General features: G+C 67.5%; 51 protein-coding genes and 2 tRNA genes (1 of these 53 only partly in view). 30 read left to right on the top strand and 23 right to left on the bottom strand.

What is annotated here, in order from left to right; translation table 11 throughout:
- On the top strand, positions 1-189 hold the end of the coding sequence (locus tag ROZ37_RS04510; protein WP_312657842.1) for a phosphatase PAP2 family protein. The gene continues 519 nt to the left of window position 1, outside the view; the window shows 189 of its 708 coding nt (coding positions 520-708); the start codon falls outside the window, past its left edge; it ends in the stop codon at positions 187-189.
- A gap of 266 nt (positions 190-455) precedes the next feature.
- Here the strand turns inward: ROZ37_RS04510 and ROZ37_RS04505 are convergent, their stop codons facing one another.
- The gene (locus ROZ37_RS04505) at positions 456-1,250 is read right to left on the bottom strand and encodes an SDR family oxidoreductase (protein WP_312657840.1); all 795 of its coding nucleotides are present in this window, start codon (positions 1,248-1,250) and stop codon (positions 456-458) included.
- Between the two features lie 111 nt (positions 1,251-1,361).
- Between ROZ37_RS04505 and ROZ37_RS04500 the strand changes: the two genes are divergently transcribed.
- On the top strand, positions 1,362-2,072 hold the full coding sequence (locus ROZ37_RS04500) for a PRC-barrel domain-containing protein (protein ID WP_312657839.1): 711 nt from the start codon (positions 1,362-1,364) through the stop codon (positions 2,070-2,072).
- 73 nt (positions 2,073-2,145) lie between these two features.
- On the opposite strand, the gene ROZ37_RS04495 is transcribed toward ROZ37_RS04500, so the two are convergent.
- From ROZ37_RS04495 to ROZ37_RS04455, 9 genes are all read right to left on the bottom strand, one after another.
- The gene (locus ROZ37_RS04495) at positions 2,146-3,456 is read right to left on the bottom strand and encodes a sorbosone dehydrogenase family protein (protein WP_312657838.1); all 1,311 of its coding nucleotides are present in this window, start codon (positions 3,454-3,456) and stop codon (positions 2,146-2,148) included.
- A gap of 54 nt (positions 3,457-3,510) precedes the next feature.
- On the bottom strand, positions 3,511-3,909 hold the full coding sequence (locus tag ROZ37_RS04490) for a nuclear transport factor 2 family protein (protein WP_312657836.1): 399 nt from the start codon (positions 3,907-3,909) through the stop codon (positions 3,511-3,513).
- A 153-nt stretch (positions 3,910-4,062) separates the two neighbouring features.
- Positions 4,063-4,884: a c-type cytochrome gene (locus ROZ37_RS04485; RefSeq protein WP_312657835.1), complete on the bottom strand. Its 822-nt coding sequence runs from the start codon at positions 4,882-4,884 to the stop codon at positions 4,063-4,065.
- A complete protein-coding gene (locus ROZ37_RS04480) occupies positions 4,881-5,258 on the bottom strand; it encodes a c-type cytochrome (protein WP_312657833.1) in 378 nt (125 codons plus the stop codon). The genes ROZ37_RS04485 and ROZ37_RS04480 overlap by 4 nt, the downstream gene beginning before the upstream one ends.
- A gap of 41 nt (positions 5,259-5,299) precedes the next feature.
- Positions 5,300-5,599, bottom strand: coding sequence for an MHYT domain-containing protein (locus tag ROZ37_RS04475; protein ID WP_312657831.1), 300 nt, complete (start codon positions 5,597-5,599; stop codon positions 5,300-5,302).
- Positions 5,596-8,103 carry a cbb3-type cytochrome c oxidase subunit I gene (locus ROZ37_RS04470; RefSeq protein ID WP_312657829.1) on the bottom strand — a complete coding sequence of 836 codons (2,508 nt, stop codon included), beginning with the start codon at positions 8,101-8,103 and terminating at the stop codon, positions 5,596-5,598. The genes ROZ37_RS04475 and ROZ37_RS04470 overlap by 4 nt, the downstream gene beginning before the upstream one ends.
- Positions 8,104-8,150: 47 nt before the next feature.
- A complete protein-coding gene (locus ROZ37_RS04465) occupies positions 8,151-9,074 on the bottom strand; it encodes a c-type cytochrome (RefSeq protein ID WP_312657827.1) in 924 nt (307 codons plus the stop codon).
- Positions 9,071-12,004: an FAD-binding and (Fe-S)-binding domain-containing protein gene (locus tag ROZ37_RS04460; RefSeq protein ID WP_312657825.1), complete on the bottom strand. Its 2,934-nt coding sequence runs from the start codon at positions 12,002-12,004 to the stop codon at positions 9,071-9,073. Before ROZ37_RS04460 ends, ROZ37_RS04465 begins: the two co-directional genes overlap by 4 nt.
- Complete coding sequence (locus tag ROZ37_RS04455; protein ID WP_312657824.1) at positions 11,986-13,092, bottom strand: enolase C-terminal domain-like protein; 1,107 nt, start codon at positions 13,090-13,092, stop codon at positions 11,986-11,988. The genes ROZ37_RS04460 and ROZ37_RS04455 overlap by 19 nt, the downstream gene beginning before the upstream one ends.
- 504 nt (positions 13,093-13,596) lie before the next feature.
- Between ROZ37_RS04455 and surE the strand changes: the two genes are divergently transcribed.
- The 4 genes from surE to rpoS are packed head-to-tail and all read left to right on the top strand — an operon-like array spanning position 13,597 to position 16,826.
- Complete coding sequence (gene surE, locus ROZ37_RS04450; RefSeq protein ID WP_312657823.1) at positions 13,597-14,340, top strand: 5'/3'-nucleotidase SurE; 744 nt, start codon at positions 13,597-13,599, stop codon at positions 14,338-14,340.
- Positions 14,337-14,993, top strand: coding sequence for a protein-L-isoaspartate(D-aspartate) O-methyltransferase (locus ROZ37_RS04445; protein WP_312657822.1), 657 nt, complete (start codon positions 14,337-14,339; stop codon positions 14,991-14,993). Before surE ends, ROZ37_RS04445 begins: the two co-directional genes overlap by 4 nt.
- Positions 14,990-15,880, top strand: a complete 891-nt coding sequence (locus ROZ37_RS04440) for a peptidoglycan DD-metalloendopeptidase family protein (protein ID WP_312657821.1) — start codon at positions 14,990-14,992, stop codon at positions 15,878-15,880. The genes ROZ37_RS04445 and ROZ37_RS04440 overlap by 4 nt, the downstream gene beginning before the upstream one ends.
- Positions 15,881-15,890: 10 nt before the next feature.
- Positions 15,891-16,826: an RNA polymerase sigma factor RpoS gene (rpoS, locus tag ROZ37_RS04435; protein ID WP_312657820.1), complete on the top strand. Its 936-nt coding sequence runs from the start codon at positions 15,891-15,893 to the stop codon at positions 16,824-16,826.
- A 165-nt stretch (positions 16,827-16,991) separates the two neighbouring features.
- Here the strand turns inward: rpoS and mltB are convergent, their stop codons facing one another.
- The 4 genes from mltB to ROZ37_RS04415 are packed head-to-tail and all read right to left on the bottom strand — an operon-like array spanning position 16,992 to position 21,829.
- Positions 16,992-18,002 carry a lytic murein transglycosylase B gene (gene mltB / locus ROZ37_RS04430; RefSeq protein WP_312657818.1) on the bottom strand — a complete coding sequence of 337 codons (1,011 nt, stop codon included), beginning with the start codon at positions 18,000-18,002 and terminating at the stop codon, positions 16,992-16,994.
- A complete protein-coding gene (locus ROZ37_RS04425; RefSeq protein WP_312657816.1) occupies positions 17,999-19,945 on the bottom strand; it encodes a DUF3488 and transglutaminase-like domain-containing protein in 1,947 nt (648 codons plus the stop codon). The genes mltB and ROZ37_RS04425 overlap by 4 nt, the downstream gene beginning before the upstream one ends.
- Positions 19,938-20,912, bottom strand: coding sequence for a DUF58 domain-containing protein (locus ROZ37_RS04420; RefSeq protein WP_312657815.1), 975 nt, complete (start codon positions 20,910-20,912; stop codon positions 19,938-19,940). Before ROZ37_RS04420 ends, ROZ37_RS04425 begins: the two co-directional genes overlap by 8 nt.
- Positions 20,912-21,829 (bottom strand): AAA family ATPase, encoded by a 918-nt coding sequence (locus tag ROZ37_RS04415; protein ID WP_312657813.1) that lies wholly within the window; start codon positions 21,827-21,829, stop codon positions 20,912-20,914. Before ROZ37_RS04415 ends, ROZ37_RS04420 begins: the two co-directional genes overlap by 1 nt.
- Positions 21,830-21,962: 133 nt before the next feature.
- Here ROZ37_RS04415 and ROZ37_RS04410 point away from each other — a divergent pair, with 133 nt between their 5' ends.
- From ROZ37_RS04410 to bamC, 3 genes are all read left to right on the top strand, one after another.
- A complete protein-coding gene (locus tag ROZ37_RS04410; protein WP_312657812.1) occupies positions 21,963-22,889 on the top strand; it encodes a histone deacetylase family protein in 927 nt (308 codons plus the stop codon).
- Between the two features lie 105 nt (positions 22,890-22,994).
- Positions 22,995-23,873 (top strand): 4-hydroxy-tetrahydrodipicolinate synthase, encoded by an 879-nt coding sequence (gene dapA, locus ROZ37_RS04405; RefSeq protein ID WP_312657811.1) that lies wholly within the window; start codon positions 22,995-22,997, stop codon positions 23,871-23,873.
- A 24-nt stretch (positions 23,874-23,897) separates the two neighbouring features.
- Positions 23,898-25,037: an outer membrane protein assembly factor BamC gene (gene bamC, locus ROZ37_RS04400; RefSeq protein ID WP_312657810.1), complete on the top strand. Its 1,140-nt coding sequence runs from the start codon at positions 23,898-23,900 to the stop codon at positions 25,035-25,037.
- A 108-nt stretch (positions 25,038-25,145) separates the two neighbouring features.
- On the opposite strand, the gene ROZ37_RS04395 is transcribed toward bamC, so the two are convergent.
- Positions 25,146-25,418 (bottom strand): hypothetical protein, encoded by a 273-nt coding sequence (locus ROZ37_RS04395; protein ID WP_312657809.1) that lies wholly within the window; start codon positions 25,416-25,418, stop codon positions 25,146-25,148.
- Between the two features lie 173 nt (positions 25,419-25,591).
- Positions 25,592-26,080: a hypothetical protein gene (locus ROZ37_RS04390; protein ID WP_312657807.1), complete on the bottom strand. Its 489-nt coding sequence runs from the start codon at positions 26,078-26,080 to the stop codon at positions 25,592-25,594.
- 135 nt (positions 26,081-26,215) lie between these two features.
- Between ROZ37_RS04390 and rlmD the strand changes: the two genes are divergently transcribed.
- The 12 genes from rlmD (at position 26,216) to motD (ending at position 38,287) form a co-directional block, all read left to right on the top strand.
- Positions 26,216-27,517 carry a 23S rRNA (uracil(1939)-C(5))-methyltransferase RlmD gene (rlmD, locus tag ROZ37_RS04385; RefSeq protein WP_312657805.1) on the top strand — a complete coding sequence of 434 codons (1,302 nt, stop codon included), beginning with the start codon at positions 26,216-26,218 and terminating at the stop codon, positions 27,515-27,517.
- Positions 27,518-27,680: 163 nt separating this feature from the next.
- A tRNA-Ser gene (locus ROZ37_RS04380) sits at positions 27,681-27,769 on the top strand.
- Between the two features lie 507 nt (positions 27,770-28,276).
- Complete coding sequence (locus ROZ37_RS04375; RefSeq protein WP_312657803.1) at positions 28,277-28,495, top strand: hypothetical protein; 219 nt, start codon at positions 28,277-28,279, stop codon at positions 28,493-28,495.
- A 265-nt stretch (positions 28,496-28,760) separates the two neighbouring features.
- The gene (locus ROZ37_RS04370; RefSeq protein WP_312657801.1) at positions 28,761-29,369 is read left to right on the top strand and encodes a pseudouridine synthase; all 609 of its coding nucleotides are present in this window, start codon (positions 28,761-28,763) and stop codon (positions 29,367-29,369) included.
- 37 nt (positions 29,370-29,406) lie between these two features.
- Positions 29,407-29,862: a DUF192 domain-containing protein gene (locus ROZ37_RS04365; RefSeq protein ID WP_409449925.1), complete on the top strand. Its 456-nt coding sequence runs from the start codon at positions 29,407-29,409 to the stop codon at positions 29,860-29,862.
- A gap of 208 nt (positions 29,863-30,070) precedes the next feature.
- On the top strand, positions 30,071-31,210 hold the full coding sequence (gene flhB, locus ROZ37_RS04360) for a flagellar biosynthesis protein FlhB (RefSeq protein WP_312657799.1): 1,140 nt from the start codon (positions 30,071-30,073) through the stop codon (positions 31,208-31,210).
- A 32-nt stretch (positions 31,211-31,242) separates the two neighbouring features.
- Entirely contained in the window at positions 31,243-33,339 is a 2,097-nt protein-coding gene (gene flhA / locus ROZ37_RS04355) for a flagellar biosynthesis protein FlhA (protein ID WP_312657798.1), read from the top strand.
- Between the two features lie 123 nt (positions 33,340-33,462).
- Positions 33,463-34,953 carry a flagellar biosynthesis protein FlhF gene (flhF, locus tag ROZ37_RS04350; RefSeq protein WP_312657797.1) on the top strand — a complete coding sequence of 497 codons (1,491 nt, stop codon included), beginning with the start codon at positions 33,463-33,465 and terminating at the stop codon, positions 34,951-34,953.
- Between the two features lies 1 nt (position 34,954).
- The gene (locus ROZ37_RS04345) at positions 34,955-35,764 is read left to right on the top strand and encodes a flagellar FleN (protein ID WP_312657795.1); all 810 of its coding nucleotides are present in this window, start codon (positions 34,955-34,957) and stop codon (positions 35,762-35,764) included.
- Between the two features lie 113 nt (positions 35,765-35,877).
- Complete coding sequence (locus ROZ37_RS04340; protein ID WP_312657925.1) at positions 35,878-36,654, top strand: RNA polymerase sigma factor FliA; 777 nt, start codon at positions 35,878-35,880, stop codon at positions 36,652-36,654.
- A gap of 19 nt (positions 36,655-36,673) precedes the next feature.
- Positions 36,674-37,414, top strand: coding sequence for a flagellar motor protein (locus ROZ37_RS04335; RefSeq protein WP_312657793.1), 741 nt, complete (start codon positions 36,674-36,676; stop codon positions 37,412-37,414).
- A 24-nt stretch (positions 37,415-37,438) separates the two neighbouring features.
- Positions 37,439-38,287: a flagellar motor protein MotD gene (motD, locus tag ROZ37_RS04330; RefSeq protein ID WP_312657791.1), complete on the top strand. Its 849-nt coding sequence runs from the start codon at positions 37,439-37,441 to the stop codon at positions 38,285-38,287.
- A 2-nt stretch (positions 38,288-38,289) separates the two neighbouring features.
- On the opposite strand, the gene parC is transcribed toward motD, so the two are convergent.
- The 5 genes from parC to ROZ37_RS04305 form a co-directional block, all read right to left on the bottom strand.
- Entirely contained in the window at positions 38,290-40,659 is a 2,370-nt protein-coding gene (gene parC, locus ROZ37_RS04325) for a DNA topoisomerase IV subunit A (protein ID WP_312657790.1), read from the bottom strand.
- A 243-nt stretch (positions 40,660-40,902) separates the two neighbouring features.
- Positions 40,903-41,694 (bottom strand): TIGR01458 family HAD-type hydrolase, encoded by a 792-nt coding sequence (locus tag ROZ37_RS04320; protein WP_312657789.1) that lies wholly within the window; start codon positions 41,692-41,694, stop codon positions 40,903-40,905.
- A gap of 79 nt (positions 41,695-41,773) precedes the next feature.
- A complete protein-coding gene (locus ROZ37_RS04315; RefSeq protein ID WP_312657788.1) occupies positions 41,774-43,747 on the bottom strand; it encodes a DNA topoisomerase IV subunit B in 1,974 nt (657 codons plus the stop codon).
- Positions 43,748-43,844: 97 nt separating this feature from the next.
- On the bottom strand, positions 43,845-45,776 hold the full coding sequence (gene mutL / locus ROZ37_RS04310) for a DNA mismatch repair endonuclease MutL (protein WP_312657787.1): 1,932 nt from the start codon (positions 45,774-45,776) through the stop codon (positions 43,845-43,847).
- 35 nt (positions 45,777-45,811) lie between these two features.
- Positions 45,812-46,057, bottom strand: coding sequence for a hypothetical protein (locus ROZ37_RS04305; protein ID WP_312657786.1), 246 nt, complete (start codon positions 46,055-46,057; stop codon positions 45,812-45,814).
- On the opposite strand from ROZ37_RS04305, the gene purN reads away from it, so the two are divergent.
- The 6 genes from purN to ROZ37_RS04275 are packed head-to-tail and all read left to right on the top strand — an operon-like array spanning position 46,041 to position 52,508.
- Positions 46,041-46,724, top strand: a complete 684-nt coding sequence (gene purN, locus ROZ37_RS04300; protein WP_312657785.1) for a phosphoribosylglycinamide formyltransferase — start codon at positions 46,041-46,043, stop codon at positions 46,722-46,724. The two genes, ROZ37_RS04305 and purN, sit on opposite strands and share 17 nt — an antisense overlap.
- Positions 46,706-48,064, top strand: a complete 1,359-nt coding sequence (locus ROZ37_RS04295; RefSeq protein WP_312657784.1) for a DUF3108 domain-containing protein — start codon at positions 46,706-46,708, stop codon at positions 48,062-48,064. Before purN ends, ROZ37_RS04295 begins: the two co-directional genes overlap by 19 nt.
- A gap of 13 nt (positions 48,065-48,077) precedes the next feature.
- Positions 48,078-49,361 carry an RsmB/NOP family class I SAM-dependent RNA methyltransferase gene (locus ROZ37_RS04290; RefSeq protein ID WP_312657783.1) on the top strand — a complete coding sequence of 428 codons (1,284 nt, stop codon included), beginning with the start codon at positions 48,078-48,080 and terminating at the stop codon, positions 49,359-49,361.
- Positions 49,354-49,932 (top strand): phospholipase D family protein, encoded by a 579-nt coding sequence (locus ROZ37_RS04285; RefSeq protein ID WP_312657782.1) that lies wholly within the window; start codon positions 49,354-49,356, stop codon positions 49,930-49,932. Before ROZ37_RS04290 ends, ROZ37_RS04285 begins: the two co-directional genes overlap by 8 nt.
- 1 nt (position 49,933) lies before the next feature.
- On the top strand, positions 49,934-51,328 hold the full coding sequence (locus ROZ37_RS04280) for a mechanosensitive ion channel domain-containing protein (RefSeq protein ID WP_312657780.1): 1,395 nt from the start codon (positions 49,934-49,936) through the stop codon (positions 51,326-51,328).
- Between the two features lie 10 nt (positions 51,329-51,338).
- The gene (locus ROZ37_RS04275) at positions 51,339-52,508 is read left to right on the top strand and encodes a fatty acid desaturase (RefSeq protein ID WP_312657778.1); all 1,170 of its coding nucleotides are present in this window, start codon (positions 51,339-51,341) and stop codon (positions 52,506-52,508) included.
- A 54-nt stretch (positions 52,509-52,562) separates the two neighbouring features.
- Here ROZ37_RS04275 and queD read toward each other — a convergent pair whose 3' ends face one another.
- The gene (gene queD, locus ROZ37_RS04270; protein ID WP_312657777.1) at positions 52,563-53,012 is read right to left on the bottom strand and encodes a 6-carboxytetrahydropterin synthase QueD; all 450 of its coding nucleotides are present in this window, start codon (positions 53,010-53,012) and stop codon (positions 52,563-52,565) included.
- Between the two features lie 119 nt (positions 53,013-53,131).
- On the opposite strand from queD, the gene ROZ37_RS04265 reads away from it, so the two are divergent.
- On the top strand, positions 53,132-53,986 hold the full coding sequence (locus ROZ37_RS04265) for a radical SAM protein (protein WP_312657776.1): 855 nt from the start codon (positions 53,132-53,134) through the stop codon (positions 53,984-53,986).
- A 22-nt stretch (positions 53,987-54,008) separates the two neighbouring features.
- Here ROZ37_RS04265 and ROZ37_RS04260 read toward each other — a convergent pair whose 3' ends face one another.
- Positions 54,009-54,314: a helix-turn-helix domain-containing protein gene (locus ROZ37_RS04260; RefSeq protein WP_312657774.1), complete on the bottom strand. Its 306-nt coding sequence runs from the start codon at positions 54,312-54,314 to the stop codon at positions 54,009-54,011.
- Between the two features lie 254 nt (positions 54,315-54,568).
- Between ROZ37_RS04260 and ROZ37_RS04255 the strand changes: the two genes are divergently transcribed.
- Both ROZ37_RS04255 and ROZ37_RS04250 read left to right on the top strand, forming a co-directional pair.
- Positions 54,569-55,792: an aspartate kinase gene (locus tag ROZ37_RS04255; RefSeq protein ID WP_312657772.1), complete on the top strand. Its 1,224-nt coding sequence runs from the start codon at positions 54,569-54,571 to the stop codon at positions 55,790-55,792.
- Between the two features lie 47 nt (positions 55,793-55,839).
- A tRNA-Ser gene (locus ROZ37_RS04250) sits at positions 55,840-55,933 on the top strand.
- Positions 55,934-56,175 lie beyond the last annotated feature (242 nt).

Here is a 56,175-nt window from a genome sequence, read left to right as displayed (position 1 = left end):
ATGATTGCGCTGACCCTGACGCTGCTCATCGGCATCAGCCGAGTCTATCTCGGTGTGCATTGGCCGACCGACGTGCTGGCGGGCTGGGCGGCGGGCGCGGGCTGGGCGTTGCTGTGGTGGGGGCTTGCTGAGCGCGTCGGTTCGCGCGATAGGCAGTCCGAACGGTCGGTGAATCAGCACGGCCGATGAGGGTTGGTGCGGCGGCCGAGGGTTACTCAAGGGAAGCGCTCGGCGGGAGCTTCAACGAAGAGGACAACGTCTGCCGATCTCCCAGCACCGCTGCGGAGGTCCCGACGATGCGCCCCCGACTCCACGGACGAAGCGGCGCCTCGTTGGCGTCACCTAGAAGATCGGCGAAAACCCGATTCTCTTCGCACGCGAAGCGACGCCGTGGCCGAGCGCGAGGCGCGATCTAGCGGCCTGATTCCGGCCCATGCGAAGCGGCGTCTTCAGTTCTACGCGCCCTGACCGACGTTGATCGAAAGGCCGCCGTCGATCGTGAAGGTCTGGCCGGTCACGTAGTCGGCATCCTCGGACGCGAGGTACAGCGCGAGGCGCGCGATTTCCCATGGTTCGGCCGCGCGTTTCCACGGGATGTGCTGCACTTGTCTTGCGCGCGCCGCCGGGTCGTCGATCGCTTGCTGGTTCATCGGCGTCAGGACCATTCCCGGCGCGATGTTGTTCACGTTGATCCGGTCTGGCGCGAGTTCGAGGCACAGCGTGCGGGTGAGGTTGCGCAAGCCGCCTTTCGCGGCGTTGTATGCGGCGGCGTTGGCGAGCGGGATTTCCTCGTGCACCGACGTGATGTTGATGATCTTGCCCTTGCCGCCTGCGGTGCGCCGCTCGCCGACGAAATGACGGCAGCAATAGAACGGGCCGTAGAGATCCGTCTTCAGAACTGCGTCCCAGTCTTCCGGGGAGGTCTCCGCCACCTGCCCGCTGCCCCCGCCGATCGCGGCGTTGTTCACGAGGATGTAGGGGGTGCCGAGGGCATTCCGTGTTTCGCGAAAGAGACGGTCGACTTCGAGCGGCTCGCGCTGGTCCACCCGGACGACCTCGGCACGGCGGCCGGCGGCTTCCACGCGCCGGCGCGTCTCGTCGGCACCGTCGCGATCGTTGAGATAGGTGACGACGACGTCCGCACCCTCGGCGGCGAAAACCTCGGCGGCGAAAACCTCGGCGATCGCCTGGCCGATGCCGGAATCGGATCCGGTAACGATCGCAATGCGGTCCTTCAGTCGGTCGCTCATCGTTACCTCCCGCCGCGTTGATGATCGCCGGGACCGCAAGCCGCGTTCCCGCGACGTGGCGGAACGGTGTTTGCTGGATCAGTCGACTGCGAGGCAACGAAGGAGAACGACATGCTTCTCGAGGCAAAAGGCGAACTGTTCGGCAAGCATCTCATCGCGACCGACGGCCGGATCGGGTCGGTGCGGGACGTGTATTTCGACGACCAACGCTGGGTGGTGCGCTACCTCGTAGTCGATGCCGGCATCGGCGTGCCAGGACGGAAGGTCCTGATTTCGCCCGCGTCGATCCGCCGGGACGGTACCGGCGAAAAGGACATCGCGGTCACGCTGACCTGCGAGCAGGTCCGCAACAGTCCGGGGCCGGACGAGCATCAGCCGGTGTCCCGTCAGTTCGAGGAAGCGCACGCCAACTACTACGGCTATCCGTTCTACTGGGATGGACCTTACCTTTGGGGCTCGTCGCAACATCCGATCACCGGCGAGCCGTCCGTGACGACGCCGCCCCACGGAGCGTCCCCGCGCGAGCGCACACAGGAATTGAAGGAAGCGGAACAGCAGGCGCGCGAGTCGCACCTGCGCAGCAGCGACGAAGTGATCGGCTATCGGGTCGTCGCGACCGATGGTCCGATCGGTCACGTCGAGGATTTCGTCGTCGATGAAACGAACTGGTCGATCCAGCGGATGATCGTCGATACGCGCAACTGGCTGCCGGGCAAGCACGTGCTGGTGCCGGTCGGTGCCGTCGACAAGGTGGACTGGACGACGCGCGAAATGCGGCTGAAGGTCACGCGCGAAGAAGTCGAGGACGCGCCGCGCGCATAGCGCCGGGCGTGCGGCGGCGGGGAGCGGCCCGCTGCGCTGCAAAAACTGCTGACGGTTTGAAAGCCTTGCCGATTCAACGCGGCGAAACCCGCCAGATCACGTTGCCGACGTCGTCGGCAACCAGCAGCGCACCGCGGCGGTCGATCGCGACGCCGACCGGCCGGCCATACGCATCCCCATCGGGGGACAGGAAGCCCGTCAGCACCTCGATCGGCTCGCCGCTCGGCATGCCGTTCGAAAACGGCACGAAGACGACCTTGTAGCCGCTCGGCGGTCGACGGTTCCACGAGCCGTGCAGCCCGATGAAGGCGCCGTCGCGGAACGGCGGTGGCAGGGCGCTGCCTTGGGCGAACGCGAGGCCGAGCGGGGCGCTGTGCGGGACGAGGGCATAGTCGGGTTTGACCGCGCTTGCGACGAGGTCGGGGCGCGGCGGCTCGACGCGGTCATCGACGTGGTCGCCGAAGTAACTGTAGGGCCAGCCGTAGAACGCCCCATCGGCGACCGACGTGAGGTAGTCGGGCACGAGGTCGCTGCCGAGTTCGTCGCGTTCGTTGACGACGGTCCAAAGCTTGCCGGTGCCCGGTTCGAAATCGAGGCCGTTCGGATTGCGCAACCCGCTCGCCAACACTCGGTGCTCTCCGGTTTTCGTGTCCACTTCCCAGATCGCGGCGCGCCCTGCTTCGGCTTCGATACCGTTCTCCGCGACGTTGCTGTTCGATCCCGTCGTCACGTAGAGCTTCGAGCCGTCGGGGCTCGCGATGATGTTTTTCGTCCAGTGATGGTTGATCGGGCCGGCCGGCAGATCGACGAGCTTCGTCCCGGGCGCGGTAATCGACGTCTGCCCTTCCTCGTAGGGAAAGCGCACGACGGCGTCGGTGTTTGCGACGTACAAGTCGCCGCCAACGAGCGTCATGCCGAACGGCGAGTTGAGTCCCGAGAGAAACGCGAAGCGGCCTTCCGCCGTGCCGTTGCCGTCCGCATCACGCAGCAGCGTGATCCGGTTCGCGCTCGGCACGCCCGCGCCGGCGCGTTTCATGACCATCTCCATCACGCGGCCCTTGATCCCTTTGCCGTCTCCCGGCCGTTCCGGCGCGTTCGTCTCCGCGACGAGCACGTCCCCGTGGGGCAGTACGTAGAGCCAGCGCGGATGATCGAGCCCGGTCGCAAACGCGTCGACGCGCGTGCCCTCGGGGCTTGCCGGCTTCACGCCGGCCGGCCAACCTGCCGCGGGAGCGATGTCGACGGTTGGAATCAGCGACTTCGTCGGCGGCGGTAGCGTCGGATTCGCTCCGATGCTCGCCGATGGCGGAAGCTGCGCTTGGTCCGCGCACGCGGCCAGTCCGAACGAAAACACGACGGATAGGAGGAGCGGGCAGCGATCCATGATCCTTCTCCTGGCAAGATTCCGATTGGCGGGCGGCCCCGCGCTGGCGACTGTTCAGACGCTGGCCGCCGAGGCCGCGGGCGGCGTGTCCGCGTCGTTGTCGGACTCGACCGTGTAGTGGATCGTCATGATCTCGATGCGGTCGTTGCGGATCAGAAAGCTGTCGGCTCCGTCGCGCACCCGGCTGCCGCGACCCGTCGCCGTCCATTCGAGAAACGCGATTTCGCCGTGGGTCACACGCCGGATGTAGCGATATTCGGCTTCCGGGACTTGGCGGGCGAGCAGTGCGGCGGCTTCGCGCACGCCGTCGTGCCCGTCGAACCGGCCGAACGACGTCAGCAGCACGCAGTCCGGCGCGAAGTTCGCCTTCAGATCGGCTTCGACGTCATTGCGGGTCGCGCAATCGAGGTGATCGTCGAAGACTTCGGCGGTGCTGCGGTCCATGCGGTCCATCGGTTCTCCGTCCTGTCTGTCCGGTCACTGCTTGACGGCGCGGGCGGAGCTTCTCCCGCTGTGTCGTCGTTCGTCGCCCTCGCGGCCGGAAAAATGCAATCGGTGTTCCTCGGGCTCTCGTACTCCATGACCGCGCCGGGGCCCGGAACGCGCCTAGTCCAGTGTGGCGAGATAGGCGGCGAAGTCGCGCGCGTCCTGCTCGCCGACGCCGAGATCGGGCATCGCGCTCGCGGGATTGATGTCCTGCGGCGCGCGCAGCCAGTGGATCATGTTGTCGGGCTCGTTGCGCAGCACGCCGGCGATGTAGGTCCGGCTCCCGATGCCGTCGAGCGGCGGTCCGACCGGGGCGTTGGGGCCGACGAGCCCGGGAATCCGGTGGCAGGTCACGCAGGCATATTGCTGCATCGCCGTTTTGCCGCGTTCCGGATCGGGCCGGTTGCGCACTGGCATTTCCTGGGCGCGCCCGGGCGGGAGCGCAGCGGTGAGTTCGTCGTAATCGCGCGGCGACAACTCGGGCAGCTTCTCGACGAATGCGACGACCGCCCAGAGGTCGGCCTCGGCGAGCCGGAACTGCCACGCGGGCATGCCCGTCATCTTGATGCCGTTGCGCACCACCCAATAGAGGTCGGCCGGCGGCCACTCGCGGGCGGTGTGAGCGAGGTTCGCAGGTGCCGGCGTCAGGCCGAGCGCGAACGGCTCGGGCGCGACGCCGGGCGCGCCGTGGCACTGCACGCAGTGAGCGTCGTAGAGCGAAAGCCCGCGCTCGAGCATCGGCGGTGCGTCGAGCGGCGGCACGACGATCTCCGCCGCTCGCCGCGCGATCGAGCGGCGCATCGCCACGTCGAGGATCCGATAGGTCGGCGCGAGGTGCTGATCGGTCGCGGAGATATCGTAGAGGCCGCCGTAGATGACGGCTGTGGCTGCGACGGCGAGCGTCGCTGCAGTCGCGGACAGCGCGAGAAGGCCGCGTTTCATTTCAAACCCTGAAGGTAGGCGACGATGTCGCGCGCCTGCCCTTCGGCGACCGGCAGGTCCGGCATCGCGGTTTCGGAGTCGAACTGCTTCGGGTCGAGGATCCACCGAACCATGTTTTCGGGCGTATTCGGCAACACCCCGCCGAGATACACGCGCTTCCCGACGCCCTCCAGCGACGGGCCGACGTTGCCCCGCGCCGAGGCGACGCCGGGGATGCGGTGGCAACTGCCGCAACCGAACTGGCGCAGCAACAGGCGTCCGTTGTCGGGGTCGCCGCCGAGCGCCGACGGGGGCTTATCGCCGCAACCGGCGAGAGCGAGGCAGACGACGGTGACGATCCGACCGAGCGCATGTTGGGCGCACCTCGCTCGCACACGCGGCGGGCAAAGCGAGCCGCAGGAAAGGTTCTGGTCCCTCATTGGCAAGGCGTGACGACGACAACCGGTACGGCTTCCCAGACGATCGCGAGCAGCGCGAGCGCGGCGAGCCCGCCGGTCATCCACGACTCGAACCCTTGCGGCTTGCGCAGTTCGGCGATGACGATCAGCGCGCATGCCGCCGCGGCGACGAGTGTCGCGAGCGCGACCGCCAGCGGCACCGGGCCAGGGAGCCGGCGCGCGCAGGCGACGGCTGTGAAGCCATAGATCGCGGCGAAGTGCAGCGCCCAGATGGCGACGCCGGCGAGCATGCGCAGGCGGGCAAGATCGGCGTTCATCCGAGCATCCGTGGAAAACCATGCGCGACGGCGACGCCGACGAGGCTCTGGCCGACGGTGTAGTGCCAAAACAGCCGGGCGTTGTCGAAGGTCACGCGGCGCACACGGTCGAGCTTGCCGCGTGCCGCCCGCGCGAGCGTGAACAGCGCCAGCGTGACGACGACGAGCGCCTGGAAGCCGGCGAGCGACGCCAGGAGCCAGACGACCGCGCCGTAGGCCGACGCCGTCGGTGCAAAATCGCGCTGCGCCCAGATCTCGACGGCGAGGGCGGCGATGAGGAAAAGCAGGCCGGTGAAGAGCGGCGCGCCGATGCGCCGCGGGCCGGCGGAGAGTCGGCGGTTCGCGAGTCCCACCGCGAGACTGCTCGCGCCGAGCAGCAGCGCCTCGGCGAACGGATAGGCGAGGCCCGGCAGCTGCGCGGGCCTCGGCCACGTCCACGGCGCGACGGTCCACAAGTAGAGGTAGGAGAACAGCGCGCAGCCGTAGAGCGCGGCCGAGACCAGGAGCAGCACGACGACGCCCCACCACGACTGCGAGCGCGGGCCGCTGATGTACGCCGGGAGGCGGATGCCGCCGCCGATGTCGACCGGTGCGGCGAGCGGCGCCGGGTCGAGTTCCCAGGCCCAGTGCAGCATGCCGGCGATCGCGATGACGCCGCAGACCGCCGCGGGCACGACGAGCTTCACCGTCAGCAACAGGAAGAACGCGGCGGTGAACCACGCAGCGACCAGCGGCGCCCAGCCGGGGATCGGCATGCGCAGCAGGAACTCCGGCTTCGCGTCGAGCGCGCTCGTGACGATGGTCTCGCGCCCGCCGGTCGGCGCGCCGGGCAGATAGTAGTGGCCCGCCTCCACGTCCGCGGCGAGGTTCGGCTGGTCCCACAGCGGTTCGCGGCTGGTGACGACCGGGATGCTGCGGTTCGAATAGTTGCCGTTCGGCAGCCATTCGAGCGTGCCGGCGTTCCACACGTTGCCGGCGTTGTCTTCGGATGCCATGCGGAACTTCCGCGCGACATCGACGATGAAGACGAGCACGCCGGCGGCGATCAGGAACGCGCCGACCGTAGATACGAAATTGGGCGTCTCCCAGCCGTAGCCCTCGGCGTAGGTGTAGACCCGCCGCGGCATCCCGGCGAGACCGGTGAGGTGCATCGGGAAGAACGCGACGTTGAATCCGACGAACATCAGCCCGAACACCCAGCGCCCGAGCCGCTCCGACAGGCGATGACGGCTCGTGTAGGGCATCCAGTAATAAAAGCCCGCGAACAGCGGAAACACCATGCCGCCGATCAGCACGTAATGCAGGTGGGCGACGATGAAGTAGCTGTCGTGCGCCTGCCAGTCGAACGGGATCACCGCGACCATCACGCCGGTGAGTCCGCCGAGCACGAAGGTGAACAGGAAGCCGAGGACGAAGAGCGCCGGCGTCGTCATCTTCATGCGCCCCCGGCCCTGCGCGAGCGTCGCGATCCACGCGAACACCTGGACGCCGGCCGGAATCGCGACCGCCATGCTCGCCGCCTGGAAGAACGACAGCGACAGCCGCGGGATGCCGGTCGCGAACATGTGGTGCACCCACAGGCCGAAGCTCAGGAACGCGGTCGCGGCGAGCGCCAGCGCGACGTAGCGGTAAGCGACGAGCGGCGCCTGCACCAGCGTCGGGACGATCATCGACACCATGCCGGCGGCCGGCAGGAAGATGATGTAGACCTCGGGATGGCCGAAGAACCAGAACAGGTGCTGCCACAGCAGCGGGTCGCCGCCGAGCTCGGCGAGGAAGAACGGCCAGCCGAATGCGCGTTCGAGTTCGAGCAGCGCGGTCGCGAGGATTACCGCGGGGAACGCGAAGATGATCATCACCGCGAACACCAGCATCGCCCATGCGAAGATCGGCATCCTGCCGAGCGTCATCCCCGGCGCGCGGGTGCGCAGCACGCCGACGACGATTTCGACCGCGCCCGCGATCGCCGAGATCTCGATGAAACCGATCCCGAGCAGCCAGAAATCGGCGTTGTAGCCCGGCGAGTAGGTCTCGTTCGTCAGCGGCGGGTTCATGAACCAGCCGCCGTCAGGCGCCCAGCCTTTGAAAATGCTCAGGAAGAACACCAGCCCGCCGACGAAATAAGCCCAGAACGCGTACGCGGACAGCCGCGGGAACGGCAGGTCGCGTGCGCCGAGCATGTTCGGCAGCAGCAGGATGCCCATCGCTTCGACCGCGGGCACGGCGAACAGGAACATCATGATCGTGCCGTGCATTGTGAAGAACTGGTTGTAGCGGTCGGGGCCGAGGAAGTCGTTCTCCGGCACCGCGAGCTGCACGCGCATCAGCAGCGCGAGGATGCCGGCGAGCACGAAAAACAGGAACGCCGCGCCGACGTACAAGATGCCGATGTAGTTGTTGTTGATGACGGTAATGAAGCGCAGGCCGCGCGGGGTCCTCCAGAGCCGCCGCAGTTCGTCGATTTCGCCCTCCGGTCGCGGCGCGGGATTGGGCAGCGTCGTCATTCGAGGCGGAGGCGCAGGCTGGGGCACGCGGAGAGGTTCTCGGACATCTACTTCAGCGTCCCGAGCCAGGCGGACAGCGTGCGAAGTTCATCGCCGTCCAGATCGCGGATTTCCGGCATCAGGTTGCCCGGCTTCATCCGCTGGTTGCCCGCGATCCAGCCTGCGACCGTGCCCACGTGATTGGCGCGGATACCGGCTCCGAGCGACAGGCGGCTCGCGAAATGCGTCAGGTCGGGGCCGAGCTCCCCTTCGGCCGCAGTCCCGCGCAAGGTGTGGCACGACGCGCAATGGGCAAGAAAGAGTTCCTTGCCCTCGGCCGCCTGCGCATCGTCGATGCCTTGCTGCGGTTCGCGCTGTGCTGCCCGCCACGCGTCGAAACGCGCTGGATCTTCGGCGACGACGAAAAGCGCCATCTGTGCATGCGGCCCACCGCAATACTCGGCGCACTGGCCGCGGAACGTCCCCGCCTGATCGGCGGCAACGCGCAGACGATTGTCCTTGCCCGGGATCAGGTCGAGCTTGCCCGCGAGCGCCGGCACCCAGAAGCTGTGCAGCACATCGGCCGAGCGCAGCCGGAGCTCGACCTCGCGTCCGACCGGGATGCGGATCTCGTTGGCCGTCGCGAAGTCGGGCGCGCCGTCGCCGTCGAGATAATTCACCTCCCACCACCACTGGTGGCCGACGACTTCGACGACGATGTCCGTGGGCGTGGCGCCGGCCTGCCGCGGCGCCGCGACGAGCGCGTAGGCGAGCAGCGCCGACAGCACGACGACCGGAAAGACGATGCCACCGGCGACGACGAGGCGGGTACTGGCGAGCCAGGCCGGCGGCCGGAGCAGCGCGAGCGCGGCGATAACCAGCACGATCGCGAAGATCAGCGCGCCCCCGGCGACGAGGACCCAGGTGATTTCCGCGATCGCCGCCGCTTCCGGACCACGCGGAGCGAGGGCGGACTGGAGCCCGACGCTCACCGGCGCCGCTCCGACGGACCCACGCCGGCCGGCTTCGCGACCATTGCGAGGCGCAGCACCTGCGCGAGATGCACCGGGCGGCGCGGTGTCGTCTGCAGGATCTGTTCGCGGCAGCTGAACCCGTCGGCGATGATCATCGTGGGGTCCGCGGCCTCGCGGACCGCTGGCAGCAGCACGCGTTCGCCGCAGCACAGCGAGACTTCGTACTTCGACTTCTCGAATCCGAACGAGCCCGCCATGCCGCAACAGCCCGAATCGAGGATCCGGAAATCGAGGCCGAGCTTGCCCAGCAGCGCGACGTCGGCGTCCATCCCGAGGATCGCCTGCTGGTGGCAGTGCGCGTGCACCAGCGCCTCGCCGTGGAGCGGCGCGAACGGGAAGTCGGGCGCGTGCCGTTCGAGGAATTCGGCGAGCGGGAGAACCAGCCGGCTCAGCCGCATCGCCTGTTCGTTGCCCGGCAGGATCTCGGGCAATTCTTCGCGAAAGACGGTGACGCAGGCCGGCTCGAGACCGACGATGGGGATGCCCTCGCGGATCTCGGCGTCGAGCGTGTCTAGGATGCGAACCAGGTATTCGCGGGCGCGGTCGAGCATGCCGAATTCGTAGAGCGGGCGCCCGCAGCACAGGTGGACGCGCGGCACGCGCACCTCGAACCCGGCACCGTCGAGGACTTCGGCGGCCGCGTGCGCGACTTCGGGGTGGAAGTAGTTGTTGAACGTGTCGGGCCAGAGGATCACCGGCATTCCCGTGCCGCGCCGATTGCTGAAAGTATGCGTGAAGGGCTTCGCCGCGAAGGCTGGCAGCGAGCGCTGCGGTGCGATCCCGATCGCCCGTTTCGCGATCGTGGCGAACGGTTCGTGCTGCGAGAAGTAATTCGCGACACGCGGCGCGCGGGAGGCGAGCCGCGCCCAGCGGTCGATCATTCCGAACGCGTAGGCCGCCGCCGGCCGCCGACGTCCTTCGTAATAGCGCGACAGGAACTCGGCCTTGTACGTCGCCATGTCCACGTGCACCGGGCATTCGCCCTTGCAGCCCTTGCACGACAGGCACAGATCGAGCGCCTCCTTGACGGCCGGTTCCTTCCAGCCGCCGGTGATCGTTTCGCCGCGCAACATCTCGAACAGCAGCCGCGCGCGACCGCGCGTCGAGTGCATTTCCTCGCCGGTCGCCATATAGCTCGGACACATCACGCCGGTCTTGCCGCGGCATTCGCCGACCCCGACGCAGCGCAGCAGCGCTCGCGCGAAGTCGTTGTTGTCCGAACCGTATGCGAATTGCGTCGCGACGCGCGGAGGATCGTAGGCGACGCCCAGGCGCAGATTCTCGTCGGCGCGGTGCGCGTCGATCACCTTGCCGGGGTTCATCCGGTTGACCGGATCCCAGATCGCCTTGAACTCGCGAAACGCCTGCATCATCTGGTCGCCGTACATGATCGGCAGCAGTTCCGCCTTCGACTGGCCGTCGCCGTGCTCGCCGGATATCGACCCGCCGAGCCGCGTCACGAGCCGTGCGGCGGCATGGATGAATTCCCGGAACTTGCGGATGCCGTCGGCGGTTTCGAGGTCGAAATCGATGCGCGTATGCACGCAGCCCTGGCCGAAGTGCCCGTACAGATCGCCTTCGTAGCCGTGCTTTTCGAGCAACGCGCGCAGCTCGCGCAGGTATTCGCCGAGCCTCTCGGGTGGTACCGAAGAGTCCTCCCAACCCTCCCACGTGAGCGGCTTGTCCGGCAGGTGTGCGGTCGCGCCGAGCCCGGACTCGCGGACCTTCCAGAGCTGTCGTTGCTTTTGCGGATCGTGGTAAAGCGCCATCTGCGGCGGTTGCGCCGACTGCCGCAGCCGGTCCATCAAGGCCTGCGCGCGTTCGTCGGCTTGCGCGCCGTCGGCGCCGCCGAACTCGACGAGCAGCCAGCCGGCGCCGTCCGGCAGCAGATCGATGTTCCGCGGGTGGATGTGCATCGCCTTCATGTCCGACACGAGCCGGTCGTCGAAGCCTTCGAGCGCGATCGGCCCGGCTTCCATGACCATCGGAACGTGATCCGCGGCCTCGAAGACGCTCGGGTAACCGAGCACGAGCAGCGTGCGCGCCGGCGGCCAGTCGACGAGTCGAAGCTTCGCTTCGAGCACGGTGACGCAGGTGCCCTCGGAGCCGACGAGCGAGCGGGCGACGTGGAAGCCGTTCTCGGGCAGCAGTGGCGGCAGGTTGAAACCCGAAACGCGCCGCGGGATCGGCGGAAAGCGGCGGCGGATCTCGTCCGCATGGCGAGCGGCGAGGTCGCGCAGGCCGCGGTAGATGTCCGCCCGCCGGCCGCCCTCGCCGACGATGCGTTCGAAGGTCTCGTCGTCGGTCGCGCCGACCGTCATCCGCAGGCCGTCGTAGGTGAGGATGTCGAGCTCGATGACGTTGTGCGTCGTCTCGCCTCCCATCACCGAATGCGGGCCGCAGGAATTGTTGCCGAGCATGCCGCCGAGCGTGTTGTGCGTATGGGTGGCGGGATCGGGCGCGAACGTGAGTCCGTGCGGCTCGGCCGCGTGGCGCAGGTCGTCGAGGACGACACCCGGCTCGACCCGCGCGAATTTGTGCTCGACGTCGATTTCGAGAATGCGGTTCAGGTACTTGGAGAAATCCATCACGACCGCGACGTTGCAACACTGGCCGCACAGGCTCGTGCCGCCGCCGCGCGACAGGATCGGTGCGCCATGCTCCCTGCACAGCGCTACCGTGCGCACGACGTCATCGACGCTGCGCGGAATCACGACGCCGATCGGCGGCTGCCGATAGTTCGACGCGTCGGTCGCATAGAGCGCGCGACTGCCGGCATCGAAGCGGACCTCGCCGGCGATCTCCCCGCGTAGTTCGCGCTCGAGCGCCTTCGCATCGACTCCGCCGCGCCGCGATAACGCGCTGATATCTACGGGTTCCTGAAGCATCGTGCGTCCTGTTCCTTGAAAGCGAGGCCAAGGCCGGGCCGGTCGTCAGGCGCGGAGAGCAGGCCGTCGATCGGCTGCACGGCGCCGTCGAACAGGAGCTGCTCGATGCGCACGTGATCGTGGAAATACTCGAGATGGATTGCCGGGCCCGCGGCGCAGCAAAGCGGCAGATGCAGGGACGGCGCGCAGTGGCTCGAAAGCGGCACGTGAAAGGCTTCGCACAGCGCCGCGACGCCGAGGAAGCCGGTGATTCCGCCGCAGCGCGTCGCGTCGGCCTGCAGGACATCGACCGCCTGTGCTTCCAGCATCCGCCGGAAGTACGTCGCGTCGTAGCCGTATTCGCCGGCTGCGATCGCCATCCCGGCGGGCCCGCGGTCGCGCAGCAGCCGCAGCCCGGCGAGGTCGTCCGACGACACCGGTTCCTCGAACCACGCAACCCGCAGTTCGGCCGCGCGCTCGGCGAAGAAGAGCGCCTGTTTGCGCGTATAGGCGCCGTTCGCGTCGATGAAAAGCTCGGCCCCGTCGCCGATCTCGGCCCTCGCCGCGGCGATCCGCCTGAGGTCGGCGCCCGGCTCGCGTCCCACCTTCATCTTGACGCGCGCGATGCCCCGTCGGACCCATTCGCCGAGCTGTGCCTGCAACTCGTAGTCGGAATAGCTCGTGAAGCCGCCGCTGCCGTACACCGGAATGGCGTTTCGCGCCTTGCCCAGCAGCGCCCCGAGCGGCAAGTCGAGGCATTTCGCCTTCAAGTCCCACAGCGCGCTGTCGATGATCGAGATCGCCATCGAGCAGATTCCCGGTCGCCCCAAGTTGCGGATTGCGGCAACCATGTCACGCCAGTGCGCAGGAATCGCGAGCGCGTCGCGGCCATCGAGCTGCGGCGCCAGCGTGTCGTGAATGAGGCGGGCCGTCGCCCGGTCGGCATATCCATAACCGAGCCCTTGCCGTCCGCCGCCGCTCACTTCGGCCACGACGAGCGTCGTCGCGGTCCATTCCAGCGTGCCGTCCGACTCCGGTCGGTCGGTCGGAATCGTGTAGCTGGCGACGACGACCGATTCGACCGGTGCAGCGCTTTCCCGGGCGGGCATGCTTCGATCAACCTGCCGCCGCGGTCGGCAGTGAGCGGGCCCGGCGTCGGAGCATGCACGTCCCAGCGCGGGTGCCGGCACCGCCTGACCGAGTCGAAGACCGAGCGCGTTCGCTGCCGCGCCGCCGGTACGCGAACCGCTGCTGGCGGCGCCCCGCGCCGGCGCGTCCCGGACCGCGATCACCGCAACTTCCGCTCATCACCTTCTCCCGTCGCTTCTGCGCGACGCGAACCGCAAGAAAGGTGCCGGTGACAGGCAGGTGACGCCGCGAGCGGCATTGGTAAAAGCTACTCGCGGCCCCTCGAGCGATGTAAAAAGTTCGGCTGCCGCTCGAGCGGCCGGCGAGCGGGACTAGCCGCCCCGATCGACGAGTTTGCCGCAGCCGCTGCGGGCGGTCGCTGCGCACGCGGGGCTGAGAGCCGTGTGCCGCTGTGCTAAGATCCTCCGTCTTCGGCGATACAACGGGCACGGCCTTCAGCACGTGCCGCTCCGAACGGAACAAGCATGCGGATTCTGGTCAGTAACGACGACGGTTATTTTGCGCCCGGCATTGCCGCGCTCGCGCAAGCGCTGCGCGAGGTCGGTGAGGTCACCGTCGTCGCGCCCGAGCGCGATCGCAGCGCAGCGAGCAATTCCCTCACCCTGGACCGGCCGCTGTCGCTGCGGCGCTCGGCGGACGGGTTCTACTTCGTCAATGGCACCCCGACCGACTGCGTCCACCTCGCCGTGACCGGGATGCTGGATCATCTCCCGGACATGGTCGTGTCGGGCGTGAACCACGGCGCGAACATGGGTGACGACACGATCTACTCGGGAACGGTCGCCGCCGCCACCGAGGGCTATCTGCTCGGCGTGCCGTCGATCGCGATTTCGCTCGTCAGCAAGGCGGCGACGGACTTTTCCGCTGCCGCGCGCGTCGCGCGCGATCTCGCCGAACGTTTCACGCGCGCGCCGTTCCAGCACCCGATGCTGCTCAACGTGAATGTTCCCGACCGGCCCTACGGCGAACTCAAGGGCACCCGCATCACCCGCCTCGGCAAGCGGCACAAAGCGGAGCCGGTGATTCGCAGCGTCACGCCGCGCAACGAGACCGTTTACTGGATCGGCGCCGCGGGCCAGGCATCCGACGCGGGAGAGGGAACGGACTTCAACGCCGTCGCGGAAGGCTACGTCTCGGTCACGCCGCTGCAGATCGACCTCACCCACAACGGCCTCATTCCTGCTGTCGGCGAGTGGGTTCGTAGATGACTCTGCATTCGCGGGACGCCGGCCAAGCGGCCGGACGGGCGCGCGGCCGCATGGTCGAGCGCCTGCGTGGACAGGGAATCACCGACGAACGCGTCCTCGCGGCGATGATGCAGGTGCCGCGGCACAAGTTCGTCGACGAGGGCCTCGCCTACAGCGCGTACGACGACACCGCGCTCCCGATCGGCTACCAGCAGACGATTTCGCAGCCGCTCGTCGTCGCGCGGATGATCGAGATCCTGCGCGCCGGACGCGAGCTGGGACGAACCCTGGAAGTCGGCGCCGGCTGCGGGTACCAGGCGGCCGTGCTGTCCTTCCTCGCCACCGAGGTGTACGCCGTGGAGCGGATTCGCCCTCTGCTAGACGTCGCCCGCGAAAACCTCCGGCCGTTGCGGCTTCCCAACGTGCGACTGAAATGTGCCGACGGTAGCCTCGGACTGCCGGAGGCAGCCCCCTTCGACACCATCATCGTCGCGGCGGCGGCCCCGAACGTTCCGTCTTCGCTGAAGACGCAACTCGCGTCCGGCGGCAGGCTCATGATGCCGCTCGGGGCCGCGGATCAGCGACTCGTGATGGTCGAACGTCAAGGTAATGTTTTCAAGGAGAGCCGGCACGAGGCCGTTCGCTTCGTGCCCTTGCTGACTGGAACGGAATGACTCATCAAGACAATTCGAACGCACCGCGATTTCTCACACTCGTCCTTTTTGCCGCGCTGCTGGCCGGCTGTGTCGCACCCTCGCCGGCCCCGGTTCGGGACACCACGCCGCCCTCGTCGCAGCGCGGCGCGGTCGCGACGCCTCCGTCCGCGAACGGCCAACCGGTACACATCGTCCGCCCCGGCGACACCTTGCTCGGGATCGCGCGCAATTACGGGGTCCAGACGAAGGACTTGATCGCGTGGAACCAGCTTGCCGATCCGAATCAGATCCACGTCGGCCAGGAGATCCGTGTCGGTCCTCCCGCCGGGACGACGGTGCAGCCGATCGCGATTGCCCAGCCGATCGAGATGGAGCCCGGCACGGAGAGCGCCAAGGCGACGGTCAAGCAGGAACCGCGGGGCGGCAAGCAGCCGTACAGCGACGAAGCATGGGCCGCAATCCAGCCGAAGGCCCCGGTCGCACCGGCGCCGTCTCAGCCTTCCCCGGCACCGGCGACGGCGAACGGCGCGACTACGTCGGATCCGGTATGGCTGTGGCCGGCGAACGGCCAGATAATCGGGACGTTCGACGAAGCGTCGAACAAGGGACTGGACATCGCGGGCAAGCCCGGGGACTCGGTGATCGCTTCGGCCGGTGGCAAGGTGGTGTATTCCGGTAGTGGGTTGCGCGGCTATGGAAAACTGGTCATCATCAAGCACGACGCGAACTACCTCACCGCCTATGCGCATAACCAGCAACTCCTGGTGAAGGAAGGGGAGTCGGTCGCGAAGGGTCAGAAAATCGCCGAACTCGGAAGTACCGACGCGGATCGCCCGAAGCTTCACTTCGAGATCCGCAAGCAGGGACGTCCAGTCGATCCGATGAAGTATCTGCCAGCACGCTGACGAGGAGGCTATGTACGATCCGGTGAGTCGTGACGATGCTGATAGTCAGGAACCGGATCTGCCTCCCGAGGTGGAGGTGTTCGTCGAGCGGGCCGCGCCGGCCTTCGAGAACGAGTTTCTCAGCGACGTCACCCAGATCTACCTGAACGAGATCGGCGCGAATCCGCTGCTGACGGCCGAAGAAGAGGCCGCACTCGCGCGGCGCGTGCGGACCGGCGACTTTCCCGCCCGCCAGATCATGATCGAGCGCAACCTGCGCCTGGTCGTCAATATCGCGAAGCATTACCTCAACCGCGGGATTCCGCTCCTCGATCTCGTTGAGGAGGGCAACCTCGGCCTGATGCACGCGCTCGAAAAGTTCGATCCGGAGCGCGGCTTCCGCTTTTCGACCTACGCGACCTGGTGGATCCGCCAGAACATCGAGCGCGCGATCATGAACCAGTCGCGCACGATACGGCTGCCGGTGCACGTCGTGAAGGAACTCAACCAGGTACTGCGCGCGCAGCGCAATCTCGAGGCGTCCGGCAACGGCGAGTTCACCCTCGAGCAGGTCGCGTCACGGCTCGACAAGTCGGTCGACGATGTCCGCGCGATCCTGGCACTCAGCGAACATACCGCCTCGCTCGATGCCCCGCTCGACATCGACCCGACGCTATCCATCGGCGAGTCGCTTGCCGACGACCAGGCCGAGCCCCCCGATGCGCATATCCACGATGCTGAAGTCGAGTCGCTGATCCAGGAGTGGATCGGGATGCTGAACGAAAAGCAGCGCCTCGTGATCCGCCATCGCTACGGCCTCGACGAATGCGAGGTGATGACGCTGGAAGAGCTCGCGTCGCGACTGTGCCTGACCCGCGAGCGCGTGCGTCAGATCCAGCTCGAAGCGCTCGGCCAGCTGCGCCGGACCGTCAAGCGCCGCGGGATATCGCGCGACGAGCTGTTGTAAGCGATCTCACTATCCTCGATCGCGTTGCGTCGCGCGGTAGGAGCGCATCCGGCATCTCCGTCTCCATCCGATGCCTGCAGCCCGATCGCCGCTTCCCGCTACCGGGCGTCCGGCCACGAGGCGGCCCCGCCGGCAAGACGGGGCGCCCGGGCCGACGCGTGAAGTTCAGAGGCCGGTCGTCGCTGCCGTGCCCTGCGCTTCCCGCAACGCCTGCCCGAGCTGGAACACTGCCATCGCGTAGAAGCTGCTCTTGTTGTAGCGTGTGATCACATAGAAATTGCGGTAGCCGAGCCAGTACTCGGTGTTCATGCCCGGTGTCGCGAGGTCGACGAGCGTCGCCGTCGTGGCCGCCGGCGTGCCATTTGCCGCGCTGATGCCGGCTTGCGCGAGCATTTCGGGCGCGAGCACCGGCTCGATGCCGGCGTCGACGAGCGGCTGCGGGTCCGCACCGCCGATCTGGGCGGGCTCGGCGACCGGCTCCCCGCGTCGCCAGCCGTGTTCCGCGAGATAGCGCGCGACGCTGCCGATCGCATCGACCGGCCCGGATTCGAAGTCGATCCTCCCGTCGCCGTCGAAGTCGACCGCGTAAGCGCGGATGCTGCTGGGCAGGAACTGCGGATAGCCGATCGCGCCGGCGTACGAGCCCCGGTAGCTGAACGGATCGCGCTCCTGCTCGCGCGCCATCAGCAACAGGTTTTCGAGTTCGTGGCGGAACAACGGTCCGCGCGGCGGGTAGTCGAATGCGAGCGTTGCGAGCGCGGACACCGTTTCGAAGCTGCCGGTGTTACGGCCGTAAAACGTCTCTACGCCTAGGATCGCGACGATGATTTCGGCTGGAACGCCGTAGCGCTCGGCCGCCTCGCGCAAGGCCGTCTCGTTTTCCTGCCAGAAAGCGACGCCGTTTTCGATCCGCGACGCGTCCAGAAAGCGTGACCGGTAGCGCTGCCACGACCGAACTCCCGGATCGCCGGACGGCGTGATCAGCCGGATCACGCGCGGGTCGTGCTGGGCGCGGTGGAGCGCCGAGAGCAATTCGGCGGTGTCGAAGCCATGCTTTTCCGCCATCTCCTGCGCGAAGGATCGGACGTCCTCGCGCTCGAGGTAGGACGCATCGGACTGCGCCGGACCCGCGAGCAGCAGGGCCGCGAGCAGCGTGCCGGTAATCGTGGCCTTCATTGAAGCTTCAATCTCCTGATTTGCCGGGACAGTTCTTGAACTGCTCCCGGTTGGGCGAGTGGACCATAGCGCAGGCGCGCATAGCTCGCAGCGATCGCATGCAAGTCCGCGGCCTCCGCGGGAAAGGCGGTCGCGGCGCGCATGCCGTAGTCGACGGGGCCTTCCCACGACTGTCGCGCGACGCCGCGCTTCGCGAGCTTTCCGCAAAACGCGGACCAAGCCCGGTCGAGCCGGTCGGCGTCCTTCCGCTGCCGAAAGGCCCAGGCGAAGAGCAGCAGCATCAATCCTGCACCCGCCGCACCCAACAGGATGATGAGGGCTTGCCAATCGATACGGGGGAAGCCCAGCCGGGCGAGGAGTTCGCGCTGCCGGTCGGGATTGTATCCAAGAACCCACTGGTTCCAGGCATGGGACGCCGCTTCCCACTGGTTGCGCACCGCGAGCAGCCACGCGAACTGCGTGCGCCTCATGAAGGGCAGCGGTTCGCCTTCAGGTAGCGCCGCCGCGAGTCCGGCCTCGATCCGCCGCGGCGCGGCGAGAGCGGTCGGGTCGACGCGCGCCCATCCCCGTCCCGCGAGCCAGACCTCGGCCCAGGCATGCGCATCCGACTGGCGCACGACGAGGCTGCCATCGACGGGGTTGATTTCGCCGCCCTGATATCCGGTGACGACGCGCGACGGGACGTCTGCGGCCCGCATCAGGAACACGAACGCCGAAGAGAAATGCTCGCAAAAGCCGCGCCGCGTATCGAACAGGAACTCGTCGACGCTGTCCGCCCCAAGCCCGGGCGGGTTCAGCGTGTAGATGAGGCGGCTTGCCCGCAGGTGGGCGAGCGCGCGCTCGAGGATCACGGCGTGCGAAGCGCCGTCCGCCGCGAAGTCGCGGGCGAGCGCCCGAGTGCGCGGATTCGACGCGGCCGGAAGACGGCGCGCGGCGGCGAGAACGTCCGGATCCTCGTCGAGACCAATCCGCGCGGAAGGCGTCGCGACGAGGTCGAAGCGACTGCGGCTACGGATCGGCGCGTCGGCAAGCAGGCGATGGTCGCTCGTGTAGCGTGCCCCGCGGACGATGCCGGCAGGGTAGTCGAGCGCGAGCAGCCAGTTCTGCCCGTGAGGTTCGAGCGTGAGCCGGTAGTCGTAGGTCGGGCGGGTGGCGCGGTACGTTGGTAGCGGGGCGACGGTGTAGCTGCCCGGCCGCCACGTTCGTCCGTCGAACGTCGTCAGCACCGGTCCGCGCCAGTAGCGGTCGGCCGGCGGTGGCGGGGCGCCGCGGAATGCGGCACGGAATGCGATTTCGTCGGAGAGGCTGAGGTGACTGATCGATCCCGGCGACATCGAATCCGACAAGCCGGATAGCCCACCATGCGCATCGGCGGGCAAGCCCCACAGCGGTCCCTGCACGCGCGGGAACAGCACGAACAGCGCAATCATGAACGGAAGGCCCTGGGCGAGCAGCAGTGCGCCAGTCCTCAATCTCGGCCCGAGCGGCGCCGTCGTGTCGTGAAGACTCGTCAGCGTGACGATCGCGAACAGACTTCCGACGAGCGCGAGCGCAGCGATCGCGGGCGTCTGGCTGTAGAAGAACAGCCCGAGCTGCAGGAAAAAGCTCAGCAGCACGCAGGCGCGGATGTCACGTGAGCTGCGGCTTTCGAGGACTTTGAGGCACAGCAGCGCTGCGAGCAGCGCGACGCCGGGATCGCGGCCGAAGAAGTGGCCGAAATGCAGCCTGACGCCCCCCGCGGTCGCGACCGCGAGGAGCAGGATCGCGACGCGGTGGCCCGGCGCGCGCGTCTGCCACGGCAATTGCGATCGCCATGCGAGCAGCAGCGAGCAGATCGCCAGCAACCATGGCGGCAGGTGAATCGCGTGCGCCGCGAGGGTCGCGGCCGTCGCCGCCAGAAGCCAACGGGCCGGCGCGTAGTCGAGCGGGAGGAACCTATCCATGCGGCGCGTCCGGCAGACCGAACAGCGCAAGCCGTTTCAGGCAGGCTTCTTCGTGTGCCGGGCCGGAATCCGGGCCGTAGCGGCCGCCCGGCAGCCTCAGCGAGAAGGAGACCGCTGCGGCTGCCGCGGCGATGACCCACGCGGTGAGTCGGCTGAGCCGGGCTTCGACGTCGAGATCTTCCGGCAGCGCGTTCCAGTCGAGGGTCACGTCGCCCCCTTCCGCGCCGGCAAACTCCTTCGTCAGCATCGGCCCGCCGCGCGCGACCGCCTTCCATGCGACGTGGCGGGGCGAATCGGTGAGCCGATGCCTTCGCAGTCCCGCGAAATCCTCGTCGCCCGCTCGCCGGAGCCGCTCGCCCGAATCGCTTTGCACTCCTCGCGGCAAAGGAGGCGCGTCGCGTTCGGGGGCCGGATAGACGAGGCAGTCGAGGTCGGGGAGCAGCACGCACCACGCGCGGATCAGACCGAGCGGATAGCTGGTTTCGAGCACGACACGGCCCAGCCGCATCCAGCCGCGCTGCTCGCTCGGGACGGCCAGCAGGACGTCCCGCGTCTCGTCCGCCGCGAGTTCGAGCGGCGTATCCGCGCGCGGGGTTCCGATCTTCAACGCCGGCCGCCGAAACCTGCGCGCATTGTCAACGAGAAGATGGAACTGGGCCGTTTCTCCGGCAAACACCGCGGCGGCGCGGCCGGGTCGTACCGACAGGTCGAGCAGGTTGCGGAACGCATGGACCATGCTCGCAACCGCGACGCCCGCGAGCAGGAAAACGAGTGCGAAGCCGAGGCCGAGGTTGTAGTTGATCGACGCGATCAACATCACCAGCAGCGCGCCGGCGAAGCCGACGCCGGCACCGGTCGGCAGCACGAAGATGCGGCTCTGGCCCAGCACGATCGGCGACGGTTCGGGCGGCCCCGCACGGAGCAGCCACTGCGACAGGCGGTGGCGCAGCGTCGCGAGCCGCCGCATCAGGCGACCGGGACGCCGCGGACGATCCGGGTCATGACGTCGCTTCCGACCGCGCGCCCATCGGCGGCGAGATGCAGCCGATGCCCGGCGACGTGCGGAAAGACCGCCTGCACGTCTTCCGGCAACACGTGGTCGCGCCGGTCGATCAGCGCCCATGCTCGCGCCGCCGCGAGCAGCGCCAGTCCCGCGCGCGGGCTGAGGCCGACCGCGAGTTCCGGGTCCCGGCGCGTGCTCGCGAGCAGTGTCTGCACGTAGTCGATCAGCCGCTCGGCAACGGTGACGCCGAGCGCGGCGTGCTGCAGGTCGAGCAGATCGGAAGGACGGATGACCTGTTCCTGCCGCTCCAGCATCTGGCGCCGATCCACGCCCATCAGCAGGGCGCGCTCGGCGCTTCGGTCGGGATAGCCGAGCCGGATGCGCATCAGGAAGCGGTCGAGCTGGCTTTCGGGCAGCGGAAAGGTGCCGATCTGATGCGAAGGGTTCTGTGTCGCGATGACGAAGAAGGGCTCCGGCAGGACATGAGTCTGTCCGTCGGCGGTGACCTGCCGCTCCTCCATCGCTTCGAGCAGCGCGCTCTGCGTCTTCGGCGTCGCGCGGTTGATCTCGTCGGCGAGGATCAGCTGCGCGAAGATCGGGCCCGGGTGGAAGCGGAATGCGCCGGTTTCACGGTCGAAGACCGAGACGCCGAGGATGTCGGCCGGCAGGAAATCGCTCGTGAACTGGATGCGCTGGAACTGCAATCCGACCAGACGCGCGAACACGTGCGCGAGCGTCGTTTTGCCGACGCCCGGGATGTCCTCGATCAGTAGATGGCCGCGCGCGACGAGGCAGGTGAGCGCCAGCCGCAGCTCCCGCTCCTTCCCGAGAATGATGCGGCCGGCCGCTTCGAGAAGGTGCGTGGCGTGGCGGTGGGGCATGGTTCGGCGTACTGTGAAATTGGCGGTGAAGCGACGATAATAGACGACAAAGACCATCAGGCCGCGCCCGCAGCGGGACCGGCCAGTTCGAGGATCAAGGCGCGAGCATGCGCGCGCCGGATAGAGGGGGAGTATGACGACGACGGCGTTCATCACGCACCGCGAGTGCTGGCTGCACGACATGGGTGGTTTCCACCCGGAGTGTGCGGATCGGCTTGCGGCCATCAATGACCGGCTGATTGCCGCCGGCCTCGACCTCTACCTGTCGTTCTACGACGCCCCGCACGCGACGCCGGAACAGATCGCGCGGGCGCACCCCGAAAGCTACCTCGAGGAATTGAAGGCCAGCGTTCCCGAGCACGGCATCCGCCACCTCGATCCGGACACCGCGATGAATCCCGACACGCTGAAGGCCGCGCTGCGCTCGGCCGGCGCAGGCGTGCTGGCCACCGACCTCGTTCTGAAGGGCGAGATCGAGAACGCGTTCTGCGCGGTGCGACCGCCCGGTCATCACGCCGAGCGGTCGAAGGCGATGGGATTCTGCTTCCTGAACAACATCGCGATCGCCGCCCGCCACGCGCTCGAAGTGCACGGGCTCGAGCGCGTCGCGATCGTCGACTTCGACGTGCACCACGGCAACGGCACCGAAGACATCTTCCGCGACGACCCGCGGGTGATGATGACGAGCATCTTCCAGCACCCGTTCTACCCGTACAGCGGTGCCGACTGCACGTCCTCCCACATGATCAACGTTCCGGTCCCGGCCGGCACGCGCGGCGACACGTTCCGCCAGATCGTCAGCGACATGTGGGTGCCGGCGCTGCGCGAGCACAATCCGCAGATGATCTTCATCTCCGCGGGTTTCGACGGCCATTACGAGGACGACATGGGCTCGCTCGGGCTCGTAGAATCCGACTACGTCTGGGCGACGCAGCAGATCAAGGCGGTCGCCGAGGACTGCGGCCACCGGAACATCGTCTCGATCCTCGAGGGTGGCTACGCGCTGTCGTCGCTCGCACGCTCCGTCGTCGCCCACATCAAGGCGCTGGCCGATCTGTGAGGCCGTCCGCCGCCGACCCTGCGTCGGTGGACGGTACCTGGACCCGCACTATTCGTGGTGCGGCGATCGGGTAGAATCAGCGTCTTTAATCTTTCGGCCACTCCCATGATTACCGGATCGATTGTCGCCATCGTCACCCCGATGAACGAGGATGGCAGCCTGGATTTCCCCCGCCTGCGCAGCTTGATCGACTTCCATGTGGCCGAAGGTACGGACGGCATCGTCATCGTCGGCACGACCGGCGAGTCGCCGACCGTGGACGTCGACGAACACTGCGAGCTGATCCGGGTCAGCGTCGAACACGCGGCGGGGCGGATTCCTGTGATTGCCGGCACCGGCGCGAACTCCACGCGCGAAGCGATCGAGCTGGCGCGCTTCGCGGAGAAAGCCGGCGCCGCCGCGCATCTGTCCGTCGTGCCCTATTACAACAAGCCGACGCAGGAAGGTCTGTATCGGCACTTCCGCGCGATCGCCGAAGCGGTCGAGCTGCCGCTGATCCTGTACAACGTGCCCGGGCGGACCGTCGCCGATCTCGGCAATGACACCGCGTTGCGGCTGGCCGAAGTGCCGAACATCGTCGGCATCAAGGACGCGACCGGCAGCATCGACCGGGCGTGCGACCTCATCGAACGCGCGCCGCGAGAATTCGCACTCTATAGCGGGGATGACATGACGGCCGCCGTCTTCATCCTGCTCGGCGGCCACGGGACGATCTCGGTGACCGCCAACGTCGCACCGCGCGCGATGCACGAGATGTGCACCGCCGCGCTCGCCGGCGACGCCCGGAAAACACGCGAGATCAACGCTCGTCTCGTCCCGCTGCACCGCGACCTCTTCTGCGAGGCGAACCCGATCCCTGTGAAGTGGGCGGTGGCGCGAATGGGGCTGATCCAGGCCGGCATCCGCCTGCCTCTCACGACGCTGTCGCCGGCGCAGCACGAGCGGGTGCAACTCGCGATGCGTCGGGCCGGCGTGAATGTTTGAACCTTCGAGGACCGCTTGAAACTCATGAACCGCACTGTCCGCACTTCTGCGTCACTCATCGCGCTATCGGTTGCCCTCGCAGGGTGTTCCGGTTCGCTTCTGGAATCGAAGAAGATCGACTACAAGAGTGCGCAGAAGCTGCCGCCGCTCGAAATTCCGCCGGATCTCACGGAGCCGACACGCGACGATCGTTACGCTGTTCCCGATGTCTCGCCGCGCGGCGTGGCCACGTTTTCTGCCTACAGCAACGAGCGCGCGGGACAGCCGCAGGCTAAATCGACCACAGACGTTCTTCCTGCCGTCGAGCGCATGCACGTCGAGCGGGCAGGCACTCAGCGGTGGCTCGTGGTGCCGGGCTCGGCCGACACCCTGTGGCCGCAGGTCAAGGATTTCTGGCTCGAACTCGGCTTCATCCTCGACGTCGAGCGGCCGGAAATCGGCGTGATGGAAACCGACTGGGCCGAGGACAGGGCGAAGATTCCGCAGGATTTCGTGCGCTCGACGCTCGGCAAGGTTCTCGACGGACTGTTCTCGACGCCCGCACGCGACAAGTTCCGCACGCGCCTGGAGGCGGGCAAGGAGCCCGGCACCGTCGAGGTTTACATCAGCCATCGCGGCATGATGGAGATCTACCCGAACGAAGCAAAGGATACGACCGTCTGGCAGCCGCGCCCGGCCGACCCGGAGCTCGAAGCGGAAATGCTGCGCCGGCTGATGGTGCGGCTCGGCGCCGACGAGGCGCGCGCGCAGGCCATCGTCCAGGCTGCGCCGGAACCGCAGCGCGCGGAGCTGAAGAGCGGTGCGGGCGGCAAGATCAGCCTCACGCTCGAGGAGTCCTTCGACCGCGCGTGGCGTCGCGTCGGTCTGGCGCTCGACCGAACGGGCTTCACCGTCGAAGACCGCGACCGTTCGAAGGGGCTGTACTTCGTCCGTTACGTCGACCCGGAAGCCGACGCCAAGTCGAAGAAGTCCGAAGGATTCCTGTCGAAGCTGGCGTTCTGGCGGGACAAGGAGGATGTCGTCGCCGGCGGTAGCGAATACCGCATCCGGGTGCAGGGTGAGGGCGATGCGTCCACGGTGTCGGTGCTCACTCGCGAGGGCGGCGAGGATCCGTCGGAGACCGCACGCAAGATTCTCGGTCTGCTTCAGCAGCAACTACGCTAATCGAGCGGGGCGCTCCCGCGGCGCTCCGTCACGCGAAACTCGCCGCTGCATGGCGAGAACACAAAAAAGCCGGCTCGCAGCCGGCTTTTTGCTGTCGCGAAGCCTGAATTACTTCGCTTGTTCCTTCGCGGCTTCGACGGCTTGGTCCGCGCCTTCCTTAGCAGCTTCGACGGCCTGCTCGGCGCCTTCCTTGGCGGCTTCGACCTGGTCGGCCGCACCTTCCTTCGCAGCTTCGACCGTGTCCTTGGCGGCCTGCTCGACCTGAGCGGCAGCCGGGGCGGCCTGTTCGGCGGCCGGAGCGACGGGGGCGGCCTCTTCCTTTTTGCCGCAAGCGGACACGGCGATGGCGATCAGGGCGGCGACGAGGAGCGATTGCTTCATGTTCTGAATCCTTTTTTTGACGGGGGTGAAGACAGCAGTTGATCAGCGTCGTCTGCCGCTTGCATGTCCGGATAAGCCGAACGAGTGGCAGCCGAAAGACCAACGAAAATTCTAACACGTGCGCCTATTTCAAATGCAGATTCCTGTTGCGCCGCCACAACGCCCGATCTGCGCTAGATCCCAAGCGACGCGCCGGTTGTCGTCGACGTGCCATTTATCCACATTGTTTCGAGCTGTGCGAGCAGCATCGACGCGGTCCGCTCATCCTCGGCGGCAAGTTTGCCGCGTGGTCCGTCCTGATCGAAGCGTGTGACCACATGCCGCGCGTCTGCGACGAGAAAGGGCTGCCTCCAGTTCCGGAGTTGGGTGCTCGTGACGCGCACGGCCGCGCGGTGACTGAACGCGCCGATCAGCGCGACGAAGCGGGGGCATTCCCGTTCGGCGAAATCGGTCGAATGGACGAGGATGCGCAATGCGTCGCGGCGGGGCGACGTTCGGCACAGCCTTTCGAGCGCCGCGATCGACGTGGGGTTTTCCAGCCCGGCTTCGCGAAGATCGGGATCGAATATCGCGATCGTGCTTGTCGCCGTTTCGAGCGCGGCGAACATCGCGGAACGGTACTCGGTATAGCTGTCGAATCGGCGTGGCGACAAGGCTTCCATGGCTTGCTCCTGGTTCGGGAGTCGGGGCATCCGGACTCGGCGGGCGGGCTGCGCGATCGGCCGACGAATTATAGGGGGCAGTGTCAAAACGGCCCCGGCGGCCGGTAAAATCGCACTCTTTTTGTCGGTTCGCCCATGCCTACCGCAGTCATCGAGTCACTGGATCACGAAGGTCGCGGCGTCACCCATGTCGACGGCAAGGTCGTCTTCGTCGAAGGCGCGCTGCCCGGCGAGAAAGTCGAATACTCGGTTCATCGCAGCCGGCCGAGCTACGACCTCGCGCAGGTGACCCGCATCGTCAAACCAGGGACGCAACGAGTCGCGCCGCGCTGCCCGCATTTTTCGGTCTGCGGCGGCTGTTCGATGCAGCATCTGGACTCCGTCGCTCAGGCGGCAGTGAAGCAACGGGTGCTTGAAGATGCGCTGTGGCACGTCGGAAAGGTGAAACCCGGGGTCGTTTATCCGGCGATCCACGGCCCGTCCTGGGGCTACCGCTATCGGGCCCGGATCGGTGTCCGGGTCGTGCCGAGCAAGGGGGGCGTGCTGATCGGCTTTCACGAGCGGCGCAGCAGCTACATTGCCGACATGCAGCATTGCGACGTTCTGCCGCCGCACGTGTCGGAGATGCTGCCTGCGCTGCACGAGCTGATCGGCGGGCTTTCGATCGCGGACCGCATTCCGCAGATCGAGGTCGCGGTCAGCGATATAACGACGGTGCTCGTGTTCCGCAATCTCCTGCCCTTGAGTCGCGAAGACGATGCCCGCCTCGCTGCCTTCGCCGCGGAACATCGCGTCCAGGTGTGGCTCCAGCCCAGACAGCCTCCGAGCGCGTACCGCCTGCACCCCAAGAACGCGCCGGAACTCGCCTACACGCTGCCGGAGTTCGATCTCAGGCTGGCCTATCTGCCCACGGATTTCACGCAGGTCAATAACGACGTCAACCGGCTGCTGATCCGCCGCGCGATGCAGTTGCTCGATCCGCAGCCGGGCGAACGCATTGCCGACCTGTTTTGCGGTCTCGGAAACTTCAGTCTGCCGATCGCCCGCCGAGGGGCACGGGTCATCGGCGTCGAGGGCAGCGACGCGCTCGTCGCGCGTGCGCGCGAGAACGCGCGTTGCAACGGGCTCGAAGCGCAAAGCGAGTTTCATGCGGCGAACCTGTTCGAGGCGACCGAGGACAGCCTTGCCGCGCTCGGGCCGCTCGACAAGCTGTTGATCGACCCGCCCCGCGAGGGCGCGATCGCGGTCGTCAAGGCACTTGGGCCGCAGCAACTGCCGCCGCGCATCGTCTACGTCTCGTGCAACCCGGCGACGCTCGCGCGCGACGCGGCCGTGCTCGTCCGCGAGAAGGGTTACCGCCTTGCCGGTGCCGGTATCGCCAACATGTTTCCTCAGACCTCGCACGTCGAATCGATCGCCTTGTTCGAGCGCGACTGACTCGTACGGTCCTCGGCTAAGTTATACTCGGCGGCTTCCGTAAGCGTGGCGCAGCGGTCGATTGCAACCGGCGGCGAAAGCCGCGCGCGAGCGAAGCTTCCAGCGCCTCGTGGCGGGTACTTCCGCAAGTTGCAACAAGGACCACAGCAACTTCGCCGATTCCGGAGGCTTGGGGGAGCGGTTTAACCCAGCAGTCTTGAAAACTGCCGACGTCTTTGGCGTCCGTGAGTTCGAATCTCACAGCCTCCGCCACTTGCCAGAACGGCCCGTCGTTCGCGCTGTTTCGATCAGTCCGAGAATTGCGTCTCGCATAATCGAGCATCGGCCATGAGACGATAAGCGTCTCTGAAACCGGAAGCTTTCCCGTGAATTTTCGTGCTGTTCGAATCGTATTCCTTACTGTCGTCGTCGGGGCCGCGGCGGGCGCGGTCATCTGGTGGGATGCGCAGCGAGGAGTTGAAGGAGCGCAGGTCGCGGGGGGGGGGGGCGCCGGCAACCGACGCGCCTCCGGTTGTTCAACCGACGCAGAGCGCGCAGCCTGAGCCGCAATGGCGCAAACCCGGGCCACAGAAGCCGGAGCCGGGTGGGGAATTGCACCCGCTGGAAGTGCCGCGGAACGGTCTGTTCCGATGTGATCAGGACGGGAAGACCGTTTATCAAGGCGAGCCGTGCGAGCGGGGACAAAAGCAGACGGAGGTCGAGGGCGGGACGGTGAACGTCGTCGCAGCGACGCGGCCGGCGAGTCGACCGCGCGCGACGATGGCGAACGATCCGGCGCCTGAAAGCGGCTCTGCATTCGGGCGCATCGCGGCGCCGAGATTCGACCTCGTCGATCACGAGCGCTGCGCGGTGCTCCGGAGTGAAATCGAACGGGTCGATACCCTCGCGCGGTATCGGTCGACCGAGCGGCTGCGCGAGCGACGCCGGGTCCTGGTTCGGGAAATGGACGATCTACGGTGCGAAACATGGCCGTCGTGAAGCGGCGATTCCGGGAAACCTTCGTGACGGGCGGGCAACGACCTCTGACGGGGTCGTCACGAGCCGGAGTCGCGCTTTTTCCCAACATGGACCGCGCACCATTGTTCGCGTCGTGCCTGCCTTCTGCGGCCTCGACAAATTCCGGGAAAGACCAGAATGGCCGCGGGCTCGGGGACGCCGCTCGTCGTCCGTGCACCGGCCGCCCCTTCGTGCAAGGCGTCTGCCTCCCGGCTTCGTCCGCCGCCGTGCGATGGCGTGAACCCGCATGTCCCGCCTGATCCTCCTCAACAAACCTTACGGCGTGATCTGCCAGTTTTCCGGCGAGCCGGGCCGCGCGACGCTGAAGGACTTCGTGCCGGTGCCGGGGGTGTATCCGGCCGGCCGGCTCGATACCGACAGTGAAGGCTTGCTGCTGCTGACCGATGACGGCGGATTGCAGCACCGGATCGCCGATCCGCGGCACAAATTGCCGAAGACCTATCTCGTCCAGGTCGAGGGCGAGCCCGACGAGGATGCGCTCGTGCGCCTGCGCGCGGGGCTCGATCTCGGGGATTTCGTCACACACCCTTGCGACGCTCGCGTCGTTTCCGAGCCCGACCGGTTATGGCCGCGCGATCCGCCGGTGCGGTTTCGCAAGAGCGTGCCGACGTCGTGGCTCGAGATCGTGCTGCGCGAGGGGAAGAACCGGCAGGTCCGGCGGATGACTGCGAAGATCGGGTTCCCGACCTTGCGGCTCGTGCGGCTCGCCATCGGCCCGTGGTCGCTGGCGGAGCTCGGCCCGGGCGAGTGGCGCGAGGCATCCGGGTTGGCGTTGCAAGGGCCTTCCGCCGCCGCGCCTGCGACGGGAGCGCGCAGCCGCGGCGGGCGGCGTTAGAATCCCGGCTCGAATTTCACAATGGACGGTTGAAGCGATGGTTCGTCGGGCAGCGCGTCGTCTTGCCGGTTTCCTTGTCGCCGGTGTCCTTCTCAACGTGCCTGTTGTTCGCGCGGAGCTGCCGGTCGTCGAACTCGGCGCCGGGATGTACCGCATCGAGGCGGAACTCGCGCACACCGACAAGGCCCGGCAGGTCGGGCTGATGAATCGGACGGTGATGCCGGCGCACCGCGGCATGATCTTCGTCTTCCCGCAGGACGCGCGCCACTGCATGTGGATGAAGAACACGCTGATCCCGCTGTCCGTTGCGTTCCTCGACGCCGAGGGACGCATCCTAAATATCGAGCGCATGCTCCCGCAAACCGAGAACTCGCACTGCGCCGCCGATCGCGCCCGTTATGCGCTCGAGATGAATGCGGACTGGTTTTCCAGCCGCAAGATCGCCGTCGGCGAACGCATCCGCGGCGTCGAGCGCCTGCCGGCCGGGCGCTGACCGCGGCACGATTCGCGAGGGTTAGCCGGACGCCGGTCCGGCCCGCGCTCGTCGCTTACCCGTCGCTCCAACTTCCGAAATAGGGGTTTTTCCGGTCGCTTATCCGGCGGCCCCGTTTGCCGATGTCCCTTGATAATCGCCGCATGTCGCTGTTCGTCCGCATCGCGCGGGCGATTCGCGGTGCGGCGGTACAGGCAAGGAGTCGGCGATGGCCGAAGACAGCGATCTCGAAAAAACGGAACAGCCATCATCACGGCGCCTCGAACAGGCGCGTGAGGAAGGGCAGGTTCCGCAGTCGCGCGAGCTGTCGACCTTCCTCGTGCTGATTTCGGGCGTCAGCGGCCTGTGGATGATGGGTGGCTGGATTTCCGAACGCGTCCTCGGCCTGTTGCGCCGCGGTTTCACTTTCGAGCGCGCGGTCGCGTTCGACCCGCAGCTGATGATCAAGGGTTTCGGCGAGCTCTTCACCGAAGCGCTGCTGACGATGCTGCCGCTGTTCGGGGTGCTGATGATCGCCGCAGTCGGCGCGCCGATCCTGATCGGCGGCTTCGTGTTTTCGCCGAAGTCGCTGGGGTTGAAGCTCGACCGGATGGACCCGCTGAAGGGCCTCGGCCGAATGTTCTCGCTGCACGGGCTCCTGGAACTGGTGAAGTCGCTGCTGAAGGCCGCCGTCGTCGGCGGCGTCGGCGCGTTCGCGGTGTGGCGCGAGCGCGAGCACATCTTCGCGCTGATGTTCGAGAACGTCGAAACCGCGGTGCCGGACTTCCTGCAATCCGTGTTGTTTTCCGCGCTGCTGATCGTCATGGGCCTGGCGATCCTCGCGCTGATCGACGTGCCGTTCCAGCTGTGGCAGTACCACAAGAAGCTGCGCATGACGAAGGAAGAGGTCAAGCGCGAGGCCAAGGAGCAGGAGGGCGACCCGCACGTGAAGGGACGCATCCGCAGCATGCAGCGCGAGTTGGCGCGGCGCCGGATGATGGCCGAGGTGCCGAAGGCCGACGTCGTCGTCACGAACCCGACGCACTTCTCGGTGGCGCTGAAGTACGACGCGAAGAAGATGAGCGCGCCGATCGTGATCGCGAAGGGTCGCGGCGAGATCGCGCTGAAGATCCGGGAACTCGCGAAGGGACACCAGGTGCCGCTGCTCGAAGCGCCGCCGCTCGCGCGTGCGCTCTACAAGCACTGCGAGCTCGAGCAGGCGGTGCCCGGCGCGCTCTACACCGCGGTCGCCGAAGTCATGGCCTACGTGTATCAGCTCAACCAGTGGATGGCGCAGGGCGGCCTGCCGCCTGCGGCGCCGGCGAAGCTGCCGGTGCCCGAAGACATGGACCCCGGTGCGCCGGACTGAGGCCGCCCGCACGGAATGCATAGAGACAAGCGATGCCCGAAACCCTGAACCTGCGCGCACTGCTGACGCCGACGAACGTCCGGATGCTCGGCGCACCGATCTTCATCATCATGATCCTGTCGATGATGGTGCTGCCGTTGCCGGCGTTCGCGCTCGACGTGTTCTTCACGTTCAACATCGCGATCTCGGTGATGGTGATGCTGGTCGCGATGTACACGAGGAAGCCGCTCGACTTCTCGGTGTTCCCGACGGTGCTGCTCGTGACGACGCTGCTGCGTCTCGCGCTCAACGTCGCCTCGACGCGGATCGTGCTCCTCGAAGGGCACAACGGCCCGGATGCGGCCGGCAAGGTCATAGAGGCGTTCGGCCACTTCCTCGTCGGCGGCAACACCGCGATCGGCATCGTCGTGTTCGTGATCCTCGTGATCATCAACTTCGTCGTCGTCACGAAGGGCGCCGGACGCATCGCCGAAGTCAGCGCGCGCTTCGCGCTCGACGCGATGCCCGGCAAGCAGATGGCGATCGACGCCGACCTCAATGCCGGGCTGATCGAGGAGGCCGAGGCGAAGCGGCGCCGGAAGGAGGTCGCGCAGGAGTCCGAGTTCTACGGCGCGATGGACGGTGCGTCGAAGTTCGTCCGCGGCGACGCGGTCGCCGGCATCCTGATCCTGCTGATCAACATCCTCGGCGGTTTCATGGTCGGCGTCGTGCAGCACGGGATGTCGGCGGGCGCGGCGATGGAAACCTACACGCTGCTGACGATCGGCGACGGCCTGGTCGCGCAGATCCCGGCGCTGGTGATTTCGATCGCGGCCGGCCTCGTCGTCGCGCGCGTCGGCGACGAGGGCGACATCGGCGGCCTCGTCGTCACGCAGGTGTTCTCGAACCCGCGCGTGCTGATGCTGACCGCCGGCATCATCGGCGTGCTCGGACTGATTCCGGGGATGCCCAACCTCGTCTTCATCCTGATCGCCGGCGCGCTCGGCTGGTTCGCGTGGAAGCGGATCGGCGCCGAACAGCGCGAGGCCGCGGCCGCAGCGCAGGTGAAGCCCGAAGCGGCCGTGCAGCCGGAAGCGGAAAACCTCGAAGCGAGCTGGAACGACGTCGCGCCGGTCGATGTGCTCGGTCTCGAAGTCGGCTACCGGCTGATCCCGATGGTCGACAAGGGGCAGGACGGGGAACTGCTGAAGCGCATCCGCGGCCTGCGCAAGAAGTTCGCGCAGGACGTCGGCTTCCTCGCCGCGCCGGTGCATATCCGCGACAACCTCGAACTGAAGCCGAACGCGTACCGCATCGCGCTGAAAGGCGTCGAAATCGGCGGCGGCGAGGCGTATCCGGGACAATTCCTGGCGATCAACCCCGGGCGCGTCAGCGGGCCGCTCGCGGGGCGCGAGACGCGCGACCCGGCGTTCGACCTGCCGGCATTCTGGATCGACATCGGCCAGCGCGAGCAGGCCCACGCGCTCGGCTACACGGTCGTCGATGCGAGCACGGTCGTTGCTACGCACCTGAACCACCTGATCCTGAACCACGCGGCCGAACTCCTGGGCCGCCAGGAGACGCAGGCGCTGCTCGACCACATTGCCAAGGGGGCCCCGAAGCTCGTCGAGGACCTCGTCCCGGCGCTGCTGCAGGTCGCGACCGTGCAGCGCGTGTTGCAGAACCTGCTCGACGAGGGCGTCAACATCCGCGACATGCGCACGATCATCGAGACGCTCGCCGAGAACGCACCGCGCACGCAGGACCCGCTCGAACTCACGTCGCGCGTGCGCCAGGCGCTCGGCCGCTCGATTCTGCAGGGCCTGTTCCCCGGCAATGCCGAGATCCAGGTCATGACCCTCGAACCCGCGCTCGAACGCATCCTCATGCAGGCGATGGGCGGGGGCGGCGACGGCGGCGCGATCGAGCCGAGCCTCGCCGACGGCCTGCTGCGGCACACCGCCGAAGTCGCACAGCGCCAGGAGGACATCGGCCTGCCGCCGGTGCTGCTCGTGCCGCCGCAACTGCGCTGGCTGCTGTCGCGCTTCCTGCGCCGCGCGGTGCCCTCGCTGAAGGTCATCGCGAACTCCGAAGTGCCCGAGACGCGCACGATCCGCGTCACCACCATGGTCGGCGCGGGCGCGAGCTGATCGCCGGTAGGCGGGACGGAATAGACGGGGGAAACCCGGTTTATTCCGCGCAAGCCCGCGGAGGCCCGGACCACATAATCGGACCAACGATGCGCCACGAGCGCCGCAGTCCGGAGAGTCGATATGAACGTCAAGCGCTATTTCGCCCAAACCGCCCGCGAAGCCCTGCGTGCCCTGAAGGCCGAGCTCGGAGCCGATGCGATCGTGCTGTCGAACCGCGCCGTCGACGGCGGCGTCGAGATCCTCGCGCTGCCGGCCGACGCGGTCGGCGCGCTGCAGTCGGCGACCCGGAGCGCAGCGCCCGCAGCGCCGAGAGTGCAGGCGGCACAGCCGGCCCCGCTGCCCGATATCGATGATGACTACCATGTGCGGCTGACCACCCGCGCGCCGGCGGCGCCGTCCCGTCCTGCGACGGTGCAGCGCCCGGCTGCGGCGAAGCCGGCGAGCCCGGTGATCCGCCCCTTCAACCCGCCGCGGATGGAGACGCCGGACTATCTGATGCGCACGCGCGATCGCGCTCAGGCCTTCGAAGAAGACACGGCGAGCGACGCGCCGGCCGCGGCGATGCTGTCCCGCAGCGCGCGCGCGACCGAGCCGGCGCCGTCGCGACCGGAAGCTGTTGTCCCCGCCGCCCGCGAAATGTGCGAAGAGCGGGACGACCCGCGGATCCGTGATCTGCAGGACGCCAACGCGAAGCTGATGGGCGAGCTCGCCGGCATTCGCGAACTGATCGAACGCCAGTTGTCCGGCTTCGCGTGGGGCGAGACGCGCCGCAAGGCGCCGGCACGCGCGGACACCGTTGGCGAACTGCTCGAAGCGGGCTTTTCCGGCGTGCTCGCGCGCCGTCTCGCCGACGTCGTCGGTGATGGCGCGAGCGCCGAGGAGGCGCGGGCCGCCGTGAAGGCCGCGCTCGCCCGCGAGCTGCGCTCGATGTCGTCCGACGCGGACATCATCGACCGCGGCGGCGTGTACGCGCTCGTCGGCCCGACCGGTGTCGGCAAGACGACGACGACTGCCAAGCTCGCGGCGCGTTGCGTGGTGCGCCACGGCGCCGACAAGCTCGCGCTGATCACGACCGACGGCTACCGGATCGGCGCTCAGGAGCAACTGCGCATCTACGGCCGGATCCTCGGCGTGCCGGTGTTCTCGGTGCGCGACGGTGCCGACCTGCGACAGACCCTCGCCGAGCTGCGCAACAAGCACATGGTGCTGATCGACACGATGGGCATGAGCCAGCGCGATCGCATGGTCGCCGAACAGGCGGCGATGCTGACCGGCGCCGGCAACGTCCGCCGCCTGCTGCTGCTCAACGCGACCTGTCGCGGCGACACCCTCGCGGACGTCGTGCGCGCGTATCGCGGCCCGGACCTCGCCGGCTGCATCCTGACGAAGATCGATGAGGCGGCGTCGCTCGCGCCGGCGATCGACGTCGCCGTCACCAACGCGCTCGATGTGTATTACGTCGCGAACGGCCAGCGCGTGCCCGAAGACCTTCATCTCCCGAACCGCGCGTATCTGCTGCACCGCGCGCTGCGCGCGCAAGCCGCCGACTCGCCGTGGAAGTTCGAAGGCGAGGAAGCCGGGCTGATGCTCGCGGCGGGCGCGGGAGCCTGACATGGTCGACCCCCGTGAGGACCAGGCGGCCGGCCTGCGGCGGCTCTTTCGCCGCGCGCCGCCGACCGTCGTGGCGCTGTACGCGACCGGGCGCTCGCGCGCGTCGACCGCGCTGCTCGCGGCGCACCGCATCGCGGGACAGTCGAGGCCGGTGTTGCTGCTCGACGAGGCTGCCGGGGACGCGTCGCTCGCCCGCGCCCTCGGTCTGCCCGATGGGCCCGACCTCCTCGGCGTGCTCGGCAGCGAGATCGGGGTGCGCGAAGTGCTGCAGCCGGTGCCCGGACTCGTCGGGCGCGTCCCGGTCTCGGCCGCCGCGCTCGCGCTGCCGCTGCTCGACGAGGAACGCCGCGCACGCCTTGTCGCTTCGCTGCGCGAACTCAACCGGCACGCCGGCTTCGTGCTGATCCATGCCGGTGCGGGCACGGCCGACGACCCGTCGCCGTTCGTCTGCGCGGCACCGCGCCGGCTGATCGTCGCCGGGGCGAGCCGTTCCGGCGCGACCGAAGCGTACCGCGTGATCAAGCAACTCGCCGCCGCTGGGGCGGGCTCGCTGCACGTCGCGGTGGCGAACGCGCGCAGCCGCGACGAGGCACACGACTTCTTCGCTGCGCTCGGCCATCTCGTCCGCCGGCATGTCGGCGTGCCGCTCGCATGGCTAGGTGAAGCGGAGCGGGACGATCTCGCGGCCGGCCTCGAAAACGACGCCGTCGAGGCGTCCTCCGGCGACGCGGCCGCGGCGTTTCTACGCCGGCTCGCCGCGTTCGGGCAGCCAGCGGCGCGAGGCGCGATCAACTCGGGAGTGCGGCCATGACCGCAGGAACCTATTCGATGCGGCAGGACTTTGCCGACGGAGGCCCGGCTGGCGGGCGCGGCGCGGCGCCCTGTGAAGGCGCGCCGGGCCGCAGGAAATCACAGGCGGACTGGATGTATGACGCTGAAGGCAATCCCGACAAGAATCAGCTGGTGGAAACCTACGCGCCGCTCGTGAAGCGGCTCGCCTATCACCTGATGGCGAAGCTGCCGGCGAGCGTGCTGATCGACGACGTGATCCAGAACGGCATGCTCGGCCTGCTTGACGCGATCAACCGTTTCGAGGACGGCCTCGGCGCGCAGTTCGAGACCTACGCGGTGCAGCGCATCCGCGGCGCGATGCTCGACGGGCTGCGCGAGAATGACTGGCTGCCGCGCAGCGCGAGGCGCGACATGCGCCGGATCGAGACGGCGATTCACAGTCTCGAACAGCGGAACGGCCGCCCGCCGACGGAAATCGAGCTGGCCGAGGCGCTCGACATGCCGCTCGCCGACTACCAGCGCATGCTGCAGGATGCGCGCGGCCATCAGCTGGTGCATTTCGAGGACTTCACCGACGAGGAGGGCGAGGACTACTTCGAGCGCCATCTCGGCGAGCACGAGTCGAATCCGCTCGACGTGCTCGAAGAAGCCGACACCCGGGCCGCGCTCGTGCGCGCGATCAACGATCTGCCCGAGCGCGAGAAGCTGATGATGGCGCTGTACTACGACGAGGAGCTGAACCTGCGCGAGATCGGCGAGGTGCTCGGCGTGTCCGAGTCGCGCGTATGTCAGCTGCACAGCCAGGCGGTCGCGCGGCTGCGCGCGCGGGTCGTCGGTGCGGTTTCGGCGAAGGCGCCGGGCAGCGGGCCGCGTCGCGGCCGCCCCCCCAAGAAGCCCGCGGTCGCCTGACCGCAGCGCAGCCTCCGCGATGGACAAGACCAGCATCTTCGGCCTCACGCTCGGCATCGCCGCGATCCTGCTCGGACAGGTGCTCGAGGGCGGCCACATCTCGTCGCTGATCCAGCCGACCGCGTTCCTCATCGTCATCGGCGGCACGTTCGGCGCGGTGATGCTGCAAAGTCCGCTGCGCGTGTTCCGCGAGGGCGTGCGGATGGCGAAGTGGGTGTTCGCGCCGCCGCCGTCGTCGCATGCCGAATTGATCGCGCACGCGTCGGCATGGAGCCACGTGGCGCGCAAGGAAGGCCTGCTCGCGCTCGAGACGCGCATCCCGACGCTGTCCGACCCGTTCGCGCGCAAGGGGCTGCAGCTCGTCGTCGATGGCGTGGAGCCGCAGCGGCTGCGCGAAGTGCTCGAAGTCGAGATCGATGCGTGGGGGGCGCAGATGAAGCAGGGCGCGAAGATCTGGGAAGCGGCCGGCGGCTACGCGCCGACGATCGGCATTCTCGGCGCCGTGATGGGGCTGATCCACGTGATGGAGAACCTGTCCGACCCGTCCAAGCTCGGTTCGGGTATCGCGGTCGCGTTCGTCGCGACGATCTACGGCGTCGGCTTCGCGAATCTCGTGTTCCTGCCGATCTCGAAGAAGCTGATGGCCCACGTCGCGGCCGGCGTGTCGCTGCGCGAGATGCTCGTCGACGGGCTCGTCGGCATCGCGAACGGCGACAACCCGCGCCTCATCGAGAGCCGGATGCAGGGCTACGTGCCCTGACCGGCGCCGGCGAGGGGCACGCACATGGCGCGACGCCGCAAGCACGAAGAAGAGCACGAAAATCACGAGCGCTGGCTCGTGTCCTACGCCGATTTCATCACGCTGCTGTTCGCGTTCTTCGTCGTGATGTACTCGCTGTCGTCGGTCAACGAAGGCAAGTACCGCGTGCTGTCGGAATCGCTCGTCAGCGCCTTTCGCAGCGGCGCGCTCATGTCGGAAGGTGCGCGCTCGGTGCCGACGGTCGTACCCGCGGTCGCGCCGGTGCTCCCGCCCGCGCAGCCGCCAGTCGAATCGGCCGCCGAAAATGGCCGTCGCGACGCGGCGCTGCGGCGGATGACCAGCATCGCCGACGAGATCCGCCAGGTGCTCGCGCCGCTGACGCAGGGCGGGCAGGTCCGCGTGACCGAAGGCGTGCGCGGGATCAGCGTCGAGATCAACGCGAGCGTGCTGTTCGCCCCCGGCGACGCGACGCTCGACCCGGCGGCAGTCGCAGCGCTGCGGGCGGTCGCGCAAGTGCTCGCCCGCGCCGATTTCCCGATCACGATCGAGGGGCATACGGACAACCTGCCGATCAGCACGTCCCGCTTTCCGTCCAACTGGGAGCTCTCGGCCGTGCGCGCGTCGTCGGTCGTGCGGCTCTTCATCGAGGCCGGCGTGCGCGGTGCCTTGTTGACCGCGGCCGGCTACGGCGACCAGCGCCCCCTTGCGCCGAACGACGACGAGGCGGGCCGCGCGCGCAACCGCCGGGTAACGCTCCTCATCGAATCGATGCTCGGTGATCCGCCGTCGCGCGCCCCCGGTCGCATCCCCGCCGACGACCCGATCCGCGCGATCCTCCCGGCAGCCGGCGGGACCGTCGACACCGCAGGCTGAAGTTAACCGAGCGCCGTCGGCTTCAGCTTGATCGTGAGGGCGACGCCCTTGCGCGCGCGCCGGTGGACCAGCGTCGCGAGCTGAGCGGGTTTCAGTTCGACGCTCGCCGGCTTGTTGCCGCGGCCGATCCCTTCGACTTTGAGCACCGCGCCATCGGCCGGCACTGCGACCGCGACGAGCGCCTCGCCGTCGTCGAGCGCCATGACGATGACGCCGCGCCCGCCGGCCTGCACCTTCATCTCGCTGCGCAGGAATACGAGGATGCGCCCGTTCTCCGACACCGCGGCGATCCGCTCGCCGGTGGCGCGCGCCGGGGCGAGCACTTTCTCGCCCTTTTCGAGCGTCATGAATGCCTTGCCCGCGCGCTGGCGGCTGGTCGCGTCGGCGACCGTGCAGATGAAGCCGTAGCCGCCGGAGTTCGCGAACATCCAGCTCGATTCGGGTTCGGCCGAGGCGACCTGCGCGAGCTTGCCGCCGTTCTGGAAGTCGACGAGCGTCGCGATCGGCGCGCCGTCGCCGCGGCCGCCGGGCAGATCCGATACGCGCACGGTGTAGGCGCGCCCCTGCGTGTCGATGACGACGAGCGGCCAAGGCGTGCGCGTCTCGATCACCGCGAAGCCGAAGTCCCCCGCCTTGTACGTGATCGCCGCGGCGTCGATGCCGTGGCCCTGGCGCGAGCGCACCCAGCCGTTCTTCGACACGATCACGGTGACCGGCTCGTCGGGCACGCTGAGTTCCGCCGGCGCAATGGCCGCGACGCTCTCGATCAGCGTGCGGCGGTCGTCGCCGTATTTCTTCGCGTCGTCTCCGATCTCCTTCAGGATCAGCTTCGTCATCGCCGGGCGGCTGTCGAGCAGGTGCTGCAGCCCTTCGCGCTCTTCCTTCAGTTCGGCGAGTTCCTTCTCGATCTTGAAGCCTTCGAGGCGCGCGAGCTGGCGTAGCCGGATCTCGAGGATGTCCTCGGCCTGGATCTCGGTGAGGCCGAACGCAGCGATCAGCGCCGGCTTCGGCTCGTCGGACTCGCGGATCACGCGGATCACTTCCTCGATGTGCAGGAACGCGATCATCCGGCCTTCGAGGATGTGCAGGCGGCGGTCGACCTCGTCGAGGCGATGACGCGTGCGCCGCTCGACCGTCACGTAGCGGAAGTCGATCCACTCGCGCAGGATCTGCACGAGGTTCTTCTGCTGCGGCCGCCCGTCGCGGCCGATCATCGTCAGGTTCACCGACACCGAGCTCTCTAGGCTGGTGTGAGCGAGCAGCACCGCCATGAACTCGTCTCGCGACTGCCGCGACGAACGCGGCTCTAGCACGATGCGCACCGGCGACTTGTCGCTCGATTCGTCGCGCACCGTCTCGAGCACGCCGAGCACGAGCTGCTTGAGGTTCTTCTGCTCCTGGCTGACGTCCTTCTTGCCGGCGCGCGGCTGCGGGTTCGTCAGCGCCTCGATCCCGGCGAGCACGCCGGCGGCCGATACGCCGTGCGGCAGCTCGTCGACGATCACGCGCCACTGGCCGCGGGCGAGCTCTTCGACGTGCCAGCGCGCGCGCATCCGCAGGCTGCCGCGCCCGCCTGAATACGCGTCGCGGATCGCATCGGGCGACGAGATCAGCTGGCCGCCGCCGGGAAAGTCGGGGCCGGGCAGCAGCGGCAGGATGTCGTCGAGCTCGGCGTCCGGGTGGCGGATCAGGTGCGCGGTCGCATCGGCGACTTCGCGCAGGTTGTGCGGCGGGATCTCGGTCGCCATGCCGACCGCGATGCCGGACGCGCCGTTCAGCAGCACGAAAGGCAGGCGTGCGGGAAGGAGCTGCGGCTCCTCGAAAGCGCCGTCGTAGTTCGGGACGAAATCCACGGTGCCGCGGTCGATCTCCGCCAGCAGCAGCTCGGCGATCGGCGTCAGCCGGCATTCCGTGTAACGCATCGCCGCGGCCGAGTCACCGTCGCGCGAGCCGAAGTTGCCCTGGCCGTCGACGAGCGGATAGCGCAGCGAAAAGTCCTGCGCGACGCGCACCATCGCGTCATAGACGCTGGTGTCGCCGTGCGGATGATATTTGCCGATGACGTCGCCGACGACGCGCGCGGACTTCACGTGCTTGGATGCCGCGTTGAGGCGCATCTCGCTCATCGCGTACAGGATGCGCCGCTGCACCGGCTTCATGCCGTCCTCGACCTGCGGCAGCGCGCGCGACTTTACGACGCTCATCGCGTACGCGAGGTAGGCGCGCTCGGCGTAGCGGTCGAGCGGCAGCGGACCGTCGCCGGTCATGCCGTCGCCGGCGGCGGGCGGACTCGGAGGCGAGGGCGGGGCGGCGTCGGCGGGCGCTTTCGGGGTGCCCGACGGGCCGAACAGATCAAGAGTGTCGTTGCTCATGAAAGACTTGCATTGCAGCGTCGGACGCGGAAAGCGCCGCCTGCGGAAATTCGGTGATCAAACCGGCAGTTGAATTCAACCGTTCGCCCTGAACCTGTCGAAGGACGGTCTCAGGGCCGGGACGAATGCGTCCTCACTTGAGCCGATCGGCTCGGCCCGAACGGTATGCGACTGCCGCATTAAAGCGGCGCATTGTACGCGAGCCTCCCGGCGTGGGTCCGGCGCCGTGAGCGTGGCAGCGGATCACGAACGAGTTCCGGCGAGCAGGACGCCGACCGCCTGCCCGAAGTCGTCGACGACGAAATCGGGCCGGATTGCGGGGTCCGCGTCGTCGCCCGCGCGATATTTGCCGGTGCGCACGAGGATCGCGGGAATCCCGGCATCGATCGCCGCGCCGACGTCGTCGTGCACATCGTCGCCGATGACGGTCGCATCGTCGGGCGCGACGCCGAGCGTGGCGAGCGCAGTGCGGAAGAAGGCCGCCGCGGGCTTGCCGACGATCTCGGCCCGCGTGCCGCTGCTGAATTCGAGGCCGACGACGAAGGCGCCCATGTCGAGCGACAGGCCGTCCTCGTCCATGAAATAGCGGTTCTTCGCCATCGCGATGAAGGGTTTGCCGGCCATCAGCAGGCGGAATGCGGCGTTGAGCTGCGCGTAGTCGAGAAACGGGCCCATGTCGCCGAGGACGACTGCATCGGGCTGCGTCGCGCTCGCGCCGACTTCGTCGGCGAGGTCGGGATGCACGAGGTAGAGCGGATGCAGCTTGCGCTCGCGCACGAGTTGCAGCGCCGCGTGCGCGGCGGTCTGCACTTCGTCCTCGTCGATGTCGAACCCCATCCGGCGGAGCTTCTCGACGATCTTCCGCCGCGGCGTGCGGGTCGTATTTGTCAGGAAACGCAGCGGCAGCCCGGCGGCGCGCAGCCGGGCGAGCGCCGCGACGGCGCCGTCGATCGCCTGGTTCCCGACGTGCAGCACGCCGGCCAGGTCGATCAGCACGGCCTTCGGGCGTCTCACCGGGTTCGTCGCAGCGGTCATCGCGGCCTCCGTCGCAGGGATCGGACCTCCCCGTTATAGGAGGCCTCCGGCGGCGCGGCCAAACGTCCGGGAGCCGGTGTCAGACGTCGGCCTCGACCGTGTCGCCCTTCGCCTCCATCCACGCGCGCCGGCCGGACGCTTCGCCCTTGCCCATCAGCAGCGTGAACATCTTCAGCGTGTCGTCGAGCGCGTCGGCGCGCACTTCGACCGGCAGCACGCGCCGTGTCGCCGGGTCCATCGTCGTCTCGCGCAACTGGTCCGGGTTCATCTCGCCGAGGCCCTTGAAGCGGCCGACTTCGATCGCGTCGGGCTTGAAGCCTTCCTTTTCGAGCCGTTCGCGGATCGCGGCGAGCTCGCCGTCGTCGAGCGCATACAGCCGTCGCGCCGGGCGCTTCTTGCCCTGCGCCGGCACGTCGACCCGATACAGCGGCGGTTGCGCGACATAGATGTGTCCGCGGGCGATGAGCTCGGGGAAGTGACGGAAGAACAGCGTCAGCAGCAGCGTCTGGATGTGCGCGCCGTCGACGTCGGCGTCGGACATGATGACGACCTTGCCGTAGCGCAGCCCAGAGAGATCCGGTTGGCTGCCCGCGGCGTGCGCATCGACGCCGAGCGCGACCGCGATGTCGTGGATCTCGGCGTTTGCGAGCAGGCGGTCGGCGTCGATCTCCCACGCGTTCTGCACCTTGCCGCGCAACGGCAGGATCGCCTGCGTCTCCTTGTTCCGCGCCATCTTCGCCGAGCCGCCGGCCGAGTCGCCCTCGACGAGGAAGAGCTCGTTGTCCGCGAGATCCTCGGATTCGCAGTCCGACAGCTTGCCCGGCAGCACCGCGACGCCCGAGGTCTTCTTCTTCTCGACCTTCTGTGCGCTCTTCTGCCGCGCGAGCGCCTGCTTGATCGATAGCTCCGCGATCGCTTTGCCGGCTTCGACGTGGTTGTTGAGCCAGATCTCGAACGGGTCGCGGATCATCGCCGACACGAGCTTCACCGCTTCGCGCGAGTTGAGCTTCTCCTTCACCTGCCCCTGAAACTGAGGGTCGAGCAGGCGCGCCGACAGCACGAAGCTCATCCGCCCGGCGACGTCGTCCTGCTGCAGCTTGACGCCGCGCGGCAGCAGCGCGTGATGCTCGATGAAGCTCTTCACCGCGTCGAACACGCCGGCGCGCAAGCCGCTCTCGTGCGTGCCACCGGCAACGGTCGGGATCAGGTTGACGAAGGATTCGCTCGGCACCGCGTGCTCGAACCAGCCGAGCACCCATGCCGCGCCTTCGCCGGGCGCGAAGGTCGCGTCGTCGCGATCCGCGTATTTCTCGGTGGCGAAAAGCGGCGCGACCGGTTCGATGTCGCCCGCCTGCTCGCGCAGGTAGCCTGCGAGGCCTTCCGGGTAGGACCAGGTTTTCGTCAGCACCGGTCCCAACGCCTGCTCGATGTCGAGGCGCACCGACACGCCCGACAGCAACACCGCCTTCGAGCGCAATAAGCGCTCGAGCTCCATCTGCGGCACGCGGGGGTTCTCGAAGTACTTGCCGTCCGGCCACACGCGCACCCGCGTGCCGGTCTGCCGGCCGCAATCGCCGATGACCGAAATCGGGCTGATCCTTTCGCCCCCATCGGAAAAATCGATGCGATGGATCTTGCCCTCGCGCTTGATCTCGACTTCGACCCGGGTCGACAGTGCGTTCGTCACCGAGACGCCGACACCGTGCAGGCCGCCCGAGAACGCATACGCGCCGTGGCCGTCGCGCTTGTCGAACTTGCCGCCGGCGTGCAGCCGCGTATAGGCGAGCACGACGACCGGAACGCCTTCCTCGGGGTGCAGGCCGACCGGGATGCCGCGCCCGTCGTCGGCGACGCTGACCGAGCCGTCGAGGTGCAGCGTCACGTGGATCTTCTTCGCGAAGCCGCCGAGCGCCTCGTCGGCCGAGTTGTCGATGACTTCCTGGATGATGTGGGCGGGCGAGTCGGTGCGGGTATACATGCCCGGCCGCTCGCGCACCGGTTCGAGCCCCTTCAGGACCCGGAACGAGGATTCGTCGTATTGCTTGGCTGTCATGGCTATCTGCGCTTCATGGCCGCCGCGGGAGGCGGCCGAGGGGGTGCAAGGATACCCGCTGAAGGCGCATCCCGCACCCGCCGGGCGAGCGCCGCCGTTACTGCCCGCGCATGAAGAAGCGGTCGAGATCGGCCATCGTCAGCTGGGTCCAGGTCGGGCGGCCGTGGTTGCACTGGTCGGCGCGTTCGGTCGCTTCCATGTCGCGCAGCAGCGCGTTCATTTCCGGGAGCGTCAGGCTGCGGTTCGCGCGCACCGCGCCGTGGCAGGCCATCGTCGCGAGGAGTTCGTTGCGGCGTGCGGTGACGACTTCGGAGGCCGGGAATTCGCGCAACTCTTCGAGCAGCTTGCGCAGCAATTCGCCGACCGGCGCGTTCGCGAGCAGCGCCGGGACGCTGCGCACGACGAGCTCGGTCGGGCCGGCCGCAGCGACGTCGAAGCCCATCGCCGCGAGCACGTCGCGACATTCCTCGGCGGCGGCCATGTCTTTCGCGCCGACCGACAGCACGGCCGGGATCAGCAGGCGCTGCACCGAGGGCCGGCCGTCGAGCACGGTCTTGAGCTTCTCGTAGAGGATGCGTTCGTGCGCGGCGTGCATGTCGACAAGCACGAGGCCGGCGGCGTTCTGCGCCAGGATGTAGGTCCCGTGGAGCTGGGCGACGGCGTAGCCGAGCGGGGCGGCCTCGGCGGCGAACTCGGACGTCGAAGGAGGCAGGGCGGGTGCGGAGCCGTCGCCTCGGCCGGCACGCGACGCCCTGCCCGACAGGGGAAACGCGGTCGGGCGGAAGCCGGACGCGAGCCCTTCGTCGGTCGCGGGCCGGGCGCTCGCAGCGAAGTCGTAATAGCTGCGGCTCGCCGACTCCATGGCAAGACGACCCTGTACCGGCGGCCGGTAGGCATCTCCGCTCGCGTAGCGGGCCGCGGGGAATGGCGGCTTCGCGCCGCTCGCTGCGGACCCTGCGCCGCCTGCCGCGTCGGTGTTCGGGGATGCATCGCCTCGCATCGCAGCGGAAACGACGTTGTCGACCGGTCCGTTCGCGACGCCGGTCGCGGCGCCCGATTCGGCGAGCGCGCGCGACAGCGCATGGAAGACGAACTGATGGACGGCGCGGGCTTCGCGGAATCGGACTTCGATCTTCGCCGGGTGCACGTTGACGTCGACGCCCGCGGGGTCGAGTTCGAGGAACAGCACGTAAGCCGGATGCCTCGCGCCGTGCAGGATGTCTGCGTAGGCCTGGCGCACCGCGTGCGTCAGCAGCTTGTCGCGGACGAAGCGGCCATTGACGAACAGGTATTGTGCGTCCCGGTTCGCGCGCGAGTAGGCCGGCAGCGCGGCGAAGCCCGACAGCCGCAGCGCCCCGGCGTCGGCGTCGAGCATACGCGCGTGCTGCAGGAAATCGTCGCCCATCAGCGCGCCGACGCGCCGCAGCGGTTCGTCCGGTGGCAGGCGATGCACGACGCGGCCGTTGTGCGCGAGCTGCAGCCCGATGTCGGGCCGCGCGAGCGCGACGCGGCGGAACACCTCGTCGCAGTGCGCGTACTCGGTCGCCTCCGACTTCAGGAACTTGCGCCGCGCGGGCGTGCTGTAGAAGAGGTCGGCGACGTCGACGACGGTGCCCGCGTTCAGCGCCGCGGGCGCGAGGCTGCGGTCCGCGCCGTCGATCCGCCACGCGTGCGCGCTGCCTTCGGCGCGGCTCGTCAGCGTCGTGCGCGCGACGGCGGCGATCGCCGCGAGCGCTTCGCCGCGAAACCCCATCGTGCCGACCTGCTCGAGATCGTCGAGCGTCGCGATCTTGCTCGTGGCGTGGCGTTCGAGCGCGAGCGCCAGTTCGTCGTGTGCGATGCCGCAGCCGTCGTCGGCGACGCGGATGCGGCGCACGCCGCCTTGCTCGAGCTGCACCTCGATCGCCCTTGCGCGGGCGTCCAGCGCGTTCTCGAGGACTTCCTTCAGCACCGAGGCCGGGCGCTCGACAACCTCGCCGGCGGCGATCTGGTTGACGAGGAGGTCGGACAGCGGGCGGATCGAAGGCATCGGCGAGGAGCGGGTTTCGGCAACGGAGCCGCGGATTATACGAGCTGGCGACCGCTTTCCGCGGCGGCGGCGTGAAGTTGGGGCGGGCGTTCCGGTATCATCGCGGCACCCGGCTTCGCCTTCGTGCAAACGAATCGCCAGCGCTTGCCTTGCAGCCGGCGCGGAGGCGAACGCAATGTCGTCGCGATGGTCAAGAAGTCGCCATCTCGACTTTCCAGCGGCTGCGAGTACAGCCCGCGTCGAATCGAACTCAAGAACCCGAACATGAAGTCCATCGTCATCCTCGTTTCCGGCCGCGGCAGCAACATGGAAGCCATCGTGCGCGCCCGCCTTCCGGGCGCCCGCATCAGCGCGGTGATCAGCAACCGGCCCGATGCGAAGGGGCTCGAATTCGCCACCGCGAACGGCATTCCCGCGATCGTCGTCGACCACAAGGCCTTCCCGACGCGCGAAGCCTTCGACCGGGCGCTCGGCGAGGCGATCGACGCGCACGCGCCGAACCTCGTCGTCCTCGCCGGCTTCATGCGCGTGCTGACCGAGGAATTCGTGCGACATTACGAGGGGCGGCTCTTCAATATCCATCCGTCGCTGCTGCCCGCGTTTCCGGGGCTGCACACGCACCGGCGCGCGCTCGAAGCCGGCGTGCGGGTGCATGGCGCGACGGTCCATTTCGTCACCGCGGCCCTCGATTGCGGGCCGGTCGTGATCCAGGCGGTCGTGCCGGTGCTGCCCGGCGATGACGAAGAAACGCTGTCGGCGCGCGTGCTCGCGCAGGAGCACCGCATCTATCCGCAGGCCGTGCGCTGGTTCGTCGAAGAGCGTCTCTCGGTCGCCCCGGACGGACGCGTCACGGTGCGCGGCGAGTCCGCTGCCGCCGCGGCCTGGACGGTGCCGGCGCTCGACCCGCTCGCGCGAGATTGGAGCGAGGCGTGCGGCACCGGCTCCTGATCGCCGCGCTCGGCGTCTCGGTGCTCGCGCATGCGGCCGTCCTCGGCTCGACCGCGGGCTTCGGCCGGGCGCATGAGTCCGCGGTAGCGCCGGTCACGCTCGACGCACGGCTTGTCGTGCCCGAACCGATGCGGCCCGTCGTGCCTTCGACGGACGACGTGCCGAATCCGCCCGCTGCGGCAGCGCCCGTCCCGCCGAAGCCGCAGCCCAAGACGAAGCCGCAGCCGAAAGTGAAGCCTGCGGTCGCCACCGCGCCATCAACTGAACAAACCCTTGCGCTTGCGGTGCCTCCGCCGACGCCCGACTTGCCGTCCGAACCGGTTGTCGATGCGTCCGCGCTGGCCGCGCCGCCGGAGGTGATCGATCCGGTCCCGCCGCAGGCGTCGTCAGCGGACCTTGTGGCGAATCAGGCGATCGAGCCGGATCTGCGAACCGTTGCGGCCGCCGCCGATTCCCGCAAGTTCAGTTCCGCCGGCTGGCCGCGCCGCGGCGACATCCGCTTCCGCGTGATGCTCGGCGAGCCCGGCTTCGAGGTCGGCGAGGCGCGGCACGAATGGACGCACGACCGCAAGCGCTACCAGATGTCGGTGTCGCTCGAGACGACCGGCGTCGTCGACCTGTTCCGCAAGCTGCGCTACCGGCAGCACAGCGAGGGGCGCGTGGGACCGAAGGGGCTGCAGCCGGATCGGTTCGGTGTCGAGCAATCCGGGCGCAAGCCCGAATCCGCGGAATTCGACTGGCAGGCGGGGCAGGTGACGATGCGGCGTGGCGATCGTACGCGGACCGCCGCGATCGAGCCGGGCGATCAGGATCTGCTGAGCCTGTGGCACCAGCTCGGCATCGTCGGCGTCGCCGGCCTGCCGCAAGAACTCAATGTCGTCAGCGGCAAATCGGCGACGCGATCGGTTCTCGAGGCAGTCGGCGTCGAGCGGCCGGTGCTGCCGATTGGCCAGCTCGAAGCCTTGCGCGTGCGGGCGAGGGCGCTAGACGGCAAGCTGTCGATCGACATCTGGCTCGCGCGCGAGTACGGGATGCTGCCGGTGCGCATCCGCATCGTCGATGAAAAGGGCGAGGTGCTCGACCAGCAGGCCGTCGAACTGCGCCTCGCGCCGACCGGGAAGAACAAGGCCGCAAGCCCGAAAGCCGACAACGACGCCGACGGCGAGCCGGGCGAGAGCGTGCTGCCCGCCGAGGCCGTCGCGCAGTACGCGAGTGCCGGCCAGGAGCACGTGGCCGAACGAGAGGCCCGCTCCGATGCCAGCGCGACGGACGCCGCCAACGAAACCGAAATGATCGAATTGCGGGAAGTGCAGCACGACCCCGCGTCCCTTTACCAGTGAGAATCGAACAAAGATGTCCAGACACGACGAGGCCGCTTCGCGCAGCCTGCTGATCCACGCCGCCCAGGTCCTCGGCACGGTACTGACCTTCGAGCATCCGGCTGACGCGGTACTGTCGCGCCATTTCCGCGAGCACCGCGAAATCGGCCACCGCGACCGCGCGTTCATCGCCGAAGCGGTCTACGGCATCGTGCGGCGCCTGCGCTGGTTGCGGCGGCTCGTCGGCGACGACGCGCGTCCGCGCACCTTGCTGCTCGCGTGGCTCGCACGCGGCGAAGGCTGGCCGATGCGGCATTTCGAAGGGCTCGCGTCGGCGACCGAGCGCGACTGGATCTCCGGGATCAAGGCGCGCGAGCTCGATGACGGCTCGCTCGGCGAGCGCACCGATCTGCCCGACTGGCTCGCCGAGCGGCTGCTCGCGACGCGCGGCGAAGCGGAGCTCGTCGAACTCGCGCACAGCCTCAATCGTCCCGCACCGCTCGATCTGCGCGTCAATGTGCTGAAGGCCGACCGCGACGAGGTCATCGGCACGCTGAAGGCCGACGGCATCGACGCGAAGCCGTGCCCGTTCTCTCCTCAGGGCGTCAGGCTCGTCGGCAAGCCGGCGCTGCAAAAGCATCCGCTGTTTCTCGCAGGCGCTTTCGAAGTGCAGGACGAAGGCAGCCAGCTGCTCGGCTTCCTCGTGCAGCCGAAGCGCGGCGAACTGGTCGTCGATTTTTGCGCGGGCGCCGGCGGCAAGACGCTGCAGCTCGGCGCGATGATGCGCTCGACCGGGCGGCTCTACGCGTTCGACGTGTCCGAGAAGCGCCTCGCGAAGCTCAAGCCGCGCTTCGCGCGCGCCGGACTGTCGAACGTGCATCCGGTGCTGATCGCGCACGAGCGCGACGCGAAGGTCAAGCGCCTCGCCGGCAAGGCCGATCGCGTCCTCGTCGACGCGCCGTGCAGCGGCCTCGGCACGCTGCGGCGCAATCCCGACCTCAAGTGGCGGCAGACGCCGGAATCGGTCGCCGAGATGGTCGCAAAACAGGGTGCGATCCTCGAATCGGCGGCGCGTCTCGTGAAGCCGGGCGGGCGCCTCGTGTATGCGACCTGCAGCCTGCTGGCGGAGGAAAACGACGGCGTCGTCGACGCTTTCCTCGCCGCGCACCCGGAGTTCCGCCAAGTGAGCGCGAAGGACGTCCTCGACAAGCAGGGCATCGCGCTCGATACCGGCGAACGGCTGCGCGTATCGCCTCGCGAACACGACACCGACGGCTTCTTCGCCGCGTTGCTCGAACGCGCGCCGGCCGATGCGTAAGGGGCCGCGCAGCCTGGCGCTGGCCGTGCTGGTCGTGGTCTCGACGCTCGCGGGGAGCGGCCTCCGCGCGAGCGAAACGCTGAACGCGCGCGGTTCGGTCGAGATCGCGTTCTCGCCCGCCGGCGATCCCGAAGCCGCGCTGCTGCGCGTCATCGACCGCGCGCGCGAGGCGCTTCACGTGCAGGCCTACGTATTCACGAGCCGGCCGATTGCGAAGGCGCTCATCGCCGCGCATCGTCGCGGCGTGCAGGTCGAGGTGCTCGCCGACGCCGACATGAATCGGCGCGGCAAGGGGAACGCGATCCCGCAGCTGCTCGAAGCGGGCATCCCGGTCGCGTTCGAGACCCGATACGCGGCCGCCCACAACAAGGTGCTGATCGCCGATGCCGAGGGGCGCGGCTGTGCGGTCGCGACCGGCTCCTTCAATTTCACGTGGTCCGCGAACCACCGCAACGCCGAAAACCTGTTGATCCTGCGGGACAACTGCCCACTGGCGAAGGCCTATCTCGACAACTGGCAACGCCATCGCGCCGACGCCGCTCCCGTGACCCGCCTGCCCTGGAAGCCCTGAAGTGCAAGATGACACCGAGTTTGCAATCCTGCTGAAAAACACCTGGCGCGACGTGCAGAGCCCGGACGTGCTGTGGCAGCTTGCCACGCTCGCGGTTTGCTTCGGCCTCGCGTGGCTGCTCGAGCGGTATGTACTTGCGCGGGTCAACGGCCGCGGCGAGCCGGCGTCGGCGCTGCAGCGCTTCGGCCGCAGCTGGCTGCGCCGGATGCTGTTCCCGCTGTCGGCGCTGGTCCTGGTCGCCACGGCGCGCCCCATCCTCGGCACGTTCCACCATGTCACGCTTCTGAATCTCGCGGTGCCGTTGCTGACCTCGCTGGCCGTGATCCGTTTCGTCGTGTTCTCGCTGCGCGAAGTGGTGGGCCGGTCGAGCTGGATCGCCGGTTTCGAGCGCGTCTTCTCGCTGCTCGTGTGGATTGTCGTCGCGCTGTATATCCTCGGCTGGCTGCCCGAAGTGCTCGCCAGCCTGGAAGCCGTCTCCTTTACGGTCGGCAGCCAGCGACTGTCGATCCTGACGCTGTTCGAGGCGATCGCGGTGGTAATGCTCACGCTGCTCGTCGCGCTGTGGGTCGCTGGGCTGCTCGAGCGTCGCCTGATGGCCACAGCCGGACTCGATGCGAACGTCCGGCTGGTGATGCTGCGCATCGTCAAGACGGTGCTGATCGTCGTCGCGGTGCTGGTCGCATTGCCGATGGTCGGTATCGATCTGACGACGCTGTCGGTGTTCGGCGGCGCGCTCGGCGTCGGCCTCGGTTTCGGCCTGCAGAAGATCGCGGCGAACTACGTGTCGGGCTTCATCATCCTGCTCGACCGCTCGCTGCGGATCGGGAACATGATCAGCGTCGGCGCCGAGCGCGGCATCGTCACGCAGATCAACACCCGTTACACGGTGATCCGGGCGGGCAGCGGCGTCGAGTCGCTGGTGCCGAACGAGACGCTCGTCGGCTCGATCGTCCAGAACGAAACCTATACCGATTCGCGCGTCTCCGCGGCGCTGAACTTTCAGGTGAGTTACGACTCCGACGTCGAGCGCGCGATGGAAATCCTCGTCGCCGTCGCGCGGGAGCATCCGCGGGTATTGAAGGAGCCGGCGCCGAAGGCGTTCCTGGTCGCGTTCGGCGCGAGCGGAATCGATCTGCGGGTCAGCGTCTGGCTGCAGGATCCGGAAAACGGAACGCTCGGCGTGACCTCGGACGTCAATCTCGAAGTCTGGCGCCGATTTCGCGCGGCGGACATCGAGATTCCGTTTCCGCAGAGCGAAGTGCGGCTTCTGGCGCCGCTGCCGCCGGTCGCGCTCGAACGCGGCCCGAGCGACGCGGCGGGTGCGCAGGACGCCGGGAAGAAGCCGGAGCGCCGTGCAGCCTTGCTCAGGGACGATCTGGAGGACATCGATTTTTGAAGGATTCCCGATGCATGCAGGACTGATCGACCTTCCCTGGTGGGGCTACGTGCTCGTCACGCTCGTGCTGACGCACGTCACGATCGCGTCGGTCACCATCTTCCTGCATCGGCATCAGGCGCATCGCGCGCTCGACCTGCATCCGGTCGCCAGCCATTTTTTCCGGTTCTGGCTGTGGGTGACGACCGGAATGGTGACGAAGGAGTGGGCGGCGATTCACCGCAAGCATCACGCCAAATGCGAAACGGTGGACGATCCGCACAGCCCGCAGATCCTCGGAATCCGCAAGGTGCTGCTCGAAGGGGCGGAGCTGTATCGGGCCGAGGCGAAGAACGGCGAGACGCTTGCACGTTACGGCCACGGAACGCCGGACGACTGGGTCGAGCGCCATGTCTATCGGCACTCCGTGGTCGGCGTGTCGGTCATGCTGGTGATCGACCTCGTGCTGTTCGGCCCACTGGGTCTGACGATGTGGGCGGTGCAGATGATGTGGATTCCGTTCTGGGCCGCGGGCGTCGTCAATGGCCTCGGGCATTATGTCGGCTATCGCAATTTCAACTGCAACGACGCGGCGACCAATCTCGTTCCGTGGGGCATCCTGATCGGCGGCGAGGAACTGCACAACAACCATCACGCGTTCGCGACGTCGGCAAAGCTGTCCGCGAAGTGGTACGAATTCGACATCGGCTGGCTCTACATCCGCATCCTCGCGGCATTGCGGCTGGCGGCCGTGAAGAAAATCATTCCCTCGCCGAAGTTCGTCGAAGCGAAGGGCACGCCGGATTTCGACACCCTGCAGGCGATCATCACGCATCGCTACGACGTGATGACGCGCTACGTCGCGTCGCTGCGGCGCATGTGCAGTGACGAGGTCGACCGCCTGGTCGCCGCGCACGGTCGCAGTTTCGATCCGCGTGCCTTGCGTCGCTGGGTGCTGTCGGGCGAGGAGCGGAACCTGCGCGAGGAGGATCGCCGCCGCTTCGAGGTCGTGCTCAGGGACAGCTCACTGCTTGCGACGATCGCCTCGATGCGCGAGGAGCTGACCGCGATCTGGGCACGGTCGAGCGCGTCGCGGGAACAGTTGCTCGCGCAATTGCACGCGTGGATCGTCCGAGCCGAACAGAGCGGCATCGGGCAGTTGCAGGAATTTTCGCTACGACTGCGACAGTACGCCGCTTGAGCGGTGCCGGGCGCGAGCTTCGCCGCCGCCCGGGATCGGCGAAGACGGAGGCTGTCAGATTTCGCTTCGCACGGCGTCGGCCCAGCAATTGGGCGTCTCGTACAAGCGCACGCGCTCGAGTCGCAGGTGGTTCCCGAAGGTGTCGCGGTAATGCGAATCGAGGATGCTGAATGCTTCGCTCGCGAGGTTTTCGGCCGTGGGGACGACGTCGAGAATCACCGTCTTGTGACCCGGCAATCCGGCGAGAAAGTCGACGACCGGCTTGTCGTGCCGGTAGGCGAGGAAGGCGTGGTCCCACGCGTCGACGACGTGAATCTTCGCGATGTTCTTGATCTCGCCGAAGTCCATTACCATTCCATTGACGGCCTGACCGGCGGCGGAAATGATTTCACCGGACAAGGTGATCTCGATCGCGTAGCGATGGCCGTGCAGATGGCGGCACTGGCTTGCGTGATCCGGAATCCGATGGCCGGCATCGAATTCCAGGCGGCGGGTGACGCGCATGATTGATCTCGGATTGCAGGCCTGAAATTATAACATCAGGCCTCGAAGGTCCTTTTCGGCGCTCGCGAAAGCTTTCAGGGCGACACGCTCACGTTTCATTTTTCATCGGCTCCCGGCAAATGGTTTCACGAGACTCGGTTCTGAACGTCCGCAATCATGACCGCGATTTCGCGGGCATGACTTACGTCTATCCGGTGCTCTCCCGGCGGGCAGGCGGCGTTTCGGTCGGCATCAACCTGAACCCCAACAACGCCTGCAATTGGCACTGTGCGTACTGCCAAGTGCCGGACCTCGTCCGCGGGAAAGCACCGGCGATCGACTTGGCGCAACTCGAAGCGGAACTCTCGGGTTTCCTCCGTGCGCTGGTGCACGGCGACTATCTCGAACGGCATGTGCCGGAAGGCTTGCGGACGATTCGGGACATCGCCTTTTCCGGCAATGGCGAGCCGACGAGCGCGGCGGAGTTTCCTGAAGTCATTGCGCTCGTCGGGCGCCTGCGCAATGAATTCGGACTCGGGGCGGGCGTGCCGATGCGGCTCATCACCAACGGCAGCCTGATGGGCCAGCCCCGGGTGCAGGAGGCGGTGCGCGCGCTCGGCGACGCTGGCGGCGAGGTGTGGTTCAAGGTCGATGCGGGAACGAAGGCGTCGATCGAGCGCATCAACGGCGTATCGCTCGACCCCGCGACTGTTGCGCGCAATCTCGCGATTTCCGCCGCGTTGTGCCCAACCTGGGTACAGACATGCATGTTCCGCTGGGATGGCGCCGCGCCGACGAATGACGACATCGAGGCCTATCTGGACGTGCTGGAAGCGGCCGGCGCCGACCACCTTCGCGGCGTGCTGCTGTACGGCATCGCGCGGCCGTCGATGCAGCCCGAGGCGGTCCGGCTTTCGCCACTGACCGCCGTGGAGCTCGAAGCGATCGCCGCGACGATCGCAAAAAAAGGGCTGACGGTTCGCGTCAGCCCTTGAGGGAACAGCGCCGTCGCGAGCTTCAGCGGCCGGTACGTTCCTTGCGCTTTGCCCGCGCTTCTTTCTTTAACGACTTGTACAACTCGGGGTTGGAGGTTTTCAGGAACTCCGCGACTTCGACGTCTTCTTTCTTGACCTTGTTGATGTCGATCTGCTCGATATGCACGAGGCGCAGCAGCGCCTGAACCGGCCGCGGAATATTCCGGCCGCTCTCGTAGCGGGAGCCACCGCTCTGGGTGACGCCGATCTTCGACCAGAACTGCGACTGATTCAGCCCGAGCTTGCGGCGGATCTCGCGAACGTCGATGCTTTCGTTGGTTTTCGTCATGCTCTTATCCTCTGGAGGGAATTCAGCCCGCTTATGAGACAAGGCTGAGCGTTGCCTGGTTCCTACGACTTAAGTTGTAGGATGGTCAAAGTATAGATCACTATTCCGTGCACATACAACGAAAAAGTCCAGGAGGCTAAAAATAATCACTATCGATAAATCGGGACTGCCGGGAGCGAAGTTATAACCGCCTGCAAAATTTCTTCGCATTCGATAGAATTCACCCCTTTATCCACAAGTACTTGGATGCGACGATGGCACTGATAGTTCAGAAGTACGGCGGCACCTCCGTGGGCAACCCGGAGCGCATCAGGAACGTCGCGCGAAAGGTCGCGAACTTCCAGGCGCAGGGACACCAGGTGGTCGTTGTCGTGTCGGCGATGAGCGGTGAGACGAACCGCCTGATCGCCCTCACGAAGGAAGTAGCCGCCAACCCCGATGCGCGCGAGCTCGATGTCGTCGTCTCGACCGGCGAACAGGTCACGATCGGCCTGCTGTGCATGGCGCTGCACGACATCGGCGTCAAGGCCAAGAGCTACACCGGCGGTCAGGTAAAGATTCTCACCGACAGCGCGCACACCAAGGCGCGCATCCTCAATATCGACGATGCGCCGATCCGGAAGGACCTCGACGACGGCAACATCGTCGTCGTCGCCGGCTTCCAGGGCGTTGATGAGCACGGCAACATCACGACGCTCGGCCGCGGTGGTTCGGACACCACCGGCGTCGCGCTCGCCGCCGCGCTGAAGGCCGACGAGTGCCAGATCTACACCGACGTCGACGGCGTCTATACGACGGACCCGCGCGTCGTGCCGGAGGCCCGCAAGCTCGACAAGATCACGTTCGAGGAGATGCTTGAGCTCGCGAGCCTCGGGTCGAAGGTGCTGCAGATCCGTTCGGTCGAATTCGCCGGCAAGTACAAGGTCAAGTTGCGTGTCCTGTCGAGCTTCCAGGAGGAAGGCGAGGGCACGCTCATCACAGTCGAGGAAGATCAGAACATGGAACAACCCGTCATCTCCGGCATCGCCTTCACGCGCGACGAGGCCAAGCTCACGGTGCTCGGCGTGCCCGACAAACCCGGCATCGCATACCAGATCCTCGGCCCGGTAGCGGATGCGAACATCGACGTCGACATGATCATCCAGAACGTCGGTCATGACGGCACGACCGACTTCTCGTTCACCGTCCCGCGCGGTGAGCTCGAAAGGGCGACGAAGGTTCTCGACGGCGTGCGCACGCACATCGGTGCCCGAGCGGTTCAGAGCGACAAGACGATGGCGAAGGTCTCGGTCGTCGGCGTCGGCATGCGCTCGCACCCGGGCGTCGCGTCGCGGATGTTCCGCACGCTCGCCGAGGAAGGCATCAACATCCAGATGATCTCGACCTCCGAAATCAAGATTTCGGTCGTCATCGAAGAGAAATACCTCGAGCTCGCCGTGCGCGTGCTGCACAAGGCGTTCGGCCTCGACGCTGCCTGAGTTTGACCGCCTGCGACGGAGTCGCTATCATCGCGGGCTCGAAGGTTGGAGAGTTGGCCGAGAGGTCGAAGGCACTCCCCTGCTAAGGGAGCATACGGGCTAAAACTCGTATCGAGGGTTCGAATCCCTCACTCTCCGCCAACCAAAGAACTAAGCCACTGATTCCAGTGGCTTTTTTCTTGCCTGAAATCAGCTACCCCCATTTCTACCCCTAGACCGCACGCCTGCAATTGCGGGGCTTGAAATGGGTTTCGGGCGTAGAGGGCGCCCCGGGGAGCGCTACTATGCCAACTACGCCACCGGTGAAACTCGTTTCACACCGCGCGGCGCTCAGGAAAGCGTTTCGCATTCGAAGGAGCAACCGCGGTGATCACGGCTTCCGA

Origin of the sequence: Aromatoleum sp., assembly GCF_032027225.1 — a bacterium.
Taxonomy (GTDB): Bacteria; Pseudomonadota; Gammaproteobacteria; order Burkholderiales; family Rhodocyclaceae; genus Aromatoleum.
The sequence above is the reverse complement of the archived record's forward strand: the minus strand, read 5'-3'. Positions and strand labels throughout refer to the sequence as shown.

Coding starts and splice junctions, on each gene's coding strand:
- ROZ37_RS04505 (WP_312657840.1), bottom strand. CDS start 1,250: ATGAGCGACCGACTGAAGGACCGCATTGCGATCGTTACCGGATCCGAT.
- ROZ37_RS04500 (WP_312657839.1), top strand. CDS start 1,362: ATGCTTCTCGAGGCAAAAGGCGAACTGTTCGGCAAGCATCTCATCGCG.
- ROZ37_RS04495 (WP_312657838.1), bottom strand. CDS start 3,456: ATGGATCGCTGCCCGCTCCTCCTATCCGTCGTGTTTTCGTTCGGACTG.
- ROZ37_RS04490 (WP_312657836.1), bottom strand. CDS start 3,909: ATGGACCGCATGGACCGCAGCACCGCCGAAGTCTTCGACGATCACCTC.
- ROZ37_RS04485 (WP_312657835.1), bottom strand. CDS start 4,884: ATGAAACGCGGCCTTCTCGCGCTGTCCGCGACTGCAGCGACGCTCGCC.
- ROZ37_RS04475 (WP_312657831.1), bottom strand. CDS start 5,599: ATGAACGCCGATCTTGCCCGCCTGCGCATGCTCGCCGGCGTCGCCATC.
- ROZ37_RS04470 (WP_312657829.1), bottom strand. CDS start 8,103: ATGACGACGCTGCCCAATCCCGCGCCGCGACCGGAGGGCGAAATCGAC.
- ROZ37_RS04460 (WP_312657825.1), bottom strand. CDS start 12,004: ATGCTTCAGGAACCCGTAGATATCAGCGCGTTATCGCGGCGCGGCGGA.
- ROZ37_RS04455 (WP_312657824.1), bottom strand. CDS start 13,092: ATGCCCGCCCGGGAAAGCGCTGCACCGGTCGAATCGGTCGTCGTCGCC.
- surE (WP_312657823.1), top strand. CDS start 13,597: ATGCGGATTCTGGTCAGTAACGACGACGGTTATTTTGCGCCCGGCATT.
- ROZ37_RS04445 (WP_312657822.1), top strand. CDS start 14,337: ATGACTCTGCATTCGCGGGACGCCGGCCAAGCGGCCGGACGGGCGCGC.
- ROZ37_RS04440 (WP_312657821.1), top strand. CDS start 14,990: ATGACTCATCAAGACAATTCGAACGCACCGCGATTTCTCACACTCGTC.
- rpoS (WP_312657820.1), top strand. CDS start 15,891: ATGTACGATCCGGTGAGTCGTGACGATGCTGATAGTCAGGAACCGGAT.
- mltB (WP_312657818.1), bottom strand. CDS start 18,002: ATGAAGGCCACGATTACCGGCACGCTGCTCGCGGCCCTGCTGCTCGCG.
- ROZ37_RS04425 (WP_312657816.1), bottom strand. CDS start 19,945: ATGGATAGGTTCCTCCCGCTCGACTACGCGCCGGCCCGTTGGCTTCTG.
- ROZ37_RS04420 (WP_312657815.1), bottom strand. CDS start 20,912: ATGCGGCGGCTCGCGACGCTGCGCCACCGCCTGTCGCAGTGGCTGCTC.
- ROZ37_RS04415 (WP_312657813.1), bottom strand. CDS start 21,829: ATGCCCCACCGCCACGCCACGCACCTTCTCGAAGCGGCCGGCCGCATC.
- ROZ37_RS04410 (WP_312657812.1), top strand. CDS start 21,963: ATGACGACGACGGCGTTCATCACGCACCGCGAGTGCTGGCTGCACGAC.
- dapA (WP_312657811.1), top strand. CDS start 22,995: ATGATTACCGGATCGATTGTCGCCATCGTCACCCCGATGAACGAGGAT.
- bamC (WP_312657810.1), top strand. CDS start 23,898: ATGAACCGCACTGTCCGCACTTCTGCGTCACTCATCGCGCTATCGGTT.
- ROZ37_RS04395 (WP_312657809.1), bottom strand. CDS start 25,418: ATGAAGCAATCGCTCCTCGTCGCCGCCCTGATCGCCATCGCCGTGTCC.
- ROZ37_RS04390 (WP_312657807.1), bottom strand. CDS start 26,080: ATGGAAGCCTTGTCGCCACGCCGATTCGACAGCTATACCGAGTACCGT.
- rlmD (WP_312657805.1), top strand. CDS start 26,216: ATGCCTACCGCAGTCATCGAGTCACTGGATCACGAAGGTCGCGGCGTC.
- ROZ37_RS04375 (WP_312657803.1), top strand. CDS start 28,277: ATGGCGAACGATCCGGCGCCTGAAAGCGGCTCTGCATTCGGGCGCATC.
- ROZ37_RS04370 (WP_312657801.1), top strand. CDS start 28,761: ATGTCCCGCCTGATCCTCCTCAACAAACCTTACGGCGTGATCTGCCAG.
- ROZ37_RS04365 (WP_409449925.1), top strand. CDS start 29,407: ATGGTTCGTCGGGCAGCGCGTCGTCTTGCCGGTTTCCTTGTCGCCGGT.
- flhB (WP_312657799.1), top strand. CDS start 30,071: ATGGCCGAAGACAGCGATCTCGAAAAAACGGAACAGCCATCATCACGG.
- flhA (WP_312657798.1), top strand. CDS start 31,243: ATGCCCGAAACCCTGAACCTGCGCGCACTGCTGACGCCGACGAACGTC.
- flhF (WP_312657797.1), top strand. CDS start 33,463: ATGAACGTCAAGCGCTATTTCGCCCAAACCGCCCGCGAAGCCCTGCGT.
- ROZ37_RS04345 (WP_312657795.1), top strand. CDS start 34,955: ATGGTCGACCCCCGTGAGGACCAGGCGGCCGGCCTGCGGCGGCTCTTT.
- ROZ37_RS04340 (WP_312657925.1), top strand. CDS start 35,878: ATGTATGACGCTGAAGGCAATCCCGACAAGAATCAGCTGGTGGAAACC.
- ROZ37_RS04335 (WP_312657793.1), top strand. CDS start 36,674: ATGGACAAGACCAGCATCTTCGGCCTCACGCTCGGCATCGCCGCGATC.
- motD (WP_312657791.1), top strand. CDS start 37,439: ATGGCGCGACGCCGCAAGCACGAAGAAGAGCACGAAAATCACGAGCGC.
- parC (WP_312657790.1), bottom strand. CDS start 40,659: ATGAGCAACGACACTCTTGATCTGTTCGGCCCGTCGGGCACCCCGAAA.
- ROZ37_RS04320 (WP_312657789.1), bottom strand. CDS start 41,694: ATGACCGCTGCGACGAACCCGGTGAGACGCCCGAAGGCCGTGCTGATC.
- ROZ37_RS04315 (WP_312657788.1), bottom strand. CDS start 43,747: ATGACAGCCAAGCAATACGACGAATCCTCGTTCCGGGTCCTGAAGGGG.
- mutL (WP_312657787.1), bottom strand. CDS start 45,776: ATGCCTTCGATCCGCCCGCTGTCCGACCTCCTCGTCAACCAGATCGCC.
- purN (WP_312657785.1), top strand. CDS start 46,041: ATGAAGTCCATCGTCATCCTCGTTTCCGGCCGCGGCAGCAACATGGAA.
- ROZ37_RS04305 (WP_312657786.1), bottom strand. CDS start 46,057: ATGACGATGGACTTCATGTTCGGGTTCTTGAGTTCGATTCGACGCGGG.
- ROZ37_RS04290 (WP_312657783.1), top strand. CDS start 48,078: ATGTCCAGACACGACGAGGCCGCTTCGCGCAGCCTGCTGATCCACGCC.
- ROZ37_RS04285 (WP_312657782.1), top strand. CDS start 49,354: ATGCGTAAGGGGCCGCGCAGCCTGGCGCTGGCCGTGCTGGTCGTGGTC.
- ROZ37_RS04275 (WP_312657778.1), top strand. CDS start 51,339: ATGCATGCAGGACTGATCGACCTTCCCTGGTGGGGCTACGTGCTCGTC.
- queD (WP_312657777.1), bottom strand. CDS start 53,012: ATGCGCGTCACCCGCCGCCTGGAATTCGATGCCGGCCATCGGATTCCG.
- ROZ37_RS04265 (WP_312657776.1), top strand. CDS start 53,132: ATGGTTTCACGAGACTCGGTTCTGAACGTCCGCAATCATGACCGCGAT.
- ROZ37_RS04260 (WP_312657774.1), bottom strand. CDS start 54,314: ATGACGAAAACCAACGAAAGCATCGACGTTCGCGAGATCCGCCGCAAG.
- ROZ37_RS04255 (WP_312657772.1), top strand. CDS start 54,569: ATGGCACTGATAGTTCAGAAGTACGGCGGCACCTCCGTGGGCAACCCG.